At 49.7% G+C, this 41,433-nt stretch carries 37 protein-coding genes (1 of these 37 cut by a window edge); 25 read left to right on the forward strand and 12 right to left on the reverse strand.

Annotated features, from left to right (window positions below):
- A protein-coding gene (locus ACJ2PR_RS07415; protein ID WP_446876551.1) for a glycosyltransferase family 2 protein crosses the window boundary here: on the reverse strand, window positions 1-969 show its 5' portion. 105 nt of this gene lie to the left of the window's left edge; the window shows 969 of its 1,074 coding nt (coding positions 1-969); its start codon is at window positions 967-969; its stop codon lies off the left edge, out of view.
- 344 nt (window positions 970-1,313) lie between these two features.
- Between ACJ2PR_RS07415 and ACJ2PR_RS07420 the strand changes: the two genes are divergently transcribed.
- The 5 genes from ACJ2PR_RS07420 (at window position 1,314) to ACJ2PR_RS07440 (ending at window position 7,493) form a co-directional block, all read left to right on the forward strand.
- Window positions 1,314-3,347 carry an ATP-binding cassette domain-containing protein gene (locus ACJ2PR_RS07420; RefSeq protein ID WP_446876552.1) on the forward strand — a complete coding sequence of 678 codons (2,034 nt, stop codon included), beginning with the start codon at window positions 1,314-1,316 and terminating at the stop codon, window positions 3,345-3,347.
- A gap of 73 nt (window positions 3,348-3,420) precedes the next feature.
- Window positions 3,421-4,374, forward strand: coding sequence for a glycosyltransferase family 10 domain-containing protein (locus tag ACJ2PR_RS07425; protein ID WP_446876553.1), 954 nt, complete (start codon window positions 3,421-3,423; stop codon window positions 4,372-4,374).
- 47 nt (window positions 4,375-4,421) lie between these two features.
- Entirely contained in the window at window positions 4,422-5,438 is a 1,017-nt protein-coding gene (locus ACJ2PR_RS07430; RefSeq protein WP_446876554.1) for an Npun_R2821/Npun_R2822 family protein, read from the forward strand.
- Window positions 5,435-6,346, forward strand: a complete 912-nt coding sequence (locus ACJ2PR_RS07435) for an Npun_R2821/Npun_R2822 family protein (RefSeq protein WP_446876555.1) — start codon at window positions 5,435-5,437, stop codon at window positions 6,344-6,346. The genes ACJ2PR_RS07430 and ACJ2PR_RS07435 overlap by 4 nt, the downstream gene beginning before the upstream one ends.
- Before the next feature lie 193 nt (window positions 6,347-6,539).
- Window positions 6,540-7,493, forward strand: a complete 954-nt coding sequence (locus ACJ2PR_RS07440; protein WP_446861591.1) for an NAD-dependent epimerase/dehydratase family protein — start codon at window positions 6,540-6,542, stop codon at window positions 7,491-7,493.
- Window positions 7,494-7,585: 92 nt separating this feature from the next.
- Here the strand turns inward: ACJ2PR_RS07440 and ACJ2PR_RS07445 are convergent, their stop codons facing one another.
- Window positions 7,586-8,686 carry an ABC transporter ATP-binding protein gene (locus ACJ2PR_RS07445; RefSeq protein WP_446876556.1) on the reverse strand — a complete coding sequence of 367 codons (1,101 nt, stop codon included), beginning with the start codon at window positions 8,684-8,686 and terminating at the stop codon, window positions 7,586-7,588.
- 188 nt (window positions 8,687-8,874) lie between these two features.
- Between ACJ2PR_RS07445 and ACJ2PR_RS07450 the strand changes: the two genes are divergently transcribed.
- The 4 genes from ACJ2PR_RS07450 (at window position 8,875) to ACJ2PR_RS07465 (ending at window position 11,852) form a co-directional block, all read left to right on the forward strand.
- Window positions 8,875-9,291, forward strand: coding sequence for a response regulator (locus ACJ2PR_RS07450; RefSeq protein ID WP_446876557.1), 417 nt, complete (start codon window positions 8,875-8,877; stop codon window positions 9,289-9,291).
- Window positions 9,292-9,334: 43 nt separating this feature from the next.
- Window positions 9,335-10,345 (forward strand): ABC transporter permease, encoded by a 1,011-nt coding sequence (locus ACJ2PR_RS07455; RefSeq protein WP_446876558.1) that lies wholly within the window; start codon window positions 9,335-9,337, stop codon window positions 10,343-10,345.
- Between the two features lie 17 nt (window positions 10,346-10,362).
- Window positions 10,363-11,241, forward strand: a complete 879-nt coding sequence (locus ACJ2PR_RS07460; RefSeq protein ID WP_446876559.1) for an ABC transporter permease — start codon at window positions 10,363-10,365, stop codon at window positions 11,239-11,241.
- A gap of 140 nt (window positions 11,242-11,381) precedes the next feature.
- A complete protein-coding gene (locus ACJ2PR_RS07465; protein ID WP_446861599.1) occupies window positions 11,382-11,852 on the forward strand; it encodes a tetratricopeptide repeat protein in 471 nt (156 codons plus the stop codon).
- A 35-nt stretch (window positions 11,853-11,887) separates the two neighbouring features.
- On the opposite strand, the gene gcvP is transcribed toward ACJ2PR_RS07465, so the two are convergent.
- The 3 genes from gcvP to gcvH all read right to left on the reverse strand — a co-directional run bounded on the left by gcvP (window position 11,888) and on the right by gcvH (window position 15,835).
- On the reverse strand, window positions 11,888-14,884 hold the full coding sequence (gcvP, locus tag ACJ2PR_RS07470) for an aminomethyl-transferring glycine dehydrogenase (RefSeq protein WP_446876560.1): 2,997 nt from the start codon (window positions 14,882-14,884) through the stop codon (window positions 11,888-11,890).
- 169 nt (window positions 14,885-15,053) lie between these two features.
- A complete protein-coding gene (locus ACJ2PR_RS07475; RefSeq protein WP_446869841.1) occupies window positions 15,054-15,290 on the reverse strand; it encodes a hypothetical protein in 237 nt (78 codons plus the stop codon).
- 116 nt (window positions 15,291-15,406) lie between these two features.
- Window positions 15,407-15,835 (reverse strand): glycine cleavage system protein GcvH, encoded by a 429-nt coding sequence (gcvH, locus tag ACJ2PR_RS07480; RefSeq protein ID WP_446876561.1) that lies wholly within the window; start codon window positions 15,833-15,835, stop codon window positions 15,407-15,409.
- Window positions 15,836-16,036: 201 nt separating this feature from the next.
- Between gcvH and ACJ2PR_RS07485 the strand changes: the two genes are divergently transcribed.
- The 3 genes from ACJ2PR_RS07485 to ACJ2PR_RS07495 all read left to right on the forward strand — a co-directional run bounded on the left by ACJ2PR_RS07485 (window position 16,037) and on the right by ACJ2PR_RS07495 (window position 25,349).
- A complete protein-coding gene (locus tag ACJ2PR_RS07485) occupies window positions 16,037-18,766 on the forward strand; it encodes a CHAT domain-containing protein (protein WP_446876562.1) in 2,730 nt (909 codons plus the stop codon).
- 390 nt (window positions 18,767-19,156) lie between these two features.
- Window positions 19,157-19,906 (forward strand): DUF928 domain-containing protein, encoded by a 750-nt coding sequence (locus ACJ2PR_RS07490; protein WP_446876563.1) that lies wholly within the window; start codon window positions 19,157-19,159, stop codon window positions 19,904-19,906.
- A gap of 91 nt (window positions 19,907-19,997) precedes the next feature.
- The gene (locus ACJ2PR_RS07495; protein WP_446876564.1) at window positions 19,998-25,349 is read left to right on the forward strand and encodes a two-partner secretion domain-containing protein; all 5,352 of its coding nucleotides are present in this window, start codon (window positions 19,998-20,000) and stop codon (window positions 25,347-25,349) included.
- A gap of 293 nt (window positions 25,350-25,642) precedes the next feature.
- Here the strand turns inward: ACJ2PR_RS07495 and psb32 are convergent, their stop codons facing one another.
- Window positions 25,643-26,329: a photosystem II repair protein Psb32 gene (gene psb32, locus ACJ2PR_RS07500; RefSeq protein WP_446861608.1), complete on the reverse strand. Its 687-nt coding sequence runs from the start codon at window positions 26,327-26,329 to the stop codon at window positions 25,643-25,645.
- A gap of 115 nt (window positions 26,330-26,444) precedes the next feature.
- Here psb32 and ACJ2PR_RS07505 point away from each other — a divergent pair, with 115 nt between their 5' ends.
- The 4 genes from ACJ2PR_RS07505 (at window position 26,445) to ACJ2PR_RS07520 (ending at window position 32,855) form a co-directional block, all read left to right on the forward strand.
- Complete coding sequence (locus ACJ2PR_RS07505) at window positions 26,445-26,879, forward strand: peroxiredoxin (RefSeq protein WP_446861609.1); 435 nt, start codon at window positions 26,445-26,447, stop codon at window positions 26,877-26,879.
- A 324-nt stretch (window positions 26,880-27,203) separates the two neighbouring features.
- Window positions 27,204-28,811: a C39 family peptidase gene (locus tag ACJ2PR_RS07510; RefSeq protein WP_446876565.1), complete on the forward strand. Its 1,608-nt coding sequence runs from the start codon at window positions 27,204-27,206 to the stop codon at window positions 28,809-28,811.
- Between the two features lie 180 nt (window positions 28,812-28,991).
- The gene (locus tag ACJ2PR_RS07515; RefSeq protein ID WP_446876566.1) at window positions 28,992-29,600 is read left to right on the forward strand and encodes a Uma2 family endonuclease; all 609 of its coding nucleotides are present in this window, start codon (window positions 28,992-28,994) and stop codon (window positions 29,598-29,600) included.
- Window positions 29,601-29,948: 348 nt separating this feature from the next.
- Window positions 29,949-32,855 (forward strand): tetratricopeptide repeat protein, encoded by a 2,907-nt coding sequence (locus tag ACJ2PR_RS07520; protein WP_446876567.1) that lies wholly within the window; start codon window positions 29,949-29,951, stop codon window positions 32,853-32,855.
- Here the strand turns inward: ACJ2PR_RS07520 and ACJ2PR_RS07525 are convergent.
- Complete coding sequence (locus ACJ2PR_RS07525; RefSeq protein ID WP_446876568.1) at window positions 32,813-33,052, reverse strand: hypothetical protein; 240 nt, start codon at window positions 33,050-33,052, stop codon at window positions 32,813-32,815. The genes ACJ2PR_RS07520 and ACJ2PR_RS07525 overlap by 43 nt on opposite strands.
- Window positions 33,053-33,195: 143 nt before the next feature.
- Here ACJ2PR_RS07525 and tnpA point away from each other — a divergent pair, with 143 nt between their 5' ends.
- The 7 genes from tnpA (at window position 33,196) to ACJ2PR_RS07560 (ending at window position 37,790) form a co-directional block, all read left to right on the forward strand.
- On the forward strand, window positions 33,196-33,660 hold the full coding sequence (gene tnpA / locus ACJ2PR_RS07530; RefSeq protein ID WP_446876569.1) for an IS200/IS605 family transposase: 465 nt from the start codon (window positions 33,196-33,198) through the stop codon (window positions 33,658-33,660).
- A 297-nt stretch (window positions 33,661-33,957) separates the two neighbouring features.
- Window positions 33,958-34,140, forward strand: coding sequence for an element excision factor XisH family protein (locus ACJ2PR_RS07535; RefSeq protein ID WP_446876570.1), 183 nt, complete (start codon window positions 33,958-33,960; stop codon window positions 34,138-34,140).
- A complete protein-coding gene (locus tag ACJ2PR_RS07540; protein WP_446876571.1) occupies window positions 34,128-34,463 on the forward strand; it encodes an element excision factor XisI family protein in 336 nt (111 codons plus the stop codon). The genes ACJ2PR_RS07535 and ACJ2PR_RS07540 overlap by 13 nt, the downstream gene beginning before the upstream one ends.
- Window positions 34,464-34,502: 39 nt before the next feature.
- Window positions 34,503-34,742, forward strand: coding sequence for a hypothetical protein (locus tag ACJ2PR_RS07545; RefSeq protein WP_446876572.1), 240 nt, complete (start codon window positions 34,503-34,505; stop codon window positions 34,740-34,742).
- 38 nt (window positions 34,743-34,780) lie between these two features.
- Window positions 34,781-35,059, forward strand: a complete 279-nt coding sequence (locus ACJ2PR_RS07550) for a hypothetical protein (protein WP_446866435.1) — start codon at window positions 34,781-34,783, stop codon at window positions 35,057-35,059.
- 115 nt (window positions 35,060-35,174) lie between these two features.
- Window positions 35,175-35,636 (forward strand): hypothetical protein, encoded by a 462-nt coding sequence (locus tag ACJ2PR_RS07555; protein WP_446866436.1) that lies wholly within the window; start codon window positions 35,175-35,177, stop codon window positions 35,634-35,636.
- Window positions 35,637-35,729: 93 nt separating this feature from the next.
- Window positions 35,730-37,790, forward strand: coding sequence for a tetratricopeptide repeat protein (locus ACJ2PR_RS07560; protein WP_446876573.1), 2,061 nt, complete (start codon window positions 35,730-35,732; stop codon window positions 37,788-37,790).
- A 56-nt stretch (window positions 37,791-37,846) separates the two neighbouring features.
- Here the strand turns inward: ACJ2PR_RS07560 and ACJ2PR_RS07565 are convergent, their stop codons facing one another.
- The 4 genes from ACJ2PR_RS07565 to ACJ2PR_RS07580 form a co-directional block, all read right to left on the reverse strand.
- Window positions 37,847-38,095, reverse strand: coding sequence for a hypothetical protein (locus tag ACJ2PR_RS07565; protein ID WP_446876574.1), 249 nt, complete (start codon window positions 38,093-38,095; stop codon window positions 37,847-37,849).
- A gap of 3 nt (window positions 38,096-38,098) precedes the next feature.
- The gene (locus ACJ2PR_RS07570; RefSeq protein WP_446876575.1) at window positions 38,099-38,446 is read right to left on the reverse strand and encodes a DUF6883 domain-containing protein; all 348 of its coding nucleotides are present in this window, start codon (window positions 38,444-38,446) and stop codon (window positions 38,099-38,101) included.
- A 178-nt stretch (window positions 38,447-38,624) separates the two neighbouring features.
- The gene (locus tag ACJ2PR_RS07575; protein ID WP_446876576.1) at window positions 38,625-38,963 is read right to left on the reverse strand and encodes an element excision factor XisI family protein; all 339 of its coding nucleotides are present in this window, start codon (window positions 38,961-38,963) and stop codon (window positions 38,625-38,627) included.
- Entirely contained in the window at window positions 38,948-39,364 is a 417-nt protein-coding gene (locus ACJ2PR_RS07580; protein ID WP_446866441.1) for a XisH family protein, read from the reverse strand. Before ACJ2PR_RS07580 ends, ACJ2PR_RS07575 begins: the two co-directional genes overlap by 16 nt.
- A gap of 270 nt (window positions 39,365-39,634) precedes the next feature.
- Here ACJ2PR_RS07580 and ACJ2PR_RS07585 point away from each other — a divergent pair, with 270 nt between their 5' ends.
- Window positions 39,635-39,889: a type II toxin-antitoxin system ParD family antitoxin gene (locus tag ACJ2PR_RS07585; protein ID WP_446856861.1), complete on the forward strand. Its 255-nt coding sequence runs from the start codon at window positions 39,635-39,637 to the stop codon at window positions 39,887-39,889.
- 122 nt (window positions 39,890-40,011) lie between these two features.
- Window positions 40,012-40,188, forward strand: a complete 177-nt coding sequence (locus ACJ2PR_RS07590; protein WP_446876577.1) for a type II toxin-antitoxin system RelE/ParE family toxin — start codon at window positions 40,012-40,014, stop codon at window positions 40,186-40,188.
- A 491-nt stretch (window positions 40,189-40,679) separates the two neighbouring features.
- Here the strand turns inward: ACJ2PR_RS07590 and ACJ2PR_RS07595 are convergent, their stop codons facing one another.
- Entirely contained in the window at window positions 40,680-41,276 is a 597-nt protein-coding gene (locus ACJ2PR_RS07595; protein WP_446876578.1) for a DUF3611 family protein, read from the reverse strand.
- Window positions 41,277-41,433: the final 157 nt, after the last annotated feature.

Genomic DNA, 41,433 nt, shown 5'->3' on the forward strand with positions numbered 1-41,433 from the left:
AAAGTGGGCGATCGCAGGCACACTCAACCACACGCCGCTCGCCTTCTCTAAATGCTGTACTAGCTCCATCCCATTGAGCGGTTTTGCCAATCCGTCCATTAGCTCCAAACGATCTGGCAAGCTGTTGGGATGAGCCTCCGGATCAAATCTAAAATTAATCCAATCAGGCTCCGCGCCTCGATAAGTCTTAGCTTCTGGGTGTCCAAATCCAATGTTTTTGACAAACGAAACTTTGGGCGTAATGTGAACTAAATTGTGTGACAGCGTATTCAGCGTCATCGTGATCACCCAATCTGTCTGACGATTTTTTTCGATAAAAAACTGATTTAACAACGTATGTTTCGTCTGAATCGTTGCTGGAATCTGATAGTAATTCTGGAATGGGTTTGACCCCTGGGGCTGACTTGCTAAATTGAGTTTCTTCCAGCGATCGCTCCACATCCCAAACCCCAACGCAAACACCCGATTGGAGATGATAAAATCTCGATCGATCAGCGGCTCCAACTCATTCGGAAAGTTGGCAAAGGCCGACACCGACCCAATTTGAGGATAATTTCGGTAAGCTTCTAGTAATCGACACACTCGGTCATAAAACCCCGGATTGGGCACCACATCGTCTTCTAGATAGATAAACGAATCATAGCGATCGCTCACTTCCGTCAGGGCAGCCACTACATTGCGATCGCAGCCCAGATTCTCAGGACGCACCACAATCTCAACCGGAATTTTTTGTGAGAAGTCCTTTAATAAAGCAACACATTCATTGATTAAGAGTTCATCTTTTGGGCTTCTTGCTCCATCCACAAAGGCTAAGATCTGTTGCGGTGACAAAGACTGTTGGCTAATCGCCACGAGCACCTGCTGCAAAAGCTCAGGACGAGTAAACGCAACCAACACGATCGGAGGTAACAAATCAGGAAGCGGAACGTCATCCAACAAGTGCGGAAGTTTGATCAAATCCTGGTTCATATCGACCTTACTGAGAGACTACAGACTCAAAATACCCATTCCCCGGCTCCACTTCCCCAATTCCGCTCTACAAAGTCGCCACCAGGGTAATCTGCAACAATCTGACTCGTCCGGATTCGATCCGCGATCGCAGTTTAAGAATGAAGGAGCCACGTGCCTTTTTCTACTTTCCCCCCTCCTCACCTTCAGGAAAAGGGCGCTCGATCGCCGTATCCTCTCTCATCCCTGGCTCTTGAAGTTGTTTTACTCAACCTGATCGACTTCAAGTCATGACGGGATAAATAAAAAAGACCCGCGCCCCAACGGTTGTCAAACTTTACTTGCTGTCTATCTGGAAATTGTGCATGTCCCCCAACAAGCTGCTCCTCAACTTTGCCCTTCGTTATCCAACCTGGATTGTTGCCACGATCGTTTTGGGATTTTCGGGAGCCTTGTTCAACGGCGTGAGTACCGTTCTGATTGTCCCAGTAATTCTGGGATTTCTAGGACAACAAGTCAATTTTAGGGGCGCACCGCCCGTCTTGCAGCCTATTTTTTCTAGACTGGATGGCAGTGCAGGCAGCAGTCAGGCTGGAATCATGCTGGGCTTGATTTTGCTGGCAATCTTGCTCAAAAACATAACTGGGTATGTGGGTTCTCTATCCTCCAGTCACCTATCTCGCGCTCTGGTCAACGACATCCGTAACGAAGGGCTGAAGCTACTTCTGGATGTAGATTTAGACTTCTACGTCAAAACTAAAGTGGGCGACTTGATCAATCGCCTCGGTGCAGAAGTGGCTCAAGCGGCGGGTGCCATTCGGACTGCGATCAATATGATCACAACGGTGGCAACTGTTTTGGTGTTTGTCGCCCTGTTGTTGGCGATTTCCTGGCAGTTGACATTAGCCTCGACCGCACTGTTGTTTTTGGTGTCGCTCGCCAATCACTACTTTGTCAAACGCGCTCAGATTTATGGGCGAGAACTTTCAGAGCAGTCCAGAGAATATTCGGTTGCGCTACTCGAAATTCTCAACGGTATCCGTCTTGTCAAAGCCACGGGTCACGAAGCTCAAGAACATCGCAAACTCAACCAACTGATTCATCGGCGTGAAAAAGCAGAATTTCAGTCTCAGGCGAATACTGCACTGGTTGGCCCTATCAACGAGATGGCAGGGATTCTTACGGTGCTGGCGATCATCATTCTGGGTCAGCTTTTCTTTCGCGACCAGATGGCTTCCCTTTCAACAGTTTTGCTCACCTATTTGCTGCTGCTGTTTCGACTGCTGCCCTTTGTGAGTCAACTCAACAGCATTCGCAGCAGTTTTGCCAGCACGTCTCCTAGCGTCGCGATCGTGCATGATTTTTTGCGCCGAGACAACAAGCCGTTTATGAAAAGTGGTTCCCAGGCTTATCGCCCAATTCAAGAAGGCATTCGATTTGAGGGGTTGTCTTTTGCCTATCCCGGTCACGAAGATCTGGTGCTCAACAACATCGATCTGTGGCTGCCCAAAGGCACAACCCTCGCCCTCGTCGGATCTTCTGGTGCCGGAAAGTCCACCTTGGCGGATTTGCTGCCTCGATTTTATGACGTGACAAGTGGACGCATTACGATCGACGGCACCGACCTCAAAGACTTTGACCCACGCGACTTGAGACGATCAATGGGCATTGTTAGCCAGGACACCTTTTTGTTTAACGACTCCGTTCGCAACAACATCGCCTACGCTCGCCAGGATGCCACCGACAACGATGTGATCGAGGCCGCAAAACGCGCCAACGCTTACGAATTCATCATCAAACTGCCCCAGGGGTTTGAAACCACGATCGGCGACCGAGGTGTCATGCTTTCTGGGGGGCAAAGACAACGACTGGCGATCGCGCGTGCCCTATTGCGAAACCCCGACATTCTGATTCTTGATGAAGCCACAAGTGCGCTGGATACCGTCTCTGAACGATTGGTACAGCAGGCATTGGATGACTTGAGCCGCGATCGCACCACGTTAGTCATCGCACACCGTCTCTCCACGATTCAGAAAGCGCACCAGATTGCCGTTCTCGACAAAGGGCGAGTTGTCGAAGTTGGCTCCCACGCTGACCTGTTACGCAAAGGGGGCTACTATGCGCGGCTCCACGACATGCAGTTTTCTGACAAAGAGCGGAAAAATCACGATCTGCTGACTCAGATTTCTTACGAACTGCGAACTTCGCTCAACTCGATGATTGGGTCACTGCGATTGGTGGTCGATGGTGTAATCGACGATGCAGACGAGCGAACTCGCTTTACTCAAGACGCTTATCAGTCCGCCCTACATCTGGTCAAAGAATTGGAGACGCTAGAGTCCTCAAACCAACAGACCGTGGAATCTGCGCCTCAACCCCGCGTCACAGAGGTCAGTTAGCGGCCCACCTCTTTTTGAATTTCTCAATTTAGTGGATTAGTCATCAAATTGGTCGAAGCACATGAGTCAGGACATGAGTAAAAAAATTGTTGGTATGTTGAGCAGCTATGCAGGGCTAAATCCAAGTCCGAGCGATTGGCTGTGGCAGCAAACTCCCTACCCGTTTGGTCAGTGGGGCAATATCCAAATTCAGGCCCCGGCAACGCAGCCAGATTTTTTGCTGATGTATCAGTTTGATTTTCCGCGATCGACTCCCCAACCCTCCTGGCGCAACAAATTTCGCAAGCAGACCTCCCCGCCAGACATCTCTTCCCAACTGCGCGGTGTCCCCCAAGAGCGAATCATCTATCTGCTCCGAGAACCGCCTCTAGAGGAAGTCATTCACGCCAATCAATGGAACTATCAGCAAGCAGAACAATACTGCGGTTACGTATCTGGGCCCGATGATTTTGCGCCTGTCCCTGACTACATGCCTGCCATCTGGTACGTCCACAACTCGTTTCGCGAATTGAACGAAATGCCCGTCCCTGAAAAGATTCGCCCCTGTAGCTGGATCACGTCAGGCATCAGCCGCACCGAAAATCACCGCAAACGACTAGACTTTCTTCGCCTGCTGCAATCTAATCAATTGCCCTTTGACTTATATGGACGGGGACTTCCGGACTGGGCGCAAACGACGGGCAGAGTCAACAGCAAATGGTACGCGATGTCACCCTACCGCTACAACCTGGCGATCGAGAACTACGCCGACAATGATTGGTATGTGAGTGAAAAACTCTGGGATTCGCTGCTCTGCTGGTGTTTACCGATTTACTACGGCGGTTCGGCGGCCGACAAGCTCCTCCCTCCGGGCAGCTTTCTACGGTTGCCCAGTCTCGACGAAAAAGGACTGTCCTACATTCAAGAAGTCACCGCTACTCCCGATGCCTGGTATGAAGCCAAGGAAGCGATCGCCGAAGCCAGACAAATCATCCTCCATAAGCTCAACCTTCTAAACTGGCTCTCCGACTACACCCAAAAATTCTAGTTCACCCCTCATCCCTCATCCCTCATCCCTCATCCCTCATCCCTTCTATGAACGGAATCTGTACCCTCGCCAATGATTACGTTTACGAGCAGCTAGTTGCTCTCCTCAACAGCATCGAAGCCATTATGGGGTCAGACTTTCCGGTCTGTGTCTATCCTTACGACAACAACACCAGTCGGATTGAGATGGAAATCGCCAAAAGACCCAATGTTCAGCTTTATCAAGATCAGGAGTCGATCGACCGCTGGGATCGCTACGTTAAGCAAATTTGGGATAGCCATCCAACGGCTCAACAACAGTGGCAAAAACACAGTTTGGAGCGCTACCATCGCATCGGCACTCATCGGCGATTTTGTGCATTTGACGGCCCGTTCGATCAGTTTCTCTACATGGATGCAGATACGCTGTTGATGGGAGATATAACCCCCATTTTTGAGCAATTAAATCATCACGATTGGGTGGTTTACGACTTCCAATATCGAGATATTGATCACGTTTACGAGGCGGCTTCTCGCCAACTTCAAAAGGTTTTTTCAGCAGAAAGACTCAACGCTGAGATTTTTTGCTCTGGACTTTATGCTGCAAAAAAGAATACGTTTAGTGCCGAAAAGTTGGACTGGCTGCTGAAGAGTCTGCAAAGTGGAGAAGCAGAAGTCTTGTATTGCATGGCACCAGACCAGACGATTCTCAATTACATGGTGATGCGATCGCAGCTTTCTATTTACAACTTTGCTTTACAGTTACCAACCGACCAAAAAACAGGTTGCTGTGTCACTTCGCCTCATTTTTCAGAACAAGATCACATTCTGTATGATCACGGCAAGCGACTAGTTTATATTCACTACATTGGATTGTCCTCTAGTCTGTTTCGCAATCTTTGTTCAGGCGAAAATGTTGACTTTCCCTACCGAGATTTATTCCTCCATTATCGCTACCTTAACGAGCCTGAAAATAGACCTGTCTTCAACACCTCACCCATCCCTTACCACCCACCCTCGCCGCCCAGTTTAGTCAGTCGGGTTCTCGAAAAAATCAAGTTAGTTGCACAAGGAGTTCAGTCATGAGTCGTGGAATTTACATTACTGCAAACGATAAAGTAACGGATCACGCGATCGCTCTTATCAATAGCATTCGCATCCACGACGTAGAAACACCGATCGTGCTAATTCCCTATGACGACAACTATCACAACGTTGCAGAAATTCTCAAGCAGCGACATGGCGTTGAAGTTTATGGAGATTTGGAGTTTATCGATCGCTTGTCGAAGCGGCTTCATGAAGCTTTTGGCAGTGACTTTTTTGCGCGTCCTAACCAGTTTCGCAAGCAGGCTTGTTGGTTTGGTGAGTTTGATGAGTTTCTCTACATTGATACCGATATTGTTGTATTCGAGAAGATCATCGACAACCTAAATTACTTTTCTGAGTATGATTTTCTCTGCTGTGACTATCAGCATCTAGGAGGAATCAAAAACGTCTTTACCTCCAAAGTGGTCGAGGAAAACGTCTTTACCGAAAGTGATTTGAAAGATATGTTTAACGGTGGATTTTGGGCTTCCAAAAAAGGATTGGTTTCTGAACAAGAAATCTACGAAACCTTTGCGGAATGTGCAGCCCATCCTGAATATTTTGACTTCTCTCAAAAGACTTCTGACCAACCAATTATCAACTACATGATTTTGAAGCGCATTGCCCGCCGATTCAACATCATTCGTAGACCCGGCGGAGCACCTGGAAACTGGGGAGGTACCAGTCATTTTACTCGGACTGAAAACTACCAATTAGTTGATCCTAGCGTTGATCAACCTTTGCAATATTTACATTGGGCAGGCATTCGGATTCAGCCAGGTTGCCCCTATTGGGATATTTGGGAGCATTACCGCTATCTGCATGAAGAAAAGCCTTTAGTAGAAGTGACCCTAGCCCCCAAGAAGCCCGGTTTTTTTCAACAGATTGTCAGCAAAATTAAGCGTTAGATTTCACTAAAATTTAGGGTGTTTGTTTGTCGATCGAGTTGCCCCCTTAGATCTTTAAACCTACGATTTCTTCTACTTTTGAGTGTTCCTGCGGTTCACAAATTCAGCTTATCTATTTAGGGTAGATTGAGGAATGGCGACCGTGTGGGCACAACGTTTTAGATTAGAACCTCATCTATTAGCGGAAACAAACATGGTTACAAGTATCGTCACAGGCGCAGCAGGATTTATTGGATCTCATTTGGTAGAGGCATTGCTCGATCGAGGTGAGCGTGTGATCGGCGTTGACGAATTTAACAACTACTATGACCCTGCCCTAAAGTGGAAAAACGTGTCCAATTTCACAGATCACCCCAACTTTAAGCTGGTTGAGGGAGACATTCAGTTTCTCGATTGGCAGTCGCTTTTAAAGGGGGTCGATGTGGTCTACCATCAAGCGGCTCAGGCGGGGGTACGAGCAAGCTGGGGCAAAGGGTTTCGATTTTACACAGAACGCAACATTAGTTCTACACAGGTCATGCTAGAGGCAGCAAAGGATGCCCAAGATCTGAAACGGTTTATCTACGCCTCGACCTCCTCGGTGTATGGCAATGCCGAGACGCTACCGACCGCTGAAACGATTTGCCCCCAGCCCGTCTCGCCCTACGGCATCACCAAACTCGCGGCAGAAAGGCTATGTGGGCTGTATCACCAAAATTTTGGGGTGCCTTACTGTGCGCTGCGATATTTCACGGTGTATGGCCCGCGTCAGCGTCCTGATATGGGCTTTCACAAGTTCTTTAAGGCGGTTTTAGAGGATCAGCCGATCGCTATCTACGGAGACGGTCAGCAAACCAGAGATTTTACCTTTGTCAGTGATGCGATCGCGGCCAATCTAGCAGCAGAGGCCACTCCTGAAGCGATCGGTGAAGTGTTCAACATTGGTGGCGGCAGTCGGGTTGTGTTGACGGAAGTGATCGATACGATGGAGCAGATTGTTGGTCGTCCAATTCGTCGCGATCACATTGAGAAGGCGATGGGAGATGCTCGACATACGGCGGCGGATGTGTCTAAGGCGCAGAGGATTTTGGGGTATCAGCCTCAAGTTTCTCTTGTAGACGGACTGACAAAAGAATGGGAGTGGGTAAAGGGGCTTTATCAGGGATGAGTGAGAACTTCGATGATCTGTTCCCCCTTTGGGGGTAATCCGCTTTGCGAGAGGGATGAGGGATTTTGCTCTTTATGTTTCAGTCTTAGCTGTTAAATTTCTTTGCTTTTAATTGGATACATTCGATCGCCTGTCGCTGGGTCAAAGAGAAAAAGATGGTCAAAGTCCAGGGTGAGAGAGAGACGATCGCCAAGGTGTAGAGGCAGATCAGGATGAGTTTGAACGTTGAGGGACGATCGATTCCCTGAAGGCAACCTGACTCGAACTAGAGTTTCTCGCCCCAAGGGTTCGATCAGGCTGACTTCGGTAATTAGATGTCCAGCGTCTTGGCTGACTTGCAAATGTTCTGGACGAATGCCGAGATCGAGAGATTGCCCAGAAGCGAGTCTCAGTTTGGCTGGTAGGGCTGTGGGACAGGGGATGGTCTGCCCTTCGATCTGAAAGCCTGAGCCTGTGTAGATGGCTGGCAAAAGATTCATCGGAGGACTGCCCAAGAAGGTGGCAACCATCCGATTTTGGGGTAGGGCGTAGATTTCTTGAGGGTCGCCAATTTGCTGAATGGTGCCGCGATCGAGAATAACAATGTGATCTGCCAGCGTCATCGCTTCGACTTGATCATGGGTGACGTAAATGGTTGTGATGCCAACGCGCTGATGAAGTTGTTTGAGTTCTGATCGAGTGCCGTCACGTAGTTGAGCATCCAGGTTAGACAACGGTTCGTCTAATAAAAAGACTTGAGGCTGACGGGCGATCGCTCTTCCCAGGGCCACGCGCTGTTGTTGACCGCCGGAGAGTTGGCGAGGCTTGCGATCAAGCAGGTGGGAAATTTCTAAAATTCGGGCGACGGTTTCGATGCGTTCTTGCTGCGTTTTGAAGTCGATCTGACGCATCTTCAGCCCAAAAGCAATATTCTCCGCCACCGTCATGTGAGGATAAAGCGCATAGTTTTGAAAGACCATCGCTACGTCGCGCTGCCGAGCAGGAACTTGGTTGACCAGCGTTTCACCGATGTACAAGTTGCCAGAGGTTGCAGATTCGAGTCCGGCGATCGTTCTCAAAACCGTCGATTTGCCACAGCCAGACGGGCCCACCAGCACCCAAAATTGACCATCGGGCACCTCAAAGGTAATGTCAGCGATCGCCACAGATTTGCTAAACCGTCGTGTAATTCCATCTAAGCGAACACTGGCCATAGGGTGAAATGAATAAGGAACCGTAGACTCTGGGCTGCACTCTGCGTTTTTCTAGGACTAGCACTCTTTTGAAGAGGACGTAGCGTTCACAGAAATAGACTTAATAATTTCTGCAATCTATCGAAAGGGGCGTTAATTTATTACGATAAGAAATTAACTTCCTAAAAGTACTTTGGTAATTAGATATTTTGTCAACATCTGCTCAAAGGTTAAACCATTTACAGATTCTCATCGTCGAGGATGAAGCAATCACCCGCACCGCCCTCATGGTACTACTAGAGCGTCAGGGTGCCACTGTGCTTGCGGTTGGCTCTGTCAAAGAAGGACTCCAGGCATTAGAAACCTTCTTTCCCGATGTGCTTTTGAGTAATATTCGGCTACCCGACGGCATTGGTGCAGGAGTTTTGCAGCGGTTGCGTGATCGCGATTCCAAAATAGGCCAATTTACGCCCGCGATCGCTCTGACAGGCGAAACTCTAGAAACCGTCCGCACCGATCCGTCTCTAGCAGGCTTTCAGGTCTATTTGTCAAAACCCTTTGATGCCACAACCCTGATTACTGCAATCATCGGCTTGAGCGAAGAAGGAAAGCGTTCCGATTCTTAATTCCACTCTCCTCACTCCTCACTCCTCACTCCTCACCTCCGATATGCCCCAATACATTCTCAAACGCCTCCTCGGTCTGCTGCCTGTCTTGTTTGGCATCACTTTCGCTGTATTTTTGCTATTGCGGCTGATTCCTGGAGATCCGGCGATCGTCCTGGCAGGCGAACGAGCCACTCCCGATCAGATCACGGCTTTAAGAGAACAGTTGGGTCTCGACAGACCGTTAGACCAGCAATACTTTGCCTTTCTAGAAAACATGGTGCGACTAGAGTTTGGCAACAGCATCATTAGCGGCATTCCTGTGATAGATGAAATTCGCAGTCGTTGGGCGGCGACCTTTGAATTGTCGATCGCAGCCATGCTCGTGGCGGTCGTTCTAGGAATCCCATCTGGCGTTGTGGCAGCGGTTCATAAAGATCGTCTGGTGGATAATCTGCTAATGAGTGGGTCGCTGATTGGGGTTTCGCTGCCTGTCTACTGGTTGGGGTTGTTGATGGTCTATTTGTTCTCTATCACGCTGAAATGGCTGCCTCCGAGTGGGCGGATCAGTGTCGAGACTGGATTTTCGTTTCAGCCCATCACCGGATTTTATGGGTTGGATGCATTGTTAAATCTGAATCTATCCGTCCTGGCGGATGTGCTGTCGCATCTGATCTTGCCAGCTTTGACTCTGGGAACCATTCCGCTGGCGATCGTTGCCCGCATCACTCGCAGCGCTATGCTCGAAGTTCTCACCCAAGACTACATTCGCACCGCCAAAGCCAAGGGATTGCCCGATCGCTTAGTTGTGTTTCGTCATGCGCTCAAGAATGCCTTGTTGCCGATCAATACGACGATCGGGCTTCAGTTTGGCACGCTGTTGGGTGGAGCGATTTTGACCGAGATAATTTTTTCCTGGCCGGGGCTTGGCTCCTGGGTCTATGAAGGAATTTTGGCGCGAGACTATCCCGTGGTGCAGGGTGGCGTGGTGTTCATTGCCGTCATGTTTGTGGTGATCAATCTGCTGGTTGATATTTCCTACGCCTGGATCGATCCGCGAATTCAGTTCCGGTAAACTGGGCTGAGCGTGGTGTGAGAATTTTAGCAGCGATGAAGCGATTTTTTGAGCAGATTTTCGGACACAAAGCCGTTCAGCGCTTCTCACGATCGACCTCTGGCAAAATTGGACTCGTGCTGACGATCGCTCTTTTTTTGATGGCGCTGCTGGCTCCTATTTTGTATCCCTATGACCCGGCGAGCGATCGCGATTATCTAGCTCGGTTGGCTGCCCCCAGTGGCGCTCATTGGTTTGGGACAGATAGTTTGGGGCGCGATTTGCTGGTGCTGGTGTGGTATGGAATTCGCATGTCGCTGCTCGTCAGTCTGGTGTCGGTGAGCTTTGGGGCAACGATCGGGCTGTTTTTTGGATTGCTTGCAGGCTATTTTCGCAGTTGGCTGGAAGTGATTATTGGCTGGGTGACTGACATTTTGCTGGCGTTTCCGCCGATTTTGTTTGCGATCGCGATTGCCACCGTTAGAGAGCCGAGTTTGCAAAGTGTGATAATTGCGGTTGGGGTGGTGCAAATTCCTATCTATGTCAGGCTGGCCCGAAGTGTGGTGTTGTCACTGCGGGAGCAAGAATTTATCCAGGCGGCAAAGGCGTTAGGAGCGACCCCCATGCGGATTATTGGGCGGCACATTCTCCCTGCCAGTCTCGCCCCTCTGGTCGTTCAGGCAACGTTGTCGATCGGCACTGCCACCCTCGAAGCGGCAGGATTGGGCTTTTTGGGACTCGGCCCACCGCCTCCCACCCCAGAATTGGGCACCATGCTGTCGGATGCGTTCAAAGGCGGCTATTCCCTCTCGTCTCCCTGGACAACGCTCTTTCCAGGATTGGTGATCACGCTGATTGTGCTGGCATTCAATCTTTTGGGTGATGGGCTGCGAGATGGGTTAGATCCTCGAAGTTAGGGGACTTCAGACCTTGGACTTTGGACTCTAAACTTTGAACGTTAGAGAATAGGAAGAAGGGAGCAGAACTGTCCCAGGTTCAAGCTGTATTGTCTAGAGTCAAACGTCGAAAGTCTACCGTCTAGAGTCAATCGTCCAATATGAACGAAGCACAAATCAATTCCCTGTTGCAAGAGCTAAAAAATCCTGATCAAGCCGTCCGAGTCCATGCTACCGAAGAGCTTTGGCGATTTTGGTTTATGCAGAAAGGAATGGTCGGGTTTCAGATGCTGCAACGGGCCCAGTCTTTACTCGAAGAGGGTGACACCACCCAAGCCGAAGCCTTACTCACTGAGTTAACCAGCAGCACCCCCGATTTTGTCGAAGCCTGGAACCGCCGCGCCGTCCTGTATTTCACGCTCAAAGAGTACTTCAAAGCGATCGCTGACTGCAAAACCGTTCTGCGGCTGAGTCCCTTTCACTTTGGCGCACTCAATGGTTTGGGTTTGTGTTATGCGGCGATCGGCGACTATCGCGAAGCCATCCAATCCTTTCGAGAGGCGTTAGAAGTGCAACCGTATGCGATCGAAAACCAACGCCTCATCCTAGAATGCACCGCCAAGTTGAGTTAGCAAGGGAAAAGTCTCAAAGAATCACTCCTCATCCCTCATCCCTCATAAGCCTCCATCGGCAAACACGAGCAAACGAGATTGCGATCGCCAAACGCATTGTCAATTCGTCCCACGGTTGCCCAAAATTTGTTTTCTCGCGTCCATTTGGTTGGGTAGACAGCTTCCTGGCGCGAGTAGGGACGATTCCACTCCTCAGCAACCAGATCGGCGGCAATGTGGGGGGCATTTTTGAGCAGATTGTTTTGGCGATCGACTGCTCCATCTTCAATCGCCCGAATTTCTTCTCGAATGGCAATCATCGCGTCACAAAAGCGATCGAGTTCCTGTTTGGATTCACTTTCGGTCGGCTCAACCATTACGGTTCCGGCAACGGGCCACGAAACGGTCGGCGGATGGAACCCATAATCAATCAGCCGTTTGGCAATATCATCAACCTCAATTTCGGCACTCTTTTTGAACTGGCGCAAGTCGAGAATGCACTCGTGAGCCACCAGCCCATTTTTGCCTTTGTAGAGAACGGGATAGTGATTTTCTAAGCGTTTGGCGATGTAGTTGGCGTTGAGAATGGCGACTTCGGTGGCTTCCGTCAGACCTTGACCGCCCATCAGCGCAATATACATCCAGGAAATTGGCAGAATGCTGGCACTGCCCCACGGCGCGGCGGAAACGGCTCCAATCCCTTGTTTTCCTCCCATCTCAATCACGGGATGCTTGGGTAAAAAGGGCACCAGATGAGCAACGACTCCGATCGGCCCCATCCCCGGCCCACCGCCGCCGTGAGGAATGCAGAAAGTTTTGTGCAGATTCAAATGGCAGACATCCGCGCCAAAATCACCGGGACGACAAAGCCCCACCTGCGCGTTCATGTTGGCTCCATCCATGTAGACCTGGCCGCCATGAGCATGAACGATCGCGCAAATTTCGACAATCCCTTCTTCAAAAACGCCGTGGGTCGAGGGATAGGTCACCATCAGCGCGGATAAGTTGTCTTGATGCTTTTCGGCTTTGGCTTTGAGGTCAGCGATATCGATATTACCTTCGTCGTCGCAGGCGATCGGCACGACTTGCATTCCGGCCATGACGGCGCTGGCGGGGTTGGTGCCGTGGGCAGATTGAGGAATCAGACAGATGTTGCGGTGCCCTTCGCCTCGCTGCTGGTGGTATTCTCGAATCACCAAAAGTCCTGTGTATTCGCCTTGAGATCCCGCGTTGGGTTGCAGCGAAATGCCTGCGAATCCGGTGATTTCAGCCAGCCATTCTTCTAACTGTTGAAACAGAATTTGATAGCCTTCGGTCTGCTCAACGGGTGCAAACGGGTGAATCTGTCCAAACTCTGACCAGGTGACGGGCACCATTTCTGAGGTGCTGTTGAGCTTCATCGTGCAAGATCCGAGGGGGATCATCGCCGTCGTCAGCGACAGATCCCTGGATTGCAGCCGATACAGATAGCGCAGCAGTTCAGTCTCAGATTGGTAAGTCTGGAAAACGGGATGGGTCAGGTAAGGACTCGTGCGGGTCAAATTTTTGGGAAGCGAGGTGGCAACAGGCAGCAGATCTTCGGGGTTGAAATGGGCGGAATGATCTCCCGCAAAAAGTTGGAAAAGCGCGATCAAATCATCCGTGCAAACCGTTTCGTCGAGAGAAATGCCAAAAGTCCGATCGTTGATCTGTCTCAAATTGATCTGATGGGCGATCGCTCGTCTCGAAATTTCTTCAGCTTGCTGGGTAGAAACTTGTACGTGCAGCGTATCAAAATAGGGTTCAGATCCGATCGTACAGCCCAGTTTTTGCAGTCCCGTCGCCAATAGTTTCGTCATGTAATGGATGCGATCGGCGATGCGTTTTAGCCCTTCTGCCCCGTGGTAGACCGCATACATACTGGCAATCACCGCTAACAGAACTTGAGCCGTACAGATATTGCTGGTGGCTTTGTCACGTCGGATGTGTTGCTCACGAGTTTGCAGAGCGAGACGCAGGGCGGGCTGTCCCTGACGATCTTTTGACACGCCGACGATGCGGCCGGGGATTTGTCGCTTATAGGCTTCTCTAGTCGCAAAGTAAGCTGCGTGAGGGCCGCCGTATCCGAGCGGAACGCCAAACCGTTGAGTGTTACCGACTGCGATATCTGCGCCAAATTCTCCCGGCGGTTTCAGCAAGGTCAAACTGAGTAAATCTGCGGCAACGGTGACAATCGCTCCTGATTCATGCGCCCGATCGCAAAATGCCTGATAGTCATAAATTGCGCCGTCTGTCGCTGGATATTGCAGCAGTGCCCCAAAGATCGGCGTGTCGAAGGCAAACGTTTGATGATCGCCCACAATCACGTCAATTCCCAACGGTAGCGCTCTGGTTTTGACGACTGCGATCGTTTGAGGATGACAAGCCTCTGACACCCAAAAAGATTTCGCCCTGGTTTTGCCCACTCCATAACTCATTGACATCGCTTCGGCAGCGGCAGTCCCTTCATCTAACAGAGACGCATTGGCGATTTCTAGCCCCGTCAGGTCAATCACCATCGTCTGAAAGTTGAGCAACGCTTCTAATCGACCCTGCGCGATTTCGGGCTGATAAGGCGTGTATTGCGTGTACCAACCGGGATTTTCGAGAATGTTGCGCTGAATCACGGGCGGCGTAATGCAATTGTGGTAGCCCATGCCCATAAAGGAGCGAAAAATCTGATTTTGGCTAGCGATCGCCTTCAACTCAGTCAACAGCTCATATTCGCTGCGGCTGGCTCCAATTTTTAACGGCTGCTGAATCCGAATGCCTTGGGGAACGGCTTTGCTAATTAACGCTTCCATCGAGTCTAAGCCCAACTCACCCAACATCTGCTGAACTTCGGAGGGGCGAGGGCCAATGTGGCGATCGACAAAGCGATCGGTGTAAGCCAACTGATCCGGCGTTGAAGTAGGGCGACCCCTTGCGGGTAACTCGGAGAGATCGCCGTTAGAAAAGCTTTGAGAAACCACGGCATTGCCTTCAGACCGACTCAATTCAACCGTGGAGTGTGCTTGGGTGAGAGGCTCAGACATAGGTGAGTTTACGGGTTGGAGTGAATAAATCGAGCAGTTTCAGGAGATGAAGCACAAATGAATGCTTATCCTAGAGCCAGTCTTTATATTTTGCAACAATCAACCCGTTAGCTGCACGATCAAGTGTGAAAGGATGATGAAGTTAAACCGTGAAATCTCGTAAATTTTGTCAGCGATTTTGCTGCTCAAACAGTTTTTCCATCATTTGAGCCTGACGATCGACCACTGTCACTAATCGAGTAATGTTATCCGTCAGTTTTGCGATGTTTTCTGCTTGCTGTTGGGCGGTCAATTTGATGTCGGTCAATCCCTCTGTCAATCGCCCGATTTGGTCAGTGACCATTTCTAGATTTTCGGTAATGTGAGCAAGCTGTCGGTTTGTCTCATCCTGCTGTCTGTCATTCATCACCTGTTTTAGCGTCAGTTTGGTAAAGTTTTTTCGCTTCGTTATTAAGCGCTCCTGCCCCCTCATTCTGGGGGACTTTATGACAACTTCGCTTCAAAATTTCGAGCTTCACCTTTTTATGTGCCTTCGACTTGCGATCGATAGTCCTCTGCTGAGAGTGCACCGTCCAAACTGCTCGGATCGTCGATTTTCACTTTGATCAGCCAACCTGCGATGTAAGGATCGTCTACCAGGTTTTCGGGAGTCTCTACCATGTCTACATTGGCTTCGATCACGGTGCCTGTGACGGGTGACTTCAAATCTTCGACAGCTTTGACCGATTCAACAGTGCCAAAACTTTCGCCTTGTTCGACTGCGCTTCCTACGTCGGGCAGTTCTAAAAACACGATGTCGCCCAGTTGGTCGATCGCAAATGCACTAATGCCAACGGTGGCAATGTCGCCTTCTAGCCGAGCGTATTCGTGGGTGTCGAGATATTTCAGATCTTCGGGATATTCCAGTGCCATTTGAGTTCCTGTGCGATCGCCTAATTCAAACTGTCTCAAAAAGTTTACCGCTTCCACTTTACAGCGTCACTGGAAATCAAGATTTGGGTGGAGAAAGATTTTGAATGAGGCGATGAGCGCCAATCACCGCAGCTACACGCACAAAGTTTGCCTGGGTAAAGCCAAAGATCCGCGATTTTGCAGCAGACTTGACCAACAAATTTAGTTTGCATGGCAGGGAGTCCTCTTCGCCAAAGCCAAATGCCCTCCTTTAGAAAACCTCCGCACCACGCTCTCAACTTGCGGAAACAATCCGTTTTAAGACGACGATCGCGTCAGTACCTAAAATTCATTAGTTTGGGATGCTGTGCGGCGGCGATCGGGTTGTTCTTAAATTTGTTCTTTTTGGCCAGTTCTCCAGTCAGCGCCAAGATTCCCAACACGATCGCGCCCGCAATTTTCTTTAACCAAACCAGCGTCTCTAATCAATCTGATCAATTAGTGCAGTTGGGTACAACCCATTATCAAGCAGGACAATTTGCAGACGCGATCGCAGCTTGGCAGCAAGCCGTTCAACATTTTGCAAGTCAGAACGATCGGGCAAATCAGGCGGCTATCTTGAGTAATCTAGCAATAGCGCATCAGCAATTAGGGCAGTGGCAAGAAGCTAATCAAGCGATCGCAGACAGTCTGGACTTGTTGGAGAATGGTAAATCTGCTCAAAATTTGATTAAAACTCAATCACTTTTAGGACAAGTTTTAAACATTCAAGGCAGTCTACAACTCGCTCAGGGACAACCCCAACAAGCGCTCAAAACCTGGCAAAAAACGGCTGATTTGTTTAAACAAGCGGGCGATCGCTCTGGTATGGCGCGCAGTTTGATCAATCAGACGCAGGCACTTAGAGCATTAGGCTTTTATCAACGGGCTAAGACGACGCTAGAACAGGTGACTCAAACCCTCCAAGATCAGCCAGATTCACAACTCAAAGCCTCTAGTTTGCTCAATTTAGGAGACGCTCTGCGGCTGATGGGAGCTGTCCGCCAATCCCAAACGGCTCTTCAACAAAGTTTAGCGATCGCTCAAGCATTAAAGTCTCCTTCAGACATCACGTTGGCGCTCTTAAGTTTGGGCAATACGCTTCGCACTGAGAAACCGATCGAGGCACTCAATTACTATCAGCAAGCCTTAGAAACTGCACTGTCAGCAACCCGTGTCCAGATTCAACTCAATCAGTTGCGCTTATTGATTGACACTCACCAACGACCCAAAGCCCAGTCTCTAATTGATCAAATCGAATCGCAGTTAAATCAACTTCCGCCCAGTCGAATGACAATCTATGCAACGGTTAATCTTGCTCAAAGTATAACGCGACTGACAACCAGCGAAAAAGTAGATGGCACAGGAGAGAAAACAGAAGAAAACACGCAAAAAATAGATCCAGAAATCAACCAGCAAGAAAATCAGATCGCTACAAAGAACGCTGTCAAACTACTGGCGATCGCAGCCCAACAAGCCCAAAAAATGAGCGATCAACCCGCAGAATCATACGCACTAGGTTACTTAGGCGAACTCTACGAAAAAAATCAGCAATGGTCAGAAGCGCGATCGCTGACCGAAAAAGCATTAGTTCTCGCGCAAATGAGCAACGCCGCAGATATCACCTATCGTTGGCAGTGGCAGCTAGGAAGACTACTCAACGCCCAGGGACAAACCCAAGCCGCGATCGCCACCTACACCGAAACCATCAAAACCCTCAGTTCGATTCGTCAAGATCTAGTTGCCAGCAATTTGGATATGCAATTCTCGTTTCGGGAAAGTGTAGAGCCTGTGTATCGTCAGTTTGTCGGGCTATTGTTACAACCTAATGTCACCAGTCAAGAAAATCTGCGAAAAGCCCGTGAAGTCATCGAATCGCTGCAACTCGCCGAACTCGATAACTTCTTTCGAGAATCTTGTTTGAGCGATCGTCCCACTCAAATCGACTACATCGACTCAACGGCTGCCGTTATTTACCCGATCGTTCTGAAAGATCGACTGGAAGTGGTTCTTTCGATCGCGAATCGACCCCTACGTCACTATGCAACCAACCTTTCTCAACCTGATTTAGACAGCCTTTCTGATCAGATGCGCTACTCGCTCAGACGCACCTCTCTGGAAAAAGAACGGTTGGCGATCGCTCAAAAAATCTACGATCTGCTGATTCGTCCCGCCGAGTCAGACTTGACCAACGCAGGCATCAAAACGCTGGTTTTTGTCCCCGATGGCTCGCTCAAAAATATTCCGATGGCGGCTCTGTACGATGGTCAGCAATACTTAATTGAGAAATACGGCATTTCGATCGCACCCGGACTGCAACTCCTTGATCCTCGGCCTCTTGCTCCCAGCCAGCTTCAGGTTTTGGTTGGGGGATTGAGTGAGTCGAGACATGGCTTTATTTCGCTGCCCGGAGTCGAAACTGAAATTTCTCAAATCAAGTCCGAAATCCCGGCTCAAGTGCTGCTCAATCAGAAATTCACTAGCGCCAGTCTGCAACAACTCATCGAGAAAACGCCTTTCCCCGTGGTGCATTTGGCAACACATGGACAATTTAGCTCCAACGCTGAGGAAACCTTTGTCTTGGCGTGGGATCATCCCATTACTGTCAAACAGCTTGGCGAATTGCTCCAGCGCAGGGCACAAGAAACCCAACACCCGATCGAGTTACTTGTCTTGAGTGCTTGCGAAACGGCCGATGGCGATCGTCGCGCTGCATTGGGATTGGCCGGAGTGGCGGTGCGATCGGGGGCACGCAGTACAGTTGCTTCACTTTGGGCGGTCGATGATCAAGCGACATCTGCCTTTATGACTGAGTTTTATCAAGCGCTGGCTCAACCCAACATGACCAAAGCCGAAGCGCTGCGTCACGCTCAACAAATCATCTTGAAACAGCCTGGGTTGCGTCATCCCTACTACTGGGCACCCTTTGTCCTCGTTGGCAATTGGCTTTGAGCCACACAGTTTTTTTAGCAGAACAAGCCGTGGAACTACAGAAATCTAGATCGTTTGTAAGGATCTTCAAATGGCAAGTTTCTAGTCATGAGTTCTTAGGAGATTTGCTTTAATAAATCTACCTGTCCGTCTCCAATGAGAGTTCTGAAAGTCAAAGTTTCCAGAATTGGGGGGTTTAGAGGGCTTCCCAAGATTGGTCACTTCTCTGCTAGAAATCTCCTTAACCTTTGATTGACAACTAATCACTAACGGCTAAATTCTCACCATTTAAATAGGATAGCTGTAGTAGAAATCCCATTCTCAGCGCCTAAGTTTATCTGAGCAAATCAAATTGAATTTGGGCACAACTTAAGTAATCTACAAACCTGCTATCTAAGGGATTCCTGCATTATGACTTGCAAAACTCCCCAGTTTTTTGCGCTGTTCTCAGCGACGATCGTTCTATTCCCTTCTGTTTTCGTTCCTCCGGCTCAGGCAAGATTTGGCTTTGAACCGCCCAAAGGACAGCCCCCCGCCCCAACCGTCACCGTAGGAGGAGGACGACGAGGCGGAAGTCTCTGTCAAAAAGCGCCCGGACTTTCGAGTGCGCCGCCCCTGGTCAAGTCGCTGGCAAACTCCCTCACGCCACTGGTGCCTGTCAGCAAGCTGGGATTAACGGTGTCCGATCGCCCCACTTTTCTAGTCTATGTGCCTCAGAGTGCTGCAAAAGCCGTGGAGTTTACGCTAGAAGATCAAGCGGGCAATGGTCTATATCAAACTCGTGTAGCTGTCACCAACGCCGCCAGCATTGTCAGCATCACCCTACCTGCCACCGTCCCCTTATTAGAAATTGGCAAAGACTATAAATGGTCAGCCTCGGTAATCTGCAAGTCTCCCAAACCTGGAGATCCTTTTGTAGAAGGAGTTGTGCGCCGAATTCAGCCGGATGCCAGGTTAAAAAATCAGTTGGCAGCAACTAAAGGACTCGATCGCGCAGCCCTACTCGCCAAGTCTGGAATCTGGCATGACACCTTGGCCGACTTGATCGCCCTCAGACAATCGCAACCCAACAACACTCAATACACAGCCGCCTGGCAAGACTTGCTAAAATCCGCAAATTTGGATGCGATCGCGGCGGCTCCCATTCGCGCCTCAAAGTAGTTTTTTAGTTCTCATAAGCAGGTGTGTTCGGTGTGATCCGTGACGCACCTTTTTAGTATTTTTGTCCCCGATCGTTTCTATCTTTAGCTCTATGAATCAAGTTTCTCTGCGATTGCTCCTTAGTATTCTGGCTACAAATTTGGCGATCGCTAGTTCTGTTCAGGCGCAGATTATTCCTGACAATACCCTTCCGGTTAACTCTCTAGTGGAGCAGAATTGTACCGTTTGCACGATCGAGGGAGGAACGATCCAGGGAGCCAATTTGTTTCATAGTTTTCGGGAGTTCTCGATTCCTACGGGCGGAGTGGCGTTTTTTAACAACGGGTCGCAAACTCAGAATATTCTCACCAGAGTTACCGGAACGTCGGCCTCCAGCATCGATGGACTGATCAAAGCCAACGGCACCGCCAATCTATTTTTTCTCAATCCCAACGGCATTATATTTGGCCCCAATGCTCGATTAGAACTGGGTGGCTCGTTTCTAGCCAGTACTGCCAACCAACTTCAGTTTGACGGAGGCGAATTTAGTGCGATCGCTCCGCAAATCCCATCGGTGCTAAAGGTCAATCTCACGCCAGGGTTGCAGTATGGCACTCAGCAGCGCAGCATCGTCAATCGAGGCAATCTGACCACCGGACAAAATCTGACCTTGGCATCCAACAATTTGGATTTGCAGGGACAGCTTCAAGCAGGCGGAAACCTGACGCTTTTGGCCACCGACACCTTGCAAGTGCGGGATAGTGCGATCGCTCCCTTGGTCGCTCGATCAGGCGGAAATCTCCTGGTTCAGGGAAATCAGAAGGTCGATATTTTTGCCTTAAATCATCCCGCAAGTGGCTTTTTTGCAGGTAGGGATCTGACGTTGCGGAGCGCCAATCCGATCAACGGGGATGCTCATTATCGCAGTGGGGGCAACGTACGGTTTGAGAAACTGGATGGTCATTTAGGAGCGCTCTTTAGCCCAACTGATCCGACGATCGTGGCCGATGGTGATGTCAGCCTGGACAGCTATACAGGGGCTTCTCTTCATATTTTTGCAGGCGGCAGCGTCACAATTTCAGGCGATATTTTCATTACTGCACCTGACCCAAACGATATTTTTGGACAGCTTTCGATCGCGCTTTCTAACGGGACAGAAATCACACTCGACGGGAGGGCAGAAACGGTACTCGACATTCGTGCGGGAATTGATTGGAATCAGCTTAATGGCTCTCCCGGAAATAGCACATTTGGCAACGTCACGCCCCCGCCAACCTTTGAGACAGCAACCAGTGCAGACATTACTCTGGGTAACCTGGTTACCTCTGCTGGCAAAGTTTTGATCACCAATCGATTTGCGCCAGACCTCACCTTGCCGGGGGGCATGATTCAAGTAGGTGCGATTGATACGACGGCAAATAATGCAGGGGGATTAGTGGCGATCGATTCCCGCGACGGATTGATCGTAAATGGTCAAGTGAAAACTTACGCTAACCTATTTGGAAATAGTGGAGAAATCATCTTTCTAGCGGAAAAAGACATTCTAATTAATCAATCATTAGATACTTCTACGATTGCAACCGATAGTATTAGTGGAAACGTCATTCTAAGCGCTGGAAATAGCTTAATACTGAACGGGAATATTAACGCTTCGGCATCCGCTTTTAACAGCACCAGTGGAAACGTTACACTACTTGCTAGAGGTGACATTGCGCTGAATGGAGTCGCGATCGACATCTCTTCTAACAGAGACGACTTGACCGCCTATGGAACGATCGACATCGCCTCATTAGAAGGTTCGGTCTTTGTGGGCAACTCGCTGCTCAAGGCTGACAACAATGCATCTGGCTATGCAGGAGATTTGATTGTCAATGCCGCCGATCGCATCGAGATAGATAGCAGCACTCTATTCAGCGAAGGCTATCTAGGACAGATTTTTTTGGGAACTCATCCCGATAATGAAACTTTGCCAACCGCTAAAACGATCGTGTTGAATAATTCTGATTTGTCTGCCAGCACACCTGTTGATAGAGCGGACGATCGCGACGTGGGTCAGGTCACGCTAAACGCTACAGACGAGATTCAAATCCAAAACAGCAGCGTCAACGCGACAGCTAACTCGTTTGCACAAGATGCTAATGACGGAGGCAGCATCAACATTACAACTAATTTGCTGACGGTGACTCAAGATTCTAGCCTTGAAGCCAGCACCTTTGGCAGCGGCAATGCAGGCAGTATCACGGTAAATGCTCGATCGCTCTTTTTGACCAATGGAGGACAACTTAGAAGCCAAAGCCGCACGGGAGCGACTGGAAATGGCGGAAGCATTACGCTCAACGTTACAGATTCGATTTCATTAACAGGGACAGGATTTGACTTTCGTCCCAGTGCGGTGTTTACGCTGGCGGACTTGCAATCGTTGGGCAGCAGTGGCGACATCATCATTAATACAGGCTCTCTTGAATTGAGAGATGGCTCCGAACTGTTGGCCAACAACTTTGGAGATGGCATGGATGTCAGGGCAGGAGATGTGACGATTAGGGCGACGGGTCGGGTCATTTTAGAAGGATCGCGTCAAAACTCACAAGCTTCGGGAAGCGGAATCGCCAGCAACGTCTCTTTTGGAGGGGTTGGTAAACAAGCGGGCACGATCGACCTGCAAGCAGCGGGACTCCAAATCCTCAATGGAGCCTCTATTTCTAGCACCGTTGAAAGAGGAGCTGACGGACAGGGAGGCGATATTATTCTCGACGTTCGTGATCGCGGCATTCCAGGCAGCATCTTGATCGCAGGAGTCAATAACCGCAACGCAAATTCGTCAGGAATCTTTAGCGCCACTCAAGAAACTTCAACCGGGGGCGGGGGAAGCATTACAGTCAATGCAGGAACACTACGATTGAGCGATCGTGGAACGATTAGCGCTGCGACTGAGAATGCTGATGATGGCGGTTTGATTGCACTGAATATCAATGATTTAACCGTAGAAGATGACGCTAAAGTAACTGCTCAAGCCTCTAGTGGCGGCAATGCAGGAAGTATCGTGATTAACACTAGAAATACAAATATTATAAATAACGGTGAGATTGTTGCTACGACATCCGATATTGGGAACGCAGGCGACATCACGATCGAGACTGGCTCTCTGAATGTCAGCAGTAATGCTCAGTTAGCAGCTAGTACACTCGGACAAGGAAACGCAGGAAATATCACCGTCAACGCAAGCGATCACATTAGCGTTCAGCAAGGTGGACAAATTGCCAGCACAGTGCAAACAGGCGCGATCGGAACCGGGGGCAGCCTCAAAATCACAACAGGTTCTCTTTTGATCACAGACGATGGATTTCTAGATGTGGCGACCCTGGGCAAAGGGGATGCGGGAAGTGTCGCGGTCGCCGCTCAAGATCAAGTCACCCTCCAGCGAGGCGGCACCATCTACAGCACAGTAGAAGCGGGAGCGGTCGGCAATAGTGGCAATGTCAACCTCACAGCTAAAAATCTCTCGATCGACGGGGGTGCCATTCTCACGTCAGTCGTTGCTGAAACCGACACAGGCATTTCAGGCGGACAGGGCAATGCGGGCAACGTGAATATTGAGGTGCAGGAGGCGATCGAACTTTTGGGCGCAGGACGTATCGATAACTCAGTCGGTAAGGGCGCGATCGGGAACGGCGGAACGATCAATATTAGAACCAACAGCCTTTCTGTCCGGGAAGGCGCTCAACTCTCTGCCAGCACTTCAGGACGGGGCAAAGCGGGTGATATTCAAATCAGGGCGCTCAATGCTGTCAACCTCGCAGATCCAGATAGTAGCCTGGTGACCCAAACCAACTCCGATGTCGGACAAGGCGGAACGATTACGATCGCCACCGATCGCTTCCAGATCAGCAACCAGGCAACTTTGAATGCGACGACAACCGCGGCTCCGGGAGGCAGCATTGCAGTCAGCGCCAAAACCGTAAATGCCCAAAGCGGGGGACAGCTTCTCACCACAACGTCTGGGCAAGGTCAGGCAGGCGATATTCGAGTCAATGGCAGCGATCGCGTCACCCTTTCTGGCGATCGCACCGGACTTTTCGCAAACGCAACCCTTAATTCCACGGGCAACGGCGGAAAAATTGATGTTATAACGCCTAACTTTACGCTCACAGAGGGCGCTCAACTATCTGCCAGTACCTTTGGTCAAGGGAATGCGGGAAATATTACGATTGAAGCGGTCAACGGTTCCGTCAACATCTCTGATCTTAATAGTGGATTGATCACGCAAACCAATTCTGACACCGGAAAGGGTGGAGAAATCAGAATCGAGACAGATACGTTTCAAATTTCGAGAAACGCTACCCTGAACGCGACCGCAACGGCCAACAGTTCGGGAGGCAGCATTACGGTGAATGCGAACAACATCACAGCATTTGAAGGGGGACAACTGCGAACCACCACGTCTGGCAGCGGTCAAGCTGGAGACATCACCGCAACTGTCAGCGATCGCGTTCTCCTCTCTGGAAATGGCACAGGACTATTCGCCAACACCACAGCCGACTCGACGGGCGATGGGGGCAGCATTTTCTTAACCGCAAACAGGTTAAATCTGCGATCGAGCGCAGGGGTCGCCGTAGGCGGCCGCGGACAGGGACAAGGCGGCAACGTGCAGATTCGTAGCAATCAATTGACCCTGGTCGATCGGGCCCTTCTCTCCGCAGAAACCGCCAGCGCCCAGGGTGGCAACATTTCGATTCAGGCACAAGACATTTTGTTTTTGCGGCAGGGCAGTCTGATTTCCTCTAGCGCAGGAACGGCCCAATCCGGAGGAAACGGCGGCAACATCACAATTTCGGCTCCCTTTATTTTGGGTGTGTTGTCAGAAAATAGTGATATTCGAGCTAACGCATTTACAGGCAACGGCGGCAAGGTTGAGATCACCACTCAAGCAATTTTTGGTCTCACCTTTCAACCCAAAGACACGCCCCGCAGCGACATTACGGCCAGTTCACAATTTGGGGTGAATGGAAAGGTGATTTTGAACACCCTAAGTATCGATCCCGGTAGCGGTTTGGTGTCTTTGCCGACCAATCTTGTTGACCCGACCAATCAGATTTCTCAGCAATGTTCAACCAACGGGACGGCGAATCAAAATCACTTCACTGTGACCGGACGAGGCGGCCTGCCCACCAGTCCCACTGATCTGTTTACCGGAGATGGTGTTTTAGTAGGACTGACTCCGATCGTGCCAAATTCAGCGATCTCGAAGAAATATCTGCTGGAGCAGATCACCCCCCAGTCTCCTCAAGCCATCACCCCTTCTCATTCTGTCACCAACGAGATCATAGAAGCCCAGGGCTGGGTCATTGAGGCTGATGGCACCGTCCAACTCATTGCTCAAGCCTCGATTGCGACTCCTCACCCTTCCCCGCTCACCCCAGCCTCCTGTAAAACGATGCAAACCTCTGCCGCAAAGATTGGACAGTGAACGCAGAGCAGAGGGATGAGGGATGAACTTGTTAAGTATGCTTTTGTGCGAGAGAAATTTTTAAGGGATATCTTAAATCCCCCACTTGTAGGGTTGATTCATTGCGCCCAGGGTCAGGAATATTTTGTAGAGCGGCAATCAAAGTGAAGAAGTTTGCTGAATCCACGTTAAACAGGTTTGGATCTCAGGTGAGAGAGGGTTTGAGGTTGGGCGGCTGACAGGGGCGATCGTCGTCTGATCAGAAAGATCAAGATTTGGTCGATCGTGACTCTAACCCAAACCTCAAAACACCTCTATTTCACATACCAGAAGTACGTCACCATCGGAATCACCGTCGCTGCGATCAACAGCCCGATTACCCAAACCGTTGCGTTGCTTTCCTTGGTTTCTTCTGGGCTGGCAAACGTGCCTTCGACCTGCACCGTATCTTTGACCACAGGCGGGCCCGGATCAGGTTCTCCAGACAGAACGGCAACTAAGCGATCGTTGGCATCCAAAAACCCCTGATTGTAGCGCTCACCTTCTCGTAGCGGAACCTGTAGCGTATCCTGGGCAATGCTGTTGGCGATCGTATCGGGCATGACTTCCTTCACCTTTTCGCCCGTGTAGATCGCGCTGTTGTTGGTCAGCTTGTCGATTACCAATAGGGTCTGATTGGCTTGCGATTCGGGAGTCGGAAACCACTGTTTGAATAGTTTTTGGGTGAAGGTGTCGATCGTTTCGTCATAGTCGAGACGGCGAATCGTCACAAAATGGACTTCTTGCCCCGTTTTCTCGGCCAGTGCATTTAGGGATTCGTTAAACTTCCCTTCGTTGAGGCGGCTCAAAATCTCAGCTAGATCAATCACTCTCGTATCGCTAGGGAGCGGCGGAACCTCATACAGACTGGTCGCTTGAGCGGGAGCCATCCAAAATTGAGCGGTGAGAATTAGCGTAAAAACTGGCAAAATCCAGCGTCTGCAAGCAGAAAAGAGTGTCATAAGCGATCGACCTTCAGACAAGGTAATTTATCAAATACTGCAAAGAGTAGAAGTTTTGACTTCTCTTAGTACCTTACAATTTTTAACGGAAGTTTGAATTACTAAGGTGTCAACTATGTCTTTATCTGTTGGAGCAACGGCCCCTAATTTCACCGTCAAAGACACCCAGGGCAATACGGTTTCCTTGTCAGACTATGCTGGAAAGCCCGTCGTGCTGTATTTTTATCCCAAAGATGATACACCGGGATGCACTAAAGAAGCTTGCAGCTTTCGAGACAATTACACGCAGTACCTGACCAGAGGCATCACCGTTTTGGGCGTGAGCATGGATGATGAAGCCTCTCATCAGCAGTTCACTCAGAAGTTCAGCTTGCCGTTTCCGCTGTTGGCAGACACCAATGGGGCAATCACCAAAGCCTACGATGTCGATGGTGGCGGCTACTCCAAGCGGGTGACCTATGTAATTGATGAGTCCGGCAAGATCAAGCAGGTGTTTGAATCGATTCAGACGGCGACTCACGCAACGGATATCTTGGCTCACATGGGCTAACTGGCTCCAGGCAGATCCGTCCAACCCAAACCTTTTGCTGATTTCCCTGATTCCTTTTTGGAGTTGGGGCTTTCTTTTTTGAAGCAGTGGTTGGAGTAGCGATCGCCCAAAAACAGAATTATCCCTCAGTATGTGAGCTAAATTATTAGAGTTCCTGTCGCCGCTCGATCATCAAAAATGCTGCTTCTAACTGGGTGGTCAATCCTCGTAATTCATCAACAAACCGAGAACCCTTGACACCCTAAGTCAGTAGAATTTTTCATCCCTCATCCCTCATCCCTCATCCCTCATCCCTTATCCCTCATCCCTCCATCCGTAACTACCATGACCGATCCTACTGTCAGAAATCTCGCGGGGGTTGCCGCTCCACCCATCTACTCCGGGCCGAGAGAAGTCTTGGTCAACAAGCCACTGACGCTTAAGGGAAGCTACGACACCAGGCGAATCGCCAAAATCACTGTGGCGGCCGAAGACAAGTTTCCGTTGAGTGTGACGACGAGCGCAGGAACGTGGCAGGTCAACATGCCTAGAGGTTTTTCGGCGGCAGGAACGCGCTGGCTGCGACTGAGAGGCTTTGACGCTGCCAACAAGGTGGTTGAGGATCGAATCTTTTATATTACGGTGAGTGCTGACCCGTTGACCGTGGGGCAAGCTCTGACGCTGAAAGTCATGCGCGATACGTTCTTTAAAGTCGCTCCTTTTGACTCAGGCAAGCTCAAGGACTCTGAGAAGGTATTGGTCAAAGCGGGGCAAACTTTTGCAGTCAATCGCTACGGCTATCTGGATGGACATCTCAAGCTGGAATTGGCGACGGCGATCGCGCCCATTGGGGATTTTGGCTACCTCTACGAAAATGATGTGCAACTGAGTAAGGGCAATCAAGTGCTGCGGTTTGGCATTGATGATGTGCCGGATATTCCTCTATCGGCTCAGATGTTGGTGACGGCGACGACGCTGATCAAGGCGAGAGTGGCGGATTCGTCAAAGCTGGCGGCAAATGAGAAGGCCAATCTGGTGGAGGGGCAAACGCTACAAATTTTGGGCTATGCCTGTGTGAGCGGCCACTTTAGAGTGAAGTTGGCGCAACCGTTGCCTAATTTTGGCGATGTGGGATATGTCTTCTGGCAATATGCTCAAATCAAGCGTGACGGCAAGGTGATTCCTTATGACCCAAATGCGCTGACGGTGACGGCATTGCGATCGACCATTCTCAAAAAGCGTCCAGTAGACTCGGCCCAACTGCAACCCCAAGAACGAGCAGGTTTCAACGCGGGCGATTTCTACGGCGTGTCGAGCTACATGATTCAGGGCGGACACATCAAAGTCACACTGACTGAGGAAGTTCCTAATTTTGGCAATACGGGATTTGTGTTTCCTGATTTTGTGCAGATGAAGCGGGGCGGACGGGCGTTTAATCCGATTCCGGGAACGGTTGAGATGAATGTGCCGTACTTTTCTCAGCGTGACAACCCTCGCTATTATTGGTCAACCTGTAATGTGACGGCGATCGCGATGGTTTTCTACTACTACGGACTGCGTTCTAAAGGCGGCGGTCAGCTAGAGGATGAGCTTTTGCAGTGGTGTTTTAACAAAGCTGGAGAAGGCTCTCAGACCAATCACAACGTTTTGGTAGAAATGATTGAGGCGTATGGCTTTAAGAGTCGTTTTAGCACGACTTATAAGTGGCAGGAGGTGAAGGAAGAGTTGATGAATGGTCGTCCGGTCGTCTTGTGTGGGCTGTTTACGCATGGGGGACACATTATTACGACGATCGGTTACACGCCTCAAGGCTACATTGTGAATGATCCGTGGGGCGATGCGATTTCTGGTTATACGAATACCGAAGGCCGCAAGCGACTCTATCCTTACAGCTATGTGGATCAGACGGCTGGCCCTGACGGTGAGGTGTGGGCGCACTTTATTTCTAAGTAATCGGTTTTATCGAGAAACGATCGCTTCCCCAATTTTGCCAGGATTTGAATGTCAGGTGCAGCGGTTTTTTAGGCAGATTGGAACATCTCAATAAAGTTGGGCAGCGTTGCCGTTTCTTGCAAAGCGCATCGTGCATTCAACTCAAACCTTCAGCGTAGATTGTCCTGGATGGGAGCAAAAATGGAACTGACCCTTCCCCTCAAGCTGGATCTTAAGCACGTTCATCTCAGCGATGAGCAATTTTATCAACTCTGTATTCATAATCCTGACTGGACGATCGAACGGAACGCAAAAGGAGCCTTGATTGTTATGTCGCCAGTTGGAGGAGACAGCGGAAACCGAGAAATGGGCTTGGGGGGAGAGCTATATCTCTGGAATAAGCAGACCCGACTGGGAAAGGTGTTTAGCTCTTCGACGCTGTTTAAGCTTCCCAGTGGGGGAGATCGTTCTCCGGATGCAGCCTGGGTAGAGTTGTCTCGATGGCAAGCCCTCACACCAGAACAGCGCCAAAAGTTTCCGCCAACTGCCCCCGATTTTGTGATTGAACTCCGGTCTCGCACCGATGATCTGGCGACGCTTCAAGAAAAGATGCAGGAATATTTGGCGAGTGGGGTTCGCTTGGGTTGGCTGTTCAATCCTCAAGACCAACAGGTTGAACTCTATCGCCAGGGACAGGAGACAGAAGTGCGAACACGAAGTGTAGCGAAGCTCCCGCTGCCCACAAAACTTTCAGGAGAATCTGTACTTCCAGGATTTGAGTTGCAGGTCGATCCATTTACGGATGAGTAAGCTGTCGCAACTCCTCGCGGGTAACTCATAGAGATCGCGCTTCTAACTCAATCTCTCCAGATCCGAGCGCGTCTGGTGCTGTCTGAAATAGGAACTTTTCTGTTTTTAGCCCGATGATTTGAGCAAAAAGCCTGGAGCCTCAAGCAAAAAGTGAAAACGATCGCACTTTGAGCAGGAACAATCGTGTTTTGAGCAGAAACAATCGTGTTTTGAGCAGGAACGATCGCACTTTGAACTGCACAAGTGTCGTTTTCTACAGCAGTTTTGAGGGTTCATGGAATTACTTAAGTTTTTGGAGTAGAAAGAGTGTAGAAACGATCGCCGCTCTCGGTTCTCACCTGCTGCCTGATGAAGAATTTTTTTGTTAGCTACAACCGCCACGATCGCGCCTTTGCAGAATGGATCGCCTGGATTCTGGAAGAGGCAGGATATTCGGTGGTCATTCAGGCATGGGATTTTCGCCCCGGTGGAAATTTTGTGCTGGATATGCAAAAGGCGGCATCTGAAGCGGAAAGAACGATCGCTGTTTTGTCAGACAACTATTTGCAATCTCTGTTTACTCAACCAGAATGGGCAGCGGCGTTTGCTCAAGACCCAACCGGGGAAAAACGAACCTTAATTTCGATTCGAGTGGGGGAATGTAAGCTGACTGGCATCTTGGCAACGATCGTTTATGTCGATCTGGTCGGAGTCGATGAGGCAGAGGCGCAAGAATTGGTGCGGCAGTCGGCGCTAGATGGACGAACCAAGCCCACCCAAAAGCCACGACTTCCAGGAAGTGCGGCAGCGGGGGCACCTCGATCGAAGCCTGTCTATCCTCTCAGCATTCCGGCAAATCTGCCGCTTGTCAGCAAGATCTTTGTGGGGCGAGACGAGGATTTAGCGACGCTGCATGAACAACTTCAATCGAGGGAGACGATCGCTATTTCATCAATTACGGGAATGGGCGGGATTGGCAAGACGGAATTAGCGGCGCAGTATACTCTTGAGCAGCGAGACCTGGGCACCTATCCGGGAGGAATCTGCTGGCTGAGGGCACGAGAGGATGTGGGATCGCAGATTGTCTTGTTTGCCCGATCGCGCTTCAATTTCTCAATCCCAGACGATCTGGAGTTAGCCCAAAAGGTAGCCTGGTGTTGGCGAAAGTGGGAGCAAAAAGAAACGCTGATTGTGCTGGATGATGTGCAGGCGTATGAGGATGTCAAACCGTTCTTGCCGCCACAGCGATCGCAGTTCAAGGTGTTGATGACGACGCGATCGCGCTTTGGTGATCCAGTCCAAAATTACGAAATCAAGGTGCTGTCGGAAGGGCAGTCGCTGGAGTTGTTGCGGGCGATCGTTGAAGATTCACGGGTTGATCAAGATTTAGCGACCGCAAAGCAGATTTGTGAGTGGTTGGGCTACTTGCCGCTGGGATTGGAGCTTGTCGGGCGGTATTTGGCGAAGAAACGGGATGTGTCGATCGCCGAACTGTGGAAACGATTGCAGGCTAAAAGGCTATCTGCCAAAGCCTTACTAGCAGCAGAATCAGGAATGACGGCATCGTTGGGCGTAACGGCTGCCTTTGAGTTGAGTTGGCAAGATTTGGATCAAAATGCTCAACGGTTGGCGGCGTTGTTGAGTCTGTTTGCGCTGGCAGATATCCCGTGGGAGTTGGTTGAGGCGTGTTTGCCGGAGGAGGATGCAGAAGACCTGGAAGATCTGCGAGATGACAAGCTGTTGGGAGCAAGTCTATTAGAGCGCACTGGACAAGGGATGTATCAACTGCATCAACTACTGCGAGAGTTTTTTGCGGTGAAGCGAGAGCAGATGGTAGAAGTAGAGGAATGGAAGCGATCGGTCTGTCGGGTGATGGTGGCAGTGTCGCAGACAATTCCACAAGAGCTAACTCTTTCTATTATTCAAGACGTTCTACCTGCGATTCCTCACATCAAAGAGATAGTGACTACGCTTGCCCCCTGGCTAACTGACGAGAATACGCTCAAGACTTCGCATCACATCGGTCTATTTTATAAAGGACAAGCCGATTATACTGAAACAGAGCAATGGTACAAGCAATGTCGAGCTATTACAGAACAACGCTTTGGTAAAGATCATGCCATTGTCGCATCCGCCCTCAGCAACTTGGCAGGACTCTACGAGTTGCAGGGGCATTACAACAAAGCAGAACCGCTCTTTCTTCAAGCTCTCGAAATTTGGCAACGACAGCTAGGCAACAATGACCGTGATCTTGCAGCTTGTCTTAACGGACTGGCAATACTCTACGAATCACAAGGACGCTACAACGAAGCAGAACCGCTCTTTCTTCAAGCTCTCGAAATTGATCAATACCTTTACGGTGAATACCACCGTGAAGTTGCAATCGACCTCAACAACTTGGCATTACTCTACATGTCCCAAGGGCGTTATACCGACGCAGAAACGCTTTACAACCAAGCACTAAAAATCAATCAAAACAAATTTGGCAGTGACCATCTTACAGTCGCAACCAATCTTAGTGGTCTGGCATCTATTTATGATTTACAAGGGCGCTATACCGACGCAGAACCGCTCCACCTTCAAGCCCTTAAAATTCAACAACAACAATTAGGTAATAACCACCCTGATGTAGCAACCAGCCTCAACAATTTGGCATTACTCTACGCCCCACTAGAGCGCTACGCTGAGGCAGAACTACTCTGCCTTCAAGCTCTCAAAATTCGTCAACAACAATTAGGTAATAATCACCCTGATGTAGCAACCAACCTCAACAATTTGGCAGGTCTTTACACCTTGCAAAAGCGCTACAATGATGCAGAGTCCTTTTACCTTAAATCTTTTGAAATCTACCAACAGCGATTAGACGATGACCATCCTAACGTCGCTACTATCCTCTCTGGTTTGGCAGAAGTTTACCGAAATCAAAAGCGCTATAACGAGGCAGAGTCCTTTTACCTTAAATCTCTTGAAATCTACCAACAGCAATTAGACGATGACCATCCTAACGTCGCTACCCTCCTCAATAATCTTGCGTTGATCTATCATGTGCAAAGACAGTATAGCGAAGCAGAACCGCTCTACCTAAAAGCTTTGGCGATTGCATCTAAAAAGCTGACAAAAGACCATCCTCTGACACAAATGGTTTGTAAAAACTTTCGATCGCTCCTCCAAAAAGCCATCCAAGAGAACCGCACCGATGAACTCTCGGATGATTCAATGACACGATCGCTCCTTCAACAAATCCAAGAGTCGATCGACTCCACAACCGAGGCATAGCAGCCAGGAACGATCGCCCAATTGTGAGCAGCGATCGTTCGAGACGGGAGGCGATCATTCGGAGTGGGACAGCGATCGTTGGAAGAGAGACGGCGATCGTTCGAGATGGGAGGCGATCGTTCGAGACGGGAGGCGATCGTTCGGAGTGGGACAGCGATCGTTCGGAGCGGGCAGAATTTTCTCGCTGCGTTATCCATCCGCCCGTGATTGCAAATCACGGTCTATCAGAACAAAGTCCGTTGAAACGGACTGGGAGAATTGAGGGATTTTGGCGAGGGGTGTTGGCTTTAGTAGAGGGTCGGTCACCCTAAACCAGAGCAGAGGATTTTGGACTTTAGCCATGCCACTTTGGGAACTCAACTATCATTTTGTTTGGGCGACACATGAACGGCTTCCCTTGATTACGCCAGTTCGGGAGACGATCCTTTATCACATCATCAAGGCGAGAACCCATGAATTGGGCGGTTGTCTTCATGCCATCGGCGGCATTGCTGATCACGTTCATGTGATTGTTTCGATTCCACCCAACATTGCTCCAGCCGAATATGTCAAAGCGGTCAAAGGCAGAAGTTCTCGCTACGTGAACCTCAATCATCCCGACTTAAAGCCCAAGGTTAAATGGCAAGAGGAATACAGCGTCTTCTCAGTCAGCAAAAGAACCCTAAATGCGGCAATTGCCTACGTCCAGAACCAGAAACACCACCACGCTAACAACACCATTTTCCCAAAAATAGAACCCGATGCCCTCTCCGCCTCATCCTTTTCCCAGTCCGTTTCCAACGGACTTTGCTCTGATAGACCGTGATTTGCAATCACGGGCGAAATAGCAGCGTAGCGAAGAGCCATTCAAGACCTTTGTTTGTCAATTCCCTCAATGTAGTTCAGAAACCTCGATTGAGGGAATTCAAAGCGATCGTCTTTCCGAACTCTCAGACAATCCGATGATACAAGCCCTCCTCCCACAAATCCAAGCAGCAGAAGGTTGAGAGGTAGTAGTTCCGCTTCACGAAGTATTTGCCTCCTAACGGATTGAAAAGAGCCGCGATCGCAAGCCAGTGATACCGTTAAAGTATCGGTTCTGCCATCAACTCACCATGCCTTTGTGATTTATCAAAGTACGCTAGAAGATATCGAACCCGATCGCATCCTCTATCTCGCAATTCGATCGCGCACTTATCGAGAAGTCTTTGAAGAAACGATCGGAGCTAGTCTCCTTCGCAAGCAACTGCTCAAACTCCTTATCTTTGATCCAACGACAAAAACAATTGTGCAATGGATACCCTAGAGACCTACCGCCAAATCATTCGCAATGTTCTCACCCCCTACCTGAACATCACCTACGCCAACGTCAACGCTCAAAACTACGCCGCCTTTGATCCAGAAACAGATCAGTATCTTGTCATGTCCACAGGCTGGAATCGAGGCGAGCGCATTCATAGCTGTTTGATCCACATCAGCATCGAGAAAGGCAAAGTCTGGATTCAGCGCGACGGAACCGAAGACGGCATTGCAAACGAATTAATTGCGGCTGGCATTCCCAAAGCTGCGATCGTCCTCGGATTCCACGAACCTGAGATTCGACCCTTCACCGGATTTGCAGTTGCGTGATTCAGCAGGAGAGTAGACGATCGCCCAATTGTGAACGCTGTGGCAGAGATTCTCACCCGCGAAGAAATGAAGCACCGATACGATGGCGAATGGCTTTTGGTTGCTTGCACCGAAATCGATGACCAATTGAATCCAATTCGTGGACGAGTGATCGCTCATTCTCTCAATCGAGACACCATCTATTATGACGAAATTGCAGCCCATCGTCGTGACGGAACAAAGACGCTTGCGATCGAATATATGGGGGATATTCCTGAAGATTGGGCAGCGATGTTGTGACCGCTCGACTTTTGATTGACACTGGAGCGAGTTACACAATGGTCTCTGATCGATTGGCGCGCTCGATCGTCGATCAATCCTTTGAAGACCTTCCCTGCAAAGCCATTCTGACTGCAAACCGAAGAATCACTGCACCGATCATTCCCGTTCCCTGGATCAATTGCTTCGGCGATCGCATCTTTGAGCAAAGTTCTCTAGCTACGCTCCACGCGGTGTTCGCTCCTCCAAAAGCCATCCGAGAGAACCGCACCGATGAACTCTCGGATCATCCAATGACACGAACACGCAGTGAAGCGAAGCTACCGCACTTCAAGTAGAAACAATGAGGGTTCAAACTCAATCATTCCTACTTTCTACTGAAATTCTGAAGTTTTACGGAACAACTTTCATTTCTGGAGTAGAAAAGATACAGTCCTACTTCGGAAAATTCTTATGGCTGATCCATTAAGCGCGATCGGTATTGCTGCGTTTGCATTCTTGAGTCATTTTGCTCAGTCTGAACCTGGTAAGAAGTTTATTGAATCGATCGTCGGTAAGCTGGGCGAGAAGACGCTTGAGGCGGGATTGAAGAAAGCGGATGGATTGAAGTCGATCGTCATCAAAAAACTTCAAGGAAATGCGGCGGCAGAACGAGCGATCACGGCGGCGGAAGGCGGAGACCCAGAGGCTTTACAGGATGTGGGTGCTTTTTTGCGGTTGGCAATGTCCCAAGATCAGGAGTTTGCGGCAGAGGTACGGCAGATTGCAGAACAAATTATCAACGTCGGCAAAACTGATGCCCGTAATGTGATGAATGTCTACGATGGTCAAGGATTGCAAGTGAATGATCCAAAATCGCAGGTGATCCAAGCTGGAGAAAATGCCAAGTTTTACTTTGGGGTTAAGGAGGATTGACTGAATTCGTCGGATTCCGGCTCCGACAAAGTAACGCCGTCCTATGAAATTCCTTATCGATCGTCTCCAAATTTTGTAGGGCGGACGACTGAATTGGCGCGGCTGGATGAAATTTTTGAGACTTCCGCTCAAGTCGCAATTTCTGCGGTGTCGGGAATGGGAGGATTGGGAAAAACTCAGCTTGCGGTGCAGTATGCGACTCGGAATAAGGCGAAATTTTTTGGGGGCGTGTATTGGCTAAATGGACAGACGGGGGATATCGCATCGCAAATTTTGTTTAGGGCGGAGTTCGATCGACACCTACCAGGATTGGAGGCCGTCAAAGCGCAACTGCTCGAACCGGAACAGCTCATCGCGTGGTGTTGGCAACAGTGGCGACCGGATGGATTGACGCTGATTGTGCTGGATGATGTGGCGGACTGGGCGAAAGTGCGATCGTTCCTACCGACTGAAGATCGATTTCGGGTGTTGGTGACGACGAGACGACAGGATCTTTTACCAAAGCGGGTGACGATTCCACTGGATGTCTTGCAACCCTCAGAGGCGCGATCGCTCCTGGCATCGTTGGAGAGTCATGGGCGGGTCGAGCAGGATCAGGCGGCGGCGGATCGGCTTTGTGCGGCGTTGGGGTATTTGCCGTTGGGAATTGAGCTGGTGGGGTGTTATTTGAGGCGCGATCGCTATCGGACTTTGGAGCAGGCGATCGCAAGTTTGCAGGCAAAAGGGATGCAAGATCCGGCGCTGGTGAGGGCGGATGACGATGAGATGCTGGCGGAGCGAGGGGTAAAGGCGGCGTTGGATTTGACGTGGGAAACGCTGGAACCGGAAGCGCGGCAAGTAGCTCGACTGTTGAGTTATTTCGCGCTGGATTGGATTGAGTGGGACTTGGCGGAATGGGTGATGCAACGGGTGGAGGGTGAAGCGTATGAATTGGGGGAATTGAAGGCGCGGCTGGAGAATGCGTCGCTGGTGCAGTTTGAACAAGATCGACCGGGTTGGTGTCGGTTGCATCCATTGGTTCGGCAGTTTTTGCGCGAAGAGGAAGCCATCGCAGTTCAAGAGACAGGAGAAGATCCTTTTCGATCGGCGTTTGTGTCAGGGATGATTGCGATCGCAAGTCAAATGCCAGACAACCCAACGACAAAAGAGATTGAGTGGTTTGAATGGGTACGATCGCACATCCAAGAAGTCGCAGAACACCACATCGCAGAATTGGAAGGAGACGATTTAACGTGGCCGTTCATTGCACTCGCGCGATTCTATAAAGGACAGGGACTCTATCGCCAAGCGGAAGAATGGTTCGCAGAATGCTTGAGCGTCACCGAATCCCGCTTTGCGGGCGACCATCCCGATGTGGCACTCAGTCTCAACAACCTGGCATTACTCTACAACGCGCAAGGACGATTGACTGAAGCTGAACCACTTTTGGTGCGATCGCTGGAGATGACCCAACGGCTGTTTGAAGGTGACCATCCCGAAGTGGCACGCAGTCTCAACAACCTGGCATATCTCTACAACGCGCAGGGACGATTGACTGAAGCTGAACCGCTCTATGGGCGATCGCTGGAGATGAGACAACGGCTGTTTGAAGGCGACCATCCCGATGTGGCACTCAGTCTCAACAACTTGGCATTACTCTACAACGCGCAAGGACGATTGACTGAAGCTGAACCGCTTTTGGTGCGATCACTGGAGATGAAACAACGGCTGTTTAAAGGCGACCATCCCGATGTGGCACTCAGTCTCAACAACCTGGCATATATCTACAACGCGCAAGGACGATTGACTGAAGCTGAACCGCTCTATGAGCGATCGCTGGAGATGTATCAACGGCTGTTTGAAGGCGACCATCCCGACGTGGCACTCAGTCTCAACAATCTGGGAGCGTTTTACTATGAGCAGGGTCGAGTGACGCAAGCAGAACCTTTGCTCGTCCGTGCGTTAGCGATGCGGGAGAAAATTTTAGGGGCTGACCATCCTGATACGGTTGTCGCTCGTCGATGGTTGACAAGTGTTCGTCAGGCAATGCAGCGCACTCAACCGTCTCGGCAGAAAACCCCGCTGATTGTGCGACTGTTGCGGAAAGCTCGATCGTTCATCCGCCGAATTCTGAGAACACTCCGTCGATCCATCACTGCACGATCGCTCCACTAATACACTCCAGCCAAGATAGCGCGATCGAATCCCCGAACAGTCGAAACAGTCGAACATCAACTCGCAGCGATCGCGCTCATGTCCTTCTGTCCCCAAACCTCCGGCAAAACCTCCACCCAAGACACCGGAACTGACATCACCTCAACCGTCTCACCCTGCCGAAACACCTCGATCGTATAGCCCAATTCCTGATGCACCTCAGAAAACGGCAACACATCCACAATCACACCGCGATCGCCCACTCTCACCGCACCATCCGGCACATCCCGCAGCAAAACAACCCAATGAAATAGCGCATCGCTCACTTTTTAGTCCTCCTGCCCTTCAAGCTCATCCTTAGACTTATTCGGATACAGCGTCACAAACCGAATCACATCAGAACCCGTGTCACTCTGCCAGATCGTCACCACTCTCAATCTGCGACCATTCAAGCCGCTCCACTGACAATTGACCCTAAATCTTGTACCCCACTCCGTTACGATCTTCTCTGCGACATCCAATCCCTCAACCGCTCTCAGTATATCCTGCCTCAACAATTGCCAAGTTTGAAGCGTATAGCCCGCACCAGCCAGAAACTCAGACTTGTCATCTTTCGGCTGATAAATCAAGAGATAATTCGTCAATTTCTGCTCTTGAATGACCAGGCCCGATGGCATTTTCATCCCATTCAATCCAATTCCAGTGAGCCTAGTATATAAGACCACTCCAACACAGCGATCGTTCGGCAAATTCTGAGATTGTTGCGCGATCTGCCTTAGCAGACATCTCTTCGAGATCGTTGAAGTCCCTCAGTGCAATTTGTGAGTTGAAGGGGTGCGATCGCAACAATATTGTTTATGCAACTCCAAAACCTGTATAAACTCGCATATTTGGAGCCTGAAATCCCAGCACAATATCCTCTTTTGGCACACCCATCGCCATTAAATCATGAGCAATTTGCCGCTCAGTGGTATTCTGCTGCACCCAGATCTTGCCTTCTCGAATATCCAAATGCATTACACAACCATAGACTCGCCGATGTCCATCCCAGCCGACATTGATCGCTTGGTAGTGATCCTGTTGAGTATCAAATACCGTGTACGACTCAATTTCACCATTCGCGATCGGCGTTGAAACATACTCGCTCAGATACGCTTGAATCAACCGTCGATAGTTTTCTAAAGTTTGATCCATTGCACAATCACCTCTTGAACTGGGTCATAGACCAATCGGCTAATTTGATACCGTTCGACTGAAATTTGAGCAAACTCTCGCTGAAAAAACGACTCATGCACTGCGATCGGCACTGCCAGATACAGGAATCGATCCGGTTCTTTCAAGTCTAATGCGAGGCGATAGTTGAGAAATTGCCCCAATGCCGCATGATAATCAGTCAGCGGAGAATCTCCTAAGAATGATTTCACCTCAACTGCAATTTTCTCCTCTGCTCGATCCGCCGCCAGCAGCCTTTCTGCCCCCAAGTCAATCTCAAATTTAGTTCCTCCCACATCAAGCTTAAATGGATCAGTGACAACCCACTGTTCTTTTTGTAATGCAGCCTTCACTGCCTGATGAAACAGATCTTTTGCTGCCATTCTGTCCTCTGTGCGATCGCATTCTCTATTTTACTCAGAGGTCATCCAGAGGCAATCGATCGTCTCAGCAGAAAACCCCGCTAATTGTGCGACTGTTGCGACAAGTCTGAGCACGAAGTGTAGCGAAGCTTTCGTTCCTCCGGCAAATTCTGAGATTGTTTCGCAATCTGCCTTAGCAGATATCTCTTCGAGATCGTTGAACACTCAGTCTGTCTGAGTTTCAATCATTGATAGAGCAACTATGATGAGACTATCGCGAGGACTCAAGCCATGAGTATTATTCTCAATCCTGACAACGAGAAATTTGTTCAGGCCCAAATTCAGACAGGTTGGTTTGCCAGCGCAGAGGATGTGATCAATGCTGCGTTAGAAATCTTTGCTGACCGAGAGAAGCGATTAGCAGAGTTGCGTCAAAAGATTCAATCTGGCACAGAGCAATTGCGAAATGGAGAGGGGGTAGAGGGCGAAGCAGTCTTCGATCGACTTCAAGCCAGAATCCGACAGCACTCTTCCTCGCAATCGTAAGTCAATATACGTTCTCGCCCGATGCGATTCGAGATTTGGAAACGGTCTGTGATAGGTTGACGCAAATTGATTCTGCTGTAGCTTCTCGGCTGTTTGATCGAATTCGATAGAAATGCAAATTAGTGGCGGATTTTCCATTGATGGGGAAACGCTATGAGGAACTTGCGCCAGATCTTCGAGGCTTTGTGGTCGATGATTATTGCGTGTTTTATTATCCTCTGCCAGACGGGATCGAAGTGGTCAGAGTAATCGACGGGCGAAGGGATATCGAGGCGCTCTTTGGGCAATCAGACGAGTGAAATTGAGCGATTATGAATCGAGTCTCTCTATTTAATTAAACGTGGATTCGATCAAATCTTTCGCCGCGGTTGTGAATCCAGGCAGCCCCCTAAATCCCCCACGAGTGAGGGACTTTGAACCCAAGATCTTGTCTGAAAGTCCCCCAAAATTGGGGGGTTGGGGGCAGAAGCGCTGAAGAACGAAGCGAAAAAATTCCATCGAATTCACGTTAATTAAAAGCGATGTCAGGCGTTCCACTGTCCCGGTAGAAAGCCCCGCTAATTTTGCGACTGTTGCAGAAAATTCTGAGATTGTTTCGCGATCTGCCTTAGCAGATATCTCTTCGAGATCGTTGAAGTCCCTCAGTGCAATTTGTGAGTTGAAGGGGTGCGATCGCGACAATGCTGTTTATGCAAACCATAGACTCGCCGATGTCCATCCCAGCCGACATTGATCGCTTGGTAGTGATCGTATTGAATATCACAGTGTAGGATTCAATTTCACCAACGGTCTACTGTCGGTGTAGCCACTCAAACACACTTGCAGAAGCGACCGTTCCGGCAAAGTGGGCGGCAATGCCGAGAATATTTGCTAACGCTACAAAAATGTCGATCGATCGAATCATTCGAGTTGGGGCATAGATGGCGGCTCCTTGAGGCAGCGCAATTGTTTTTGCCAGCAGTACGCTCAAAATTGAAATGCCGCCCACAATAGTGACAAACATTCCTACAAATCCAACCAGCGCACCCAGACGCAGCAGTTGCAGAACTTCACCTTTAGGGGGATGAGTCTCAGGATTTGGATTACGCAGCCTTCTAGCAAAACGAGTCTGCCGATACGCCAAAAAAGTGCTAAACAACAGCACCAATAAGCCACCCACCGCCCAAAAAATCCCAATTCCAATCCCAGGAGTTGTCCCTTGAACTGCCGGATCAATGCCCGTCCCTGGAATCGCAGGAATCGTGAAGGTGGCTAGATTAAAGCTTCGACCGACGATCGCAAACATCAACAACAGCACGATCGCGGCGGTAAAGGCTAGATCAATCCAAACCCCCACCCAACCCACAATGCGTAAAATACCGCCTACTCGCTCTAACTTTGCAGTCAAGGCAGGTGATTCTGTCGTTTGCTTGCATAGCCAATTTTCCTAGTTCAATCCCATAACAGATATAAACTAGCGAGAACGGCAAAACGACGCGACTATCGTAAGGTAACTACTCAGGCTTAAAACATCATAACGATTTGCGTCAAAGCACAGAAGTAGA

The sequence above is a fragment of the Phormidesmis sp. 146-33 genome (genome assembly GCF_052939515.1).

Excerpts from the sequence above, each read along its gene's own strand:
- ACJ2PR_RS07420 (WP_446876552.1), top strand. The coding sequence starts at position 1,314 with ATGTCCCCCAACAAGCTGCTCCTCAACTTTGCCCTTCGTTATCCAACC.
- ACJ2PR_RS07425 (WP_446876553.1), top strand. The coding sequence starts at position 3,421 with ATGAGTAAAAAAATTGTTGGTATGTTGAGCAGCTATGCAGGGCTAAAT.
- ACJ2PR_RS07430 (WP_446876554.1), top strand. The coding sequence starts at position 4,422 with ATGAACGGAATCTGTACCCTCGCCAATGATTACGTTTACGAGCAGCTA.
- ACJ2PR_RS07435 (WP_446876555.1), top strand. The coding sequence starts at position 5,435 with ATGAGTCGTGGAATTTACATTACTGCAAACGATAAAGTAACGGATCAC.
- ACJ2PR_RS07440 (WP_446861591.1), top strand. The coding sequence starts at position 6,540 with ATGGTTACAAGTATCGTCACAGGCGCAGCAGGATTTATTGGATCTCAT.
- ACJ2PR_RS07445 (WP_446876556.1), bottom strand. The coding sequence starts at position 8,686 with ATGGCCAGTGTTCGCTTAGATGGAATTACACGACGGTTTAGCAAATCT.
- ACJ2PR_RS07455 (WP_446876558.1), top strand. The coding sequence starts at position 9,335 with ATGCCCCAATACATTCTCAAACGCCTCCTCGGTCTGCTGCCTGTCTTG.
- ACJ2PR_RS07465 (WP_446861599.1), top strand. The coding sequence starts at position 11,382 with ATGAACGAAGCACAAATCAATTCCCTGTTGCAAGAGCTAAAAAATCCT.
- gcvP (WP_446876560.1), bottom strand. The coding sequence starts at position 14,884 with ATGTCTGAGCCTCTCACCCAAGCACACTCCACGGTTGAATTGAGTCGG.
- ACJ2PR_RS07475 (WP_446869841.1), bottom strand. The coding sequence starts at position 15,290 with ATGAATGACAGACAGCAGGATGAGACAAACCGACAGCTTGCTCACATT.
- ACJ2PR_RS07485 (WP_446876562.1), top strand. The coding sequence starts at position 16,037 with ATGCCCTCCTTTAGAAAACCTCCGCACCACGCTCTCAACTTGCGGAAA.
- ACJ2PR_RS07490 (WP_446876563.1), top strand. The coding sequence starts at position 19,157 with ATGACTTGCAAAACTCCCCAGTTTTTTGCGCTGTTCTCAGCGACGATC.
- ACJ2PR_RS07495 (WP_446876564.1), top strand. The coding sequence starts at position 19,998 with ATGAATCAAGTTTCTCTGCGATTGCTCCTTAGTATTCTGGCTACAAAT.
- psb32 (WP_446861608.1), bottom strand. The coding sequence starts at position 26,329 with ATGACACTCTTTTCTGCTTGCAGACGCTGGATTTTGCCAGTTTTTACG.
- ACJ2PR_RS07505 (WP_446861609.1), top strand. The coding sequence starts at position 26,445 with ATGTCTTTATCTGTTGGAGCAACGGCCCCTAATTTCACCGTCAAAGAC.
- ACJ2PR_RS07510 (WP_446876565.1), top strand. The coding sequence starts at position 27,204 with ATGACCGATCCTACTGTCAGAAATCTCGCGGGGGTTGCCGCTCCACCC.
- ACJ2PR_RS07515 (WP_446876566.1), top strand. The coding sequence starts at position 28,992 with ATGGAACTGACCCTTCCCCTCAAGCTGGATCTTAAGCACGTTCATCTC.
- ACJ2PR_RS07520 (WP_446876567.1), top strand. The coding sequence starts at position 29,949 with ATGAAGAATTTTTTTGTTAGCTACAACCGCCACGATCGCGCCTTTGCA.
- ACJ2PR_RS07525 (WP_446876568.1), bottom strand. The coding sequence starts at position 33,052 with ATGGATAACGCAGCGAGAAAATTCTGCCCGCTCCGAACGATCGCTGTC.
- tnpA (WP_446876569.1), top strand. The coding sequence starts at position 33,196 with ATGCCACTTTGGGAACTCAACTATCATTTTGTTTGGGCGACACATGAA.
- ACJ2PR_RS07540 (WP_446876571.1), top strand. The coding sequence starts at position 34,128 with ATGGATACCCTAGAGACCTACCGCCAAATCATTCGCAATGTTCTCACC.
- ACJ2PR_RS07550 (WP_446866435.1), top strand. The coding sequence starts at position 34,781 with ATGGTCTCTGATCGATTGGCGCGCTCGATCGTCGATCAATCCTTTGAA.
- ACJ2PR_RS07555 (WP_446866436.1), top strand. The coding sequence starts at position 35,175 with ATGGCTGATCCATTAAGCGCGATCGGTATTGCTGCGTTTGCATTCTTG.
- ACJ2PR_RS07570 (WP_446876575.1), bottom strand. The coding sequence starts at position 38,446 with ATGCCATCGGGCCTGGTCATTCAAGAGCAGAAATTGACGAATTATCTC.
- ACJ2PR_RS07575 (WP_446876576.1), bottom strand. The coding sequence starts at position 38,963 with ATGGATCAAACTTTAGAAAACTATCGACGGTTGATTCAAGCGTATCTG.
- ACJ2PR_RS07580 (WP_446866441.1), bottom strand. The coding sequence starts at position 39,364 with ATGGCAGCAAAAGATCTGTTTCATCAGGCAGTGAAGGCTGCATTACAA.
- ACJ2PR_RS07585 (WP_446856861.1), top strand. The coding sequence starts at position 39,635 with ATGAGTATTATTCTCAATCCTGACAACGAGAAATTTGTTCAGGCCCAA.